This window comes from Streptococcus cristatus (assembly GCF_003943465.1).
GTDB lineage: Bacteria > Bacillota > Bacilli > Lactobacillales > Streptococcaceae > Streptococcus > Streptococcus cristatus_C.
This window is the reverse complement of sequence record NZ_RJPR01000013.1, coordinates 1-52,295: the sequence shown is the minus strand read 5'-3', so window position 1 is coordinate 52,295 and position 52,295 is coordinate 1. Positions and strand designations below refer to the sequence as shown.

General features: G+C 43.9%; 54 protein-coding genes and 1 pseudogene. 11 read left to right on the top strand and 44 right to left on the bottom strand.

What is annotated here, in order from left to right; genetic code table 11:
* A pseudogene (locus tag D8793_RS12360) lies at positions 1-132 on the top strand (IS110 family RNA-guided transposase); the annotation flags it as partial.
* 243 nt (positions 133-375) lie between these two features.
* On the opposite strand, the gene tkt reads toward D8793_RS12360, so the two are convergent.
* From tkt to tmk, 10 genes are all read right to left on the bottom strand, one after another.
* Positions 376-2,352, bottom strand: a complete 1,977-nt coding sequence (gene tkt / locus D8793_RS10750) for a transketolase (protein ID WP_125372101.1) — start codon at positions 2,350-2,352, stop codon at positions 376-378.
* Between the two features lie 198 nt (positions 2,353-2,550).
* Positions 2,551-2,793 carry a hypothetical protein gene (locus tag D8793_RS10745; RefSeq protein WP_005592291.1) on the bottom strand — a complete coding sequence of 81 codons (243 nt, stop codon included), beginning with the start codon at positions 2,791-2,793 and terminating at the stop codon, positions 2,551-2,553.
* Positions 2,794-2,957: 164 nt separating this feature from the next.
* Positions 2,958-3,893, bottom strand: coding sequence for a peptide-methionine (R)-S-oxide reductase MsrB (gene msrB / locus D8793_RS10740; protein WP_125372099.1), 936 nt, complete (start codon positions 3,891-3,893; stop codon positions 2,958-2,960).
* Between the two features lie 167 nt (positions 3,894-4,060).
* A complete protein-coding gene (locus D8793_RS10735) occupies positions 4,061-4,414 on the bottom strand; it encodes an arsenate reductase family protein (RefSeq protein WP_125372097.1) in 354 nt (117 codons plus the stop codon).
* A gap of 136 nt (positions 4,415-4,550) precedes the next feature.
* Positions 4,551-5,726, bottom strand: a complete 1,176-nt coding sequence (locus D8793_RS10730) for a 3-phosphoglycerate dehydrogenase family protein (RefSeq protein ID WP_125372095.1) — start codon at positions 5,724-5,726, stop codon at positions 4,551-4,553.
* 12 nt (positions 5,727-5,738) lie between these two features.
* Positions 5,739-6,830, bottom strand: a complete 1,092-nt coding sequence (gene serC, locus D8793_RS10725; RefSeq protein ID WP_125372093.1) for a 3-phosphoserine/phosphohydroxythreonine transaminase — start codon at positions 6,828-6,830, stop codon at positions 5,739-5,741.
* Between the two features lie 139 nt (positions 6,831-6,969).
* Positions 6,970-7,836, bottom strand: a complete 867-nt coding sequence (rsmI, locus tag D8793_RS10720) for a 16S rRNA (cytidine(1402)-2'-O)-methyltransferase (RefSeq protein WP_125372091.1) — start codon at positions 7,834-7,836, stop codon at positions 6,970-6,972.
* Between the two features lie 2 nt (positions 7,837-7,838).
* Positions 7,839-8,156 (bottom strand): DNA replication initiation control protein YabA, encoded by a 318-nt coding sequence (yabA, locus tag D8793_RS10715; protein ID WP_125372089.1) that lies wholly within the window; start codon positions 8,154-8,156, stop codon positions 7,839-7,841.
* A 9-nt stretch (positions 8,157-8,165) separates the two neighbouring features.
* Positions 8,166-9,068 (bottom strand): DNA polymerase III subunit delta', encoded by a 903-nt coding sequence (locus D8793_RS10710; protein WP_125372087.1) that lies wholly within the window; start codon positions 9,066-9,068, stop codon positions 8,166-8,168.
* A complete protein-coding gene (gene tmk, locus D8793_RS10705) occupies positions 9,065-9,703 on the bottom strand; it encodes a dTMP kinase (protein ID WP_125372085.1) in 639 nt (212 codons plus the stop codon). Before tmk ends, D8793_RS10710 begins: the two co-directional genes overlap by 4 nt.
* Before the next feature lie 180 nt (positions 9,704-9,883).
* Between tmk and D8793_RS10700 the strand changes: the two genes are divergently transcribed.
* Positions 9,884-10,771 (top strand): YitT family protein, encoded by an 888-nt coding sequence (locus D8793_RS10700; RefSeq protein WP_125372082.1) that lies wholly within the window; start codon positions 9,884-9,886, stop codon positions 10,769-10,771.
* A gap of 52 nt (positions 10,772-10,823) precedes the next feature.
* Here D8793_RS10700 and D8793_RS10695 read toward each other — a convergent pair whose 3' ends face one another.
* The 4 genes from D8793_RS10695 to glmU form a co-directional block, all read right to left on the bottom strand.
* Positions 10,824-11,516, bottom strand: a complete 693-nt coding sequence (locus D8793_RS10695) for a 5'-methylthioadenosine/adenosylhomocysteine nucleosidase (protein WP_125372080.1) — start codon at positions 11,514-11,516, stop codon at positions 10,824-10,826.
* 83 nt (positions 11,517-11,599) lie between these two features.
* Positions 11,600-11,911, bottom strand: a complete 312-nt coding sequence (gene macP / locus D8793_RS10690) for a cell wall synthase accessory phosphoprotein MacP (protein WP_125372077.1) — start codon at positions 11,909-11,911, stop codon at positions 11,600-11,602.
* Positions 11,912-11,923: 12 nt separating this feature from the next.
* Positions 11,924-12,475 (bottom strand): NUDIX hydrolase, encoded by a 552-nt coding sequence (locus tag D8793_RS10685; protein ID WP_125372075.1) that lies wholly within the window; start codon positions 12,473-12,475, stop codon positions 11,924-11,926.
* Positions 12,476-12,483: 8 nt separating this feature from the next.
* Positions 12,484-13,863: a bifunctional UDP-N-acetylglucosamine diphosphorylase/glucosamine-1-phosphate N-acetyltransferase GlmU gene (gene glmU / locus D8793_RS10680; RefSeq protein WP_125372073.1), complete on the bottom strand. Its 1,380-nt coding sequence runs from the start codon at positions 13,861-13,863 to the stop codon at positions 12,484-12,486.
* A gap of 524 nt (positions 13,864-14,387) precedes the next feature.
* On the opposite strand from glmU, the gene D8793_RS10675 reads away from it, so the two are divergent.
* Complete coding sequence (locus tag D8793_RS10675) at positions 14,388-14,672, top strand: bacteriocin immunity protein (protein WP_125372071.1); 285 nt, start codon at positions 14,388-14,390, stop codon at positions 14,670-14,672.
* Between the two features lie 283 nt (positions 14,673-14,955).
* Here D8793_RS10675 and D8793_RS10670 read toward each other — a convergent pair whose 3' ends face one another.
* From D8793_RS10670 to rsmH, 10 genes are all read right to left on the bottom strand, one after another.
* On the bottom strand, positions 14,956-18,408 hold the full coding sequence (locus tag D8793_RS10670) for a GBS Bsp-like repeat-containing protein (protein WP_125372069.1): 3,453 nt from the start codon (positions 18,406-18,408) through the stop codon (positions 14,956-14,958).
* Between the two features lie 209 nt (positions 18,409-18,617).
* Complete coding sequence (trxB, locus tag D8793_RS10665; protein WP_125372108.1) at positions 18,618-19,529, bottom strand: thioredoxin-disulfide reductase; 912 nt, start codon at positions 19,527-19,529, stop codon at positions 18,618-18,620.
* A gap of 68 nt (positions 19,530-19,597) precedes the next feature.
* Positions 19,598-19,822 carry a DUF4059 family protein gene (locus D8793_RS10660; RefSeq protein WP_061423483.1) on the bottom strand — a complete coding sequence of 75 codons (225 nt, stop codon included), beginning with the start codon at positions 19,820-19,822 and terminating at the stop codon, positions 19,598-19,600.
* A 94-nt stretch (positions 19,823-19,916) separates the two neighbouring features.
* Complete coding sequence (locus D8793_RS10655; protein WP_015605309.1) at positions 19,917-20,660, bottom strand: amino acid ABC transporter ATP-binding protein; 744 nt, start codon at positions 20,658-20,660, stop codon at positions 19,917-19,919.
* Positions 20,660-21,466, bottom strand: a complete 807-nt coding sequence (locus D8793_RS10650; RefSeq protein ID WP_125372067.1) for an amino acid ABC transporter permease — start codon at positions 21,464-21,466, stop codon at positions 20,660-20,662. The genes D8793_RS10655 and D8793_RS10650 overlap by 1 nt, the downstream gene beginning before the upstream one ends.
* Before the next feature lie 208 nt (positions 21,467-21,674).
* Positions 21,675-23,018 (bottom strand): DEAD/DEAH box helicase, encoded by a 1,344-nt coding sequence (locus D8793_RS10645; protein ID WP_125372065.1) that lies wholly within the window; start codon positions 23,016-23,018, stop codon positions 21,675-21,677.
* Positions 23,019-23,117: 99 nt separating this feature from the next.
* Positions 23,118-24,101, bottom strand: coding sequence for a phospho-N-acetylmuramoyl-pentapeptide-transferase (gene mraY / locus D8793_RS10640; protein ID WP_125372064.1), 984 nt, complete (start codon positions 24,099-24,101; stop codon positions 23,118-23,120).
* A 1-nt stretch (position 24,102) separates the two neighbouring features.
* Complete coding sequence (pbp2x, locus tag D8793_RS10635; RefSeq protein ID WP_125372062.1) at positions 24,103-26,388, bottom strand: penicillin-binding protein PBP2X; 2,286 nt, start codon at positions 26,386-26,388, stop codon at positions 24,103-24,105.
* Positions 26,381-26,701, bottom strand: coding sequence for a cell division protein FtsL (ftsL, locus tag D8793_RS10630; RefSeq protein ID WP_005591835.1), 321 nt, complete (start codon positions 26,699-26,701; stop codon positions 26,381-26,383). Before ftsL ends, pbp2x begins: the two co-directional genes overlap by 8 nt.
* A 5-nt stretch (positions 26,702-26,706) precedes the next feature.
* Positions 26,707-27,657: a 16S rRNA (cytosine(1402)-N(4))-methyltransferase RsmH gene (gene rsmH, locus D8793_RS10625; protein WP_125372060.1), complete on the bottom strand. Its 951-nt coding sequence runs from the start codon at positions 27,655-27,657 to the stop codon at positions 26,707-26,709.
* 247 nt (positions 27,658-27,904) lie between these two features.
* Here rsmH and D8793_RS10620 point away from each other — a divergent pair, with 247 nt between their 5' ends.
* Positions 27,905-29,128 carry an MFS transporter gene (locus D8793_RS10620; RefSeq protein WP_125372058.1) on the top strand — a complete coding sequence of 408 codons (1,224 nt, stop codon included), beginning with the start codon at positions 27,905-27,907 and terminating at the stop codon, positions 29,126-29,128.
* A gap of 53 nt (positions 29,129-29,181) precedes the next feature.
* Here the strand turns inward: D8793_RS10620 and htpX are convergent, their stop codons facing one another.
* Both htpX and D8793_RS10610 read right to left on the bottom strand, forming a co-directional pair.
* A complete protein-coding gene (htpX, locus tag D8793_RS10615; protein WP_125372056.1) occupies positions 29,182-30,078 on the bottom strand; it encodes a zinc metalloprotease HtpX in 897 nt (298 codons plus the stop codon).
* A 9-nt stretch (positions 30,079-30,087) separates the two neighbouring features.
* Positions 30,088-30,645 carry a LemA family protein gene (locus D8793_RS10610; protein ID WP_125372106.1) on the bottom strand — a complete coding sequence of 186 codons (558 nt, stop codon included), beginning with the start codon at positions 30,643-30,645 and terminating at the stop codon, positions 30,088-30,090.
* A 277-nt stretch (positions 30,646-30,922) separates the two neighbouring features.
* Between D8793_RS10610 and rsmG the strand changes: the two genes are divergently transcribed.
* The 3 genes from rsmG to D8793_RS10595 all read left to right on the top strand — a co-directional run bounded on the left by rsmG (position 30,923) and on the right by D8793_RS10595 (position 33,072).
* Positions 30,923-31,636 (top strand): 16S rRNA (guanine(527)-N(7))-methyltransferase RsmG, encoded by a 714-nt coding sequence (gene rsmG, locus D8793_RS10605; RefSeq protein ID WP_125372054.1) that lies wholly within the window; start codon positions 30,923-30,925, stop codon positions 31,634-31,636.
* A 210-nt stretch (positions 31,637-31,846) separates the two neighbouring features.
* Positions 31,847-32,674, top strand: a complete 828-nt coding sequence (locus D8793_RS10600; RefSeq protein ID WP_125372052.1) for an exodeoxyribonuclease III — start codon at positions 31,847-31,849, stop codon at positions 32,672-32,674.
* A gap of 11 nt (positions 32,675-32,685) precedes the next feature.
* Positions 32,686-33,072, top strand: coding sequence for a bleomycin resistance protein (locus tag D8793_RS10595; RefSeq protein WP_125372050.1), 387 nt, complete (start codon positions 32,686-32,688; stop codon positions 33,070-33,072).
* Positions 33,073-33,421: 349 nt separating this feature from the next.
* Here the strand turns inward: D8793_RS10595 and D8793_RS10585 are convergent, their stop codons facing one another.
* The 9 genes from D8793_RS10585 to D8793_RS12270 form a co-directional block, all read right to left on the bottom strand.
* Positions 33,422-34,516 carry a nucleotidyltransferase gene (locus D8793_RS10585; RefSeq protein ID WP_125372048.1) on the bottom strand — a complete coding sequence of 365 codons (1,095 nt, stop codon included), beginning with the start codon at positions 34,514-34,516 and terminating at the stop codon, positions 33,422-33,424.
* A gap of 1 nt (position 34,517) precedes the next feature.
* Positions 34,518-35,252 (bottom strand): class I SAM-dependent DNA methyltransferase, encoded by a 735-nt coding sequence (locus tag D8793_RS10580; RefSeq protein WP_125372046.1) that lies wholly within the window; start codon positions 35,250-35,252, stop codon positions 34,518-34,520.
* 75 nt (positions 35,253-35,327) lie between these two features.
* Complete coding sequence (rsfS, locus tag D8793_RS10575) at positions 35,328-35,693, bottom strand: ribosome silencing factor (protein ID WP_002915774.1); 366 nt, start codon at positions 35,691-35,693, stop codon at positions 35,328-35,330.
* Positions 35,690-36,304, bottom strand: coding sequence for a bis(5'-nucleosyl)-tetraphosphatase (symmetrical) YqeK (yqeK, locus tag D8793_RS10570; protein WP_125372043.1), 615 nt, complete (start codon positions 36,302-36,304; stop codon positions 35,690-35,692). The genes rsfS and yqeK overlap by 4 nt, the downstream gene beginning before the upstream one ends.
* Positions 36,301-36,933, bottom strand: coding sequence for a nicotinate-nucleotide adenylyltransferase (locus D8793_RS10565; protein WP_125372041.1), 633 nt, complete (start codon positions 36,931-36,933; stop codon positions 36,301-36,303). Before D8793_RS10565 ends, yqeK begins: the two co-directional genes overlap by 4 nt.
* Positions 36,934-36,961: 28 nt before the next feature.
* A complete protein-coding gene (gene yhbY / locus D8793_RS10560; RefSeq protein WP_002896287.1) occupies positions 36,962-37,273 on the bottom strand; it encodes a ribosome assembly RNA-binding protein YhbY in 312 nt (103 codons plus the stop codon).
* A 107-nt stretch (positions 37,274-37,380) separates the two neighbouring features.
* Positions 37,381-38,487: a ribosome biogenesis GTPase YqeH gene (yqeH, locus tag D8793_RS10555; protein WP_125372039.1), complete on the bottom strand. Its 1,107-nt coding sequence runs from the start codon at positions 38,485-38,487 to the stop codon at positions 37,381-37,383.
* A gap of 6 nt (positions 38,488-38,493) precedes the next feature.
* Positions 38,494-39,021: a YqeG family HAD IIIA-type phosphatase gene (locus tag D8793_RS10550; RefSeq protein WP_172858948.1), complete on the bottom strand. Its 528-nt coding sequence runs from the start codon at positions 39,019-39,021 to the stop codon at positions 38,494-38,496.
* 183 nt (positions 39,022-39,204) lie between these two features.
* Positions 39,205-39,864: a hypothetical protein gene (locus D8793_RS12270; RefSeq protein ID WP_260471132.1), complete on the bottom strand. Its 660-nt coding sequence runs from the start codon at positions 39,862-39,864 to the stop codon at positions 39,205-39,207.
* A 196-nt stretch (positions 39,865-40,060) separates the two neighbouring features.
* Here D8793_RS12270 and D8793_RS10540 point away from each other — a divergent pair, with 196 nt between their 5' ends.
* Complete coding sequence (locus D8793_RS10540) at positions 40,061-40,687, top strand: TVP38/TMEM64 family protein (RefSeq protein ID WP_005592323.1); 627 nt, start codon at positions 40,061-40,063, stop codon at positions 40,685-40,687.
* Between the two features lie 203 nt (positions 40,688-40,890).
* Here D8793_RS10540 and lytR read toward each other — a convergent pair whose 3' ends face one another.
* From lytR to D8793_RS10505, 5 genes are all read right to left on the bottom strand, one after another.
* Positions 40,891-42,144, bottom strand: a complete 1,254-nt coding sequence (lytR, locus tag D8793_RS10530) for a glycopolymer--peptidoglycan transferase LytR (RefSeq protein WP_125372037.1) — start codon at positions 42,142-42,144, stop codon at positions 40,891-40,893.
* Between the two features lie 6 nt (positions 42,145-42,150).
* Positions 42,151-42,672, bottom strand: coding sequence for a GNAT family N-acetyltransferase (locus D8793_RS10525; RefSeq protein ID WP_125372035.1), 522 nt, complete (start codon positions 42,670-42,672; stop codon positions 42,151-42,153).
* Positions 42,665-43,105: a tRNA (adenosine(37)-N6)-threonylcarbamoyltransferase complex ATPase subunit type 1 TsaE gene (gene tsaE, locus D8793_RS10520; RefSeq protein ID WP_125372032.1), complete on the bottom strand. Its 441-nt coding sequence runs from the start codon at positions 43,103-43,105 to the stop codon at positions 42,665-42,667. Before tsaE ends, D8793_RS10525 begins: the two co-directional genes overlap by 8 nt.
* A 204-nt stretch (positions 43,106-43,309) precedes the next feature.
* Entirely contained in the window at positions 43,310-44,731 is a 1,422-nt protein-coding gene (locus tag D8793_RS10510; RefSeq protein WP_125372029.1) for an NCS2 family permease, read from the bottom strand.
* A 164-nt stretch (positions 44,732-44,895) separates the two neighbouring features.
* The gene (locus D8793_RS10505; RefSeq protein WP_125372027.1) at positions 44,896-45,498 is read right to left on the bottom strand and encodes a DUF1361 domain-containing protein; all 603 of its coding nucleotides are present in this window, start codon (positions 45,496-45,498) and stop codon (positions 44,896-44,898) included.
* 162 nt (positions 45,499-45,660) lie between these two features.
* On the opposite strand from D8793_RS10505, the gene D8793_RS10500 reads away from it, so the two are divergent.
* Positions 45,661-46,473: a Cof-type HAD-IIB family hydrolase gene (locus D8793_RS10500; protein ID WP_125372025.1), complete on the top strand. Its 813-nt coding sequence runs from the start codon at positions 45,661-45,663 to the stop codon at positions 46,471-46,473.
* A gap of 119 nt (positions 46,474-46,592) precedes the next feature.
* On the opposite strand, the gene D8793_RS10495 is transcribed toward D8793_RS10500, so the two are convergent.
* The 4 genes from D8793_RS10495 to D8793_RS10480 are packed head-to-tail and all read right to left on the bottom strand — an operon-like array spanning position 46,593 to position 49,547.
* Positions 46,593-47,459 carry a cysteine ABC transporter substrate-binding protein gene (locus D8793_RS10495; protein ID WP_125372023.1) on the bottom strand — a complete coding sequence of 289 codons (867 nt, stop codon included), beginning with the start codon at positions 47,457-47,459 and terminating at the stop codon, positions 46,593-46,595.
* Between the two features lie 11 nt (positions 47,460-47,470).
* Positions 47,471-48,229 carry an amino acid ABC transporter ATP-binding protein gene (locus D8793_RS10490; RefSeq protein ID WP_125372022.1) on the bottom strand — a complete coding sequence of 253 codons (759 nt, stop codon included), beginning with the start codon at positions 48,227-48,229 and terminating at the stop codon, positions 47,471-47,473.
* Positions 48,230-48,907, bottom strand: coding sequence for an amino acid ABC transporter permease (locus D8793_RS10485; protein WP_125372020.1), 678 nt, complete (start codon positions 48,905-48,907; stop codon positions 48,230-48,232).
* Positions 48,867-49,547, bottom strand: a complete 681-nt coding sequence (locus D8793_RS10480) for an amino acid ABC transporter permease (protein WP_125372018.1) — start codon at positions 49,545-49,547, stop codon at positions 48,867-48,869. The genes D8793_RS10485 and D8793_RS10480 overlap by 41 nt, the downstream gene beginning before the upstream one ends.
* Positions 49,548-49,762: 215 nt before the next feature.
* Between D8793_RS10480 and lctO the strand changes: the two genes are divergently transcribed.
* Positions 49,763-50,899, top strand: a complete 1,137-nt coding sequence (lctO, locus tag D8793_RS10475) for an L-lactate oxidase (protein WP_061911041.1) — start codon at positions 49,763-49,765, stop codon at positions 50,897-50,899.
* 308 nt (positions 50,900-51,207) lie between these two features.
* A partial coding sequence (locus D8793_RS10470; protein WP_142999382.1) for a hypothetical protein occupies positions 51,208-52,295 on the top strand: 1,088 nt, incomplete at its 3' end.

The following is a 52,295-nucleotide window of genomic DNA, read 5'->3' as shown; positions in this document are numbered from 1 at the left end:
AGGAGAGGACCGCAAAAAGCAACTATTGCACTCGCACATCAACTTCTTAAAATAGCTTATATCCTTTTGAAAGAAAATCTCACTTATCAGGAGTTTGTGCTACAAAAAAGGCTACTAGAGACGAGCCAGTAGCCTAATACAATTTTTTCACTTTCATTATATCACAAGGGGAGTCTTTTTGCGCTCTTTTGAGTTTTCGTATAAGAAATCGGTAATTCGTTAGAATTCGATTTCGTCGTCCCACCTCCGTACAGTTGAGTAGGGGTGTAAAAGCTGATGAAATCAGCGTAGTAGAGCCCACTCAACCACTGCGTCTTGCTCGACAATCCAAAGACAATTGAGAGGCTAGGACTTTTGTCCCAGCCTCTATGTCATTTATTTAAGATTTTTAACAACTTCTGCTACGTGCTCAACTGTAAAGCCGTATTCTTCCAGAACTTTGCCTGCTGGGGCAGATGCACCAAACTGGTCGATTCCGATAACTGCGCCGTCCAGACCAACATACTTGTACCAAGGCTGGCTAGCTGCCATCTCGATCGCTACGCGGCGACGAACTGCATTTGGCAGAATTTCTTCTTTGTAGGCTGCATCTTGAGCATCAAAAAGCTCTGTTGATGGCACGCTGACCACGCGGATTTTAGCGCCATCTGCTGCAAGTGCTTTAGCAGCTGCAACAGCCAAATTAACCTCAGAACCAGAAGCCAACAAGATAGTATCGAAATCTGCTCCTGTTTCGTAAACCACATAAGCTCCTTTAGCTACCTTGTCAAAGTCTGTGCCTTCTTCAACTGTCAGATTTTGACGGGTCAAGACCAGAGCAGTCGGAGTAGATCGGCTCTTAAGGGCCAAGTACCAAGCTGCCTGAGTTTCACGCGCATCTGCTGGGCGAAGAACAGTCAGGTTTGGAATGGCACGCAGACCAGCCAAATGCTCAATCGGCTCATGAGTCGGTCCATCTTCACCAACTGCAATTGAGTCGTGAGTGAAGACATAAGTCACTGGCAAACCTTGCAGGGCAGACAAACGAACAGCTGCCTTGACATAGTCTGAAAAGACAAAGAAGGTACCACCGTAAACGCGAAGACCACCATGAAGCGCCATACCGTTGAGAATTGTTCCCATAGCAAACTCGCGCACACCAAATTGGATATTGCGGTTAAGACGGTGAGCATCATCCTGTAGACCGTCTTCCTTGATGTAGGTCATATTAGAGTGAGCCAAGTCAGCAGAACCGCCAAGGAAAGTTGGAAGCACCTTAGCTGCTGCATTGAGGGCATCCTGACTGGAATTACGGGTCGCTTGAGAGAAGCCATTTTCAAGCACTGGGAAATCTTCTGGTTTGATTTCTACTGGATCCTGACCAGCGATGATGGCTGTTACTTCTGCTGCTAATTCTGGATGGGCTTGCTTGTAGTCCTCTACTAGCTGTTTCCATGCATCGTAAGCTGCTGCACCACGCTCTGCTACATTTGTACGGTAGTCAGCATAGACTTCCTCAGGAATCTCAAATGGTGCATAGTCCCAGCCCAAGGCTTTACGAGTAGCTTCTGCTTCTTCTGCTCCTAGAGGCGCACCGTGCACTGCATTCGTTCCTTGCTTGTTTGGAGAACCGTAACCGATAACAGTCTTAACTTCAATCAAAGATGGTTTGCCGGAAGCTTTCGCTTCATTGATAGCTGCATCAATCGCTGCTAGGTCTGTTCCGTCTTCTACCAAGGCAGTGTGCCATCCGTAAGCTTCATAGCGGGCACGAACATCTTCTGTAAAGGAATCCTTAGTTTCCCCATCCAAGTTGATATCATTTGAATCGTAGAGAACAACCAACTTGTCCAGCTTTTGCAGACCAGCGTAAGAAGCTGCCTCAGCTGAAACTCCCTCCATCAAATCGCCATCACCACAGATGACATAAGTGTAATGGTCGAAAATCGGATAGCCTTCACGGTTGTACTTGGCAGCCAAGAAACGCTCTGCCTGAGCAAAACCAGTCGCTGTAGAAATCCCTTGTCCCAATGGTCCAGTCGTCGCATCAACTCCAGCTGTATGACCAAACTCTGGGTGACCTGGTGTCTTAGAACCCCATTGGCGGAAGTTTTTGATTTCCTCCATGCTGACATCTTTAAAGCCAGACAGATGGAGCAAGGCATAAAGCAACATAGAGCCGTGTCCTGCAGACAGAACGAAGCGATCGCGGTTAATCCAATTTGGCTCTTCTGGATTGATACGCAGTTGTTTGGTAAATAGGTCGTAAGCCATCGGCGCAGCGCCCATCACGACACCAGGGTGGCCTGACTTAGACTTTTCAATCGCGTCAATTCCTAAAAAGCGAATGGCATTAACAGATAATTGTGACATTGAATTCTCCTTATAAAAAATTTAGCGGGCTGCTACAACCAGCAGACATTCCTACGCTCATTTTTCTTATTTCCATTATATGAAATTTTTGCCTTTCCTGCAATAATGGAAAGGTCATTCTTTCCTTCAGTAAAAGAATCCCACAAGCAAGCACTCATAGAATTCTAGTTATATATATTTCCCTGTAAAATCGGCTACTTATTGAATAGTAATACCGTATTTTTCATGATTTTCTTCATACCAATTAATCAGAGCAATAGCCGTTTGATAAGTAATATTCTTAATCTTGCTGCTACCTTTGACCAGTGTCAAGATGCTCATTTTGCTGATATTGGCATCCGTCGCCACACGATAGCTGGTCAAAACTCCATCGATTAGTAATTGAATAACAGCTTCTACCTTTTTATAATCAGACATTGTAGTAATATCCAATTTCTCCATTTTGCATTCCTTCCATAACATTTATCTTTTCCTAACCATTATACACTTTTCTATGGTATTTACATATATAAATGCTTGGAGCATTAAAAAAGAGGAAATTGGTTGATTTTTGCTATCTAGTTTAGCTAGATTTTGAAACGGTTGACAAGCGACAAAAGTGAGCATTAGTCAATATAGGATAGCAGGTAGCCGTAGCCTTCCTCTTCCATTTGCTCTCTGGGAATAAATCGCAGAGCTGCTGAATTGATGCAATAGCGCAGGCCACCTAACTCCTGCGGACCGTCGGTAAAGACGTGGCCCAGATGGGCATTTCCCGAGCGACTCCGTACTTCAATTCGCTCCATGCCATGACTCAAATCTTGATAATATTTGATAACTTCGCGAGCGATAGGACGAGCAAAACTAGGCCAGCCACAACCAGATTCAAACTTGTCAGCCGCAAAAAAGAGTGGTTCGCCAGTTGTCACATCAACATAAATCCCTGCCTCAAAAGTCTCGTTGTAAGCATTATGGAAAGGGCGCTCCGTTGCGCTCTGCTGGGTCACCTGATACTGCTCCTCACTTAGTACTGCTTTGAGTTGCTGCTGGCTAGGCTTAGGATAATGGCCCGCATCGACCAAAGGCTGCTCAGCATCCTTGACATTTATATGGCAATAACCCGTCGGATTTTTCTTGAGATAATCCTGATGATAATCCTCGGCCAAGATATAATGGCGCAAGGGCTCTAGCTCTACAGCCAACTTTTGTCCTAATTGCTCCTCCTGTTCAGCAAAAACCTGCTCGATAGTGGCGCGATCTTCCTCACGGACATAGTAAACACCTGTCCGATACTGACGTCCAATATCATTACCCTGTTTGTTGATAGATAGGGGGTCAATGACTCGGAAATAGTAGAGCAAAATTTCCCGCAGGCTGATTTTTTCTTCGTCATAAATCAAGTGCACCGTCTCCGCATGGTCGGTCTGGTGAATGAGCTGGTAGTTGGTGGACTCTACTTGTCCATTGGCATAGCCTACTGTCGTATTCTCAACCCCTTCAATCCGAGAAAAATATTCCTCCAAGCCCCAGAAACAACCGCCTGCTAGATAAATTTCTGCCATAAACATCCCTCCAATCTTTTCCTCTATTTTCTCATAAAAAGAGAAACTTTTATAGGATTTTGATTGGGACTTTCTTAGAAATCATATCAAATACTGCGCCCCTATGGATTAGCCAAATTCAATTGTTTCAGCAAAATATAAAAAGACAGGAAATTTCCCGTCTTTAATTAAAGGTTTAATTCCTTGTATTCGGTCCGATAGCCAACTTGCACAATCCGATCATCTTGGACTAGCAGTGGTCGCTTAATCAGCATGCCGTCAGTCACCAAAAGTGCGGCTGCCTCCTCAGCAGAAAACTGAGGTACCTTATCCTTGAGCCCCAATTCTCGGTACTTGATACCACTGGTATTAAAGAAAGACTTGATTTCCAAATCAGAATTGGCCATCCATTGCAAAAGTTGCTCTTGGCTAGGCGTTTCCTTGACAATATCCACCGCTTCAAAGTCCACTCCTAATTGATTGAGCTCAGCCTTGGCCTTGCGGCAGGTAGAGCATTTTGGGTATTCGATAAATTGTAACATTGTTTTTCCTCCGTCCTTATGATAGCCCAGCTAACTCCTACTTGTCAAGCTGAGACTCATTTGAAAAAAGCCGACAAGCTGAACACTCATCGGCAAGCATAGACGCATTCCATAAAGAAACATCTCTATTTTTCGATTATTTTTTAATTAAACGCACGCGCACAATATTGTCGCTGTTCTCAAATTTATCAACCAGCTCCTGAATCTTGCTTTCGTCCGACTCATCCAGATCCAGCAGAGTATAGGCGTAATCACCTTTAGAACGGTTGATGATATTGTCAATATTGATATTCAAATCACTGACCGCTGTTGAAATCCGAGCTACAATATTTGGTACATTTTTGTTAATCAGGGTAATCCGATAAGGCGCTGAGAGTTCCTGACGGACATTAGGAAAATTCACTGAGTTGATAATCTCTCCTGTTTCCATGAAACGACGGATAGTTTTCCCAGCCATAATAGCACAGTTGAGCTCAGCTTCTTCGGTTGATCCGCCCAGATGCGGAAAGACTGTAATCTGCGGATGACGGAGCAGTTCTTCTACACCAAAGTCTGTAATATAGCGTTTGACTACACCAGCTTCTAAGGCCTCAAAGAGGGCTGCATTGTCCACCAGCTCACCCCGAGCGAAGTTGATAATTGTGGTGCCTTTTTGCATGACTTCAAAAGCCGCTTGATTAAAGGTCGCACGAGTATCCTCAGTCAGGGGTACATGGATAGTGATGTAGTCGCTCTTCTCAAAAATTTCCTTGATGTCCGCTACCCGTTTGACATGACTAGAGATATTCCAGGCCGTTTCAATGGATACATAAGGATCATAGCCAAGGACATTCATCCCCAGACGATAGGCATCATTGGCAATGCGCCCACCAATAGCTCCCAGACCAATGACACCAAGAGTTTTATTAGCAATTTCGGTACCCGCAAACTGCTTTTTGCCAGCCTCCACTTGCTTGGGAACATCGTCGCCAGAGAGGCCGTTAGCCCAGCTGTTAGCTGCGATATAGTCACGCGCAGACAGAAGAATGGAAGCCAAGACTGCTTCTTTCACTGCATTGGCATTAGCTCCTGGCGTGTTGAAGACCACAATTCCCTGAGCCGTTGCCTGGTCGACAGGGATATTATTGGTTCCTGCACCTGCTCGCGCAATGGCTTTGAGATTACTTGGAAAGTCCTGGCCATGCAGGTTTTGACTACGCAGGATATAAGCATCTGGATTGTCAGACTTGTCTCCGTCAATCTGAAAGGCATTACCCAGCTCCTTGAGCCCGATTTGATTGATGTTGTTAAAGGTTTTGACACTAAAGACCATAGTTTCCCCCTCTTAAGAATTTTCTTCTTCAAATTTCTGCATAAAGGCAATCAAGTCCTTGACACCTTGAAGCGGAAAGGCATTGTAAAGACTGGCTCTCATGCCGCCTACGCTGCGGTGTCCCTTGATATTCTTGAAGCCTGCTGCTGCAGCCTCTTTGTTAAACTTGGCATCCAGCTCTGGACTTGGAGACACAAAGGGAATATTGGCTACTGAGCGTTGCTCCTTGTAACGGACTGGACTGCTGTAAAAGTCTGACTGCTCAATGAAGTCGTACAAAAGGCCTGATTTTTCACGATTGCGCTGTTCCATTTCTGTTACGCCACCCAGCTCCTTGACCCACTCAAAGACCAGCTTGGCCATATAGATGGCGAAAGTCGGTGGTGTATTGTAGAGAGAGTCATTGTCCGCCTGAATGCGGTAATCCAACATGCTAGACAGAACGGACTCATCATTGAGCAGATCTTCACGAATGATGACTACCGTTACACCAGCAGGTCCGATATTCTTCTGAGCCCCAGCATAAATCAAACCAAAATCCTCTACTCGGTACTGAGCAGCAAGGATATTAGAAGACATGTCCGCCACAATCGGCACGCCATTCGTTGCAGGCAGATCATAAATAGCCGTTCCTTCGATGGTATTATTGGTGGTCAGATGCACATAAGCCGCCTGCGGATCAATCTCCTTTTCATCAAAAGAAGGAATTTCTGTGTAATTTAAATCCTCTGATGAAGCCAAGAGAATAGGCTCAAAAGGAATGAACTTAGACAGTTTGACTGCTTCAGTGTAGGCCTTCTTGCCCCAAGATCCAGCCACTAGGTAATAGGCCTTGCCGCCTTGTGCTAGATTAAGCGGAAGCATAGAAAACTGGGTAGATGCCCCTCCCTGCAGGAAGAGTACGCGGTAATTGTCCGGAATAGCCATGAGCTCACGCAGCAAGCTCTCCGCTTCTTTGATAATGTCGTCAAATTCCTTGGATCGGTGGGACAGCTCCATCACACTCATGCCACTTTGGGCATAGTCTAAAAACTCAGCCTGAGCTTTTTTCAAGACTTCCTTGGGCAATACTGCCGGTCCAGCAGAAAAATTGTAAATGGTCATATCCTACCTCCAAAAATGTATTTTGTCTATCATATCACAATGTTCAGAAAATTTCTATAATTCTTTCAAAGATATTTTTCTTTTGGGGGAATTCCCGAACAAAAGGAGGATTTTGCACAAAAAAACTAGCCGAATAGGACTAGTTTCTGTCTTCTTCATGATAAAGGGCATAGAGCTGACTCTTATTGCGCCCATATTTTTTGGCCACTTCTTTAATAGCCTGATTTTTCTTGCTACCGGATTGGACCAAGCTGTCAATTTCAGCCAAGAGATCCGCATCTGCTTTGTCTTCCTTCTCTAGACTTGCACCAGCCACAATCAGGAGGCACTCGCCCTTGAGAGAATTTTCCGCCAGATAGTCTATCAACTCAGAAATACTTCCTCTTTGGTATTCTTCATATATCTTGGTGAGCTCGCGAACCAAGACCACCGAGCGGTCGCCATAAATTTCCAGCATATTTTCCAGCGTAGCCTTGACCCTGTGAGGAGATTCGTAAAAGATCTGTGTCTCTGGATAAGATTTTTTACTCTCGAAAAATTCCTTCTGCTGTCCAGACTTGCGAGGCAAGAAACCATAAAAAATATGAGGCTGAGGTGCTAAACCACTAGCAATCAGAGCGGAAATCCCAGCACTGGGACCCGGAACCGTCACTACAGCAATGTCCTCAGCAATAGCTGCCTTGACCAAATCATGTCCCGGATCCGAAATGCTTGGCAAGCCTGCATCGGATACCTGAGCCAGATTTTGTCCTGACTTGAGCAAGTCCAGCAAGACCGGTATTTTTTCCTGAGCATTGTGCTCATGAAAGCTGATTTGCCGAGTCTCAATCCCAAAGTGTTTGAGCAAAAGTCCTGTATTTCTGGTATCTTCGGCCGCAATGACATCCACTTCCTTGAGGGTATTGACCATGCGAATGCTCATGTCATCCATATTTCCAATGGGAGTCGCCACCAAATACAGCTTGCCGTAGGGCGACTGTCCCTTAAAACTCTTTTGAATCTGCATCTCTACTCCCTGAATAACAACTCGTCGCAGAACATGCACTCCGCATCGTTTTCTCGGCGTTGACCATAAAAATCCGTACACACATGAAAACCATCGTAGTACAATTTGCGGAGGTTGTCCCGATTTTTATTGATTTTAACCGGTGCTGCTTGCTCTACCTCACCTAGTCGCTCTCTCAGCTTGTCATTTTCTAGCTGGAGGACGATATTTTCCTCCACGACACTCTTAAGATGTTTCTTGATGGCCTCTACCTCGGCAAGGGTCACTAAAAGCGTCTGAGAAAAATCATCCAAGGCATCAAATAGTTCTTTTTTATTCATTGTCTGCTCCTATCTTTCTTGGGCACTGGCTTTTAAAATCATGTATTCCAGAGCATTTTGAAAAGACACATTGGCTCGCCACATCTTCTTTGCTTCTAAGAGATCTTCCAATTTCTTGCGACCTGCCTCGCTTCCAAGTTCCTTGGCCAGCAAGACCTCCAAGATTTTAAAGACTTGCTCCTGTTTATCCTTGTCCTCAGCTAGTTTAGCCAGCTTAGCCACTTGGAGATAAGCCTGATTCTCATTGGTCAGGGCAGCCTTAACAAAACGCTGACTCTCACTGACCAACTCAAAGAAAGACTTGTTGGAAACCAACTGATCGGCCTCTTCCTGGGTCTGGCTATATGCAGCCAGCAACTCAGCCTGACTTTTGATTAAGCCAGCCTCTTCCAGCTGGTGCTGGAGAACAGCCTGATTCTTCCGAAAGTGAAAAATCTGCGTCCGGCTCTTGATAGTGGGCAGGATCAGATGCTCATCGGCCGTCAAAAGAAAGATATAAATCTCACTCTGGGGCTCTTCGATGACTTTGAGAAGGGAATTAGCGGCATTGACGTGCATCTTACCTGCATCACAGATGATAAAGACCTGTCTGCTGCCTTCCATACCGCTCTGGGAAAAACTTCTCACCAGCTCACGAATGCGCTCCGTTTTAATAATGCCATTCACCGGCTGCACAATCGTCACATCTGAGAAATCCTCACTCTCAATCAAGCGACAAGCCCGGCAAGTACCACAAGGCCAAACTCCCTGACGATTCTCACAAAAGAGACTCTGGGACAAGGTCAAAGCCATGGTAAAACTAGAAAAATTCCCCGAAAATAAATAAGCATGATTGAGCCGCCCTGCTTCCAATATTTGCTGAAAAGTTTCTGTAAGCTGAGGCTGGGCCTGACGTAATTCTTCTACTGTCATTTTTCTTTGATAAAACGCTCTTTGATAACTGCCAAACTGTCGGCCACTACTTGCTCTAGCGGCTGACTAGCATCTATCTTAACGACACGTTCTGGTTCCTTTTCTAAAATAGTCAGATAGCCTTGACGCACGCGCTCATGCAGGTCGAGACCTTCCAAATCCAAACGATTGACTTCACGCTCCTTATTTCGAGCAATGCGAGCCAGCCCTTCCTTGACATCAATATCGAAATAAAGAGTCAAATCCGGCTTGAGACCATCTGTCGCAAACTGATTGAGCCATTCCACATCGTCAACCGCCAAGCCCCGACCGTAGCCTTGGTAGGCTACCGAGCTATCAATAAAACGATCTTGTAAGACCCATATCCCTTGCTCCAAGGCGGGCAGAACCTTCTCCGCCAAATGTTGACGTCGGCTGGCAATATAAAGCAGCAGCTCGGTCTTAGCATCCATGGCTGTGTGCCCCTTATCCAAAATCACCTCGCGGATTTTTTCAGAAATAGCAACACCGCCAGGCTCTCTAGTCTTCAGCAACTCATAGCCCATCTCTTTCAGCTGAGGAAGCAAAGCCTCTAAAACACTGGTTTTCCCAGCACCTTCTGGGCCTTCTAGCGATATAAAAACACCTTTTTTCATTGTTTTCCTTTTACATTCATTCTGCCAATGGCTGCAGAAATTCCTATTTTGGTCTATGCTTTATTGTACCAAAAATTATCCCAAAAGCCCATAGAAGAATTTCTCGAAAAATATTTCATATTATTTTCAAAAATGAAAACTTTTGATAAAATAGAGTCAGAAAATTCTTAGGAGAGTCTGATGTTTAAATTTAAAAATGTACTGGCCATCATTCTGGGGGCTGGAATTTTTTCTTTTGGGATTCATTATTTGGTGATTCCTTTTCACTTGTATGAAGGCGGAGCAACGGGGATCACCTTGATTGTCTACTACCTGTTCAAGATTCCTGTATCAACCACCAACTTGGTCATCAATATTCCACTCTTTATTCTCGCTTGGAAATTACTGGGAAATCGCACCCTTTACCTCAGCATTTTAGGAACTTTCTCTGTATCAGCTTGGCTCAAAGTATTCGAGTTGCTACCTGCCTCCAAACATTTACAAGACTATTTCTTTTCTTCCTTAGATGGCGACGTCTTACTAGCCTGCCTTGGAACGGGGATTATTCTGGGAGTCGGATTAGGCATTATTTTCAACGCTGGAGGAACGACTGGTGGTACCGATATTGTAGCTCGTATTTTCAATAAATATACCAGCATCTCCATGGGCCGCCTCATGCTGACAGTGGACTTTATCGTGATCTCTCTGGTTCTTTTAGTCTTCAAAGATCTGCGCATGGTTTCTTATACGCTCATGTTTGTCTTTATCACTTCCCGTGTTATTGACTTGATTGCTGAAGGTGGCTTCGCGGGCAAAGGCTTCCTGATTGTCACCAGCAAACCAATAGAACTAGCTGAAGCTATCAACGAAAAACTTGGAAGAGGGGTCACCTATCTGCAAGGACAGGGCTTCTATAGCAAGCAAGATTTGCAAATCGTTTATTGCGTCGTTTCTCGTAACGAAATGCAGCAAATGAAGAAACTCATCAATGATATCGATCCATTTGCCTTTACAACCATTACAGAGGCCCATGAAATCTTAGGAGAAGGCTTTACCTTAGACTCTAACAAACAGCCTATCGTCAAATAGAGTTATCCTACACAAAAAGACTTCAGAATGATTGGTCATTCTAAAGTCTTTTTTAGTCTAAGTTATTCAATAATTGAATGAGGGTTTCAGCTGAGCGCTTACCTGCTTCTAGGATAAATTCATCAAAAGTGATATTGGCATCATGGCTGGCTGTATCGCTCATTGCGCGAATGACCATAAAAGGCAATCCAAGAGAATGCGCGGCTTGAGCAATGGCTGCTCCCTCCATCTCTACTGCCAAAACATCAGGAAAATGTTGTTTAATTTGGTCAATCTTGTCCTGTCCAGCGATAAAGCTATCTCCCGTCGCAATCAAGCCAACTCGGCTCGTCTGCTGGGTCTTTTCCAGCACTGCTTTCATCTCCTCAACCAAGTAGCGACTGGCTTCATAGTAGAGGGGTTGCCGTGCCATTTGACCGTAGTCATAGCCAAAAGCTGTCACATCCACATCATGGTAGACCAAACGATCTGCCACCACTACATCTCCAATTTCTAGACCTGGAGCCACTGCTCCGGCGGAACCCGTATTGATGACCGCCGTCACCTCAAAGTCATTGACTAAGACAGCTACACTCATGGCCGACATGACTTTGCCGATTCCACTTTCCACCAAGACAACCTCATGATGGCCAATCCGACCAGTATAATAAACATGCCCTAGGCGCTGGTGTTTCTCAGCCATCTCCAGATACTCTACCAGCAGCTTCAACTCCTCAGGCATAGCCGCGATAATTCCGATTTTCATGATTTATTCTTTCCTTTTTTACATTAAAAAGAGGGAGAGGAAGTAGAGTTTCATTTTCTCGTTTCCGTCACTCCCCTTCTTTATCATAGCCAAATAATGGCCGCAATTAATCCAATCAAAAGAAGCACAATCCAGAACAGGATTTTGTTTAACTTAGCCTGAAAAATACTTCGTTTTTGATTTTCGATTCGACGACTTTTGATAACTGTCGGTTCAACTTCAATCTGCAGAGTATCCTGATTGACAGCTTGCCGTGGAGCAGCATAACCGAAAGCTCCTTTTCTAGCAATAGAAATGACCTTAGTTTCTTCATCGTCCATCAGCAAGGGACCATCAATATGTTCTCCACGATTGGCCCGCTCAATGATTTCATCTGTTAATAAAGCTTTTCCCATTGATCTACGTTCCTATTTATTCAGATTTTTTTGTTGCCAGTACTGAAGGGCCACGATGGTCTTGGCATCGCAGATGTCACCGTTTTGCAGCAACTGATGTGCCTCCTCTAGACTGACTTCAAAAAGTTCTAATGTTTCATCCTCGTCTTGAGGACGAGGGTTTTCGACCTTTGTTAAATGGCTGGCGCTGTAGAGCTTGATTTTTTCATTGCAAAAACCGATGGCAGAGTAGAAATCATAGACCAACTCCAGCTGACCAGTGTAGCCGGTCTCTTCTTCTAATTCTCGGAGGGCAGCCGCTTGGGGATCTGCATTCTCTCCTAGCTCCAACTTCCCAGCTGGAATCTCATATGAAGTCGCTTCGATCGCCTTGCGGTACTGCTTGACCAAAATCATCTTATTTTCCGGAGTGATGGCAATCACAGCCACCGCTCCGTTATGAAAAATCAAATCCCGTTGGGCTTCACCCTTACCCTCTGGCAGTTCCACCTGATCCTGAACCACTTTAAAAATCGGTCCCTGATAAATTTCCGTCCGTTTGACGGTTTTTTCTTCAAATTCCATGGCTACACCTACTTATTTTGAGGGTGATGAGGAAGACGCTTAGCATAATCTTCCTTGTTAATCTGACGGCCACGTCCCAGAGCAATAGCATCTGCTGGCACGTCCTTGGTAATGGTAGAACCCGCACCGACCAGTGAGTTGTCACCCAGCTCAACTGGAGCAATAATAGTCGAGTTTGAACCAACAAAGACATTGTCGCCAATGATAGTCTTGTACTTCTTCTGACCATCATAATTGACCGTAATCGTTCCCGCACCAAAGTTGACATTAGTGCCAACCTCAGCATTCCCAATGTAGGTCAAATGACCAGCCTTGGTATTTTCGCCGATAGAAGAACCCTTAACTTCAACAAAGTTGCCGACATGGACGTCCTTAGCCAGACTAGAACCTGGACGAATGTGAGCGTAAGGCCCGACCGTCACTCCATCTGCAACGATAGATTCTTCAATCATAGAGCTGGTGATAACAGCTCGCTGACCAATTTCTGAATCTACAATATAAGTCCCATTGGTCAGGATCGTCTCTGCCCCAATCTTGGTCTGACCTTTCAGGGTAACATTTGCTTCAACTTGAACCTCAGGCGCAATTTCCACATCCACATCGATATAGGTCGCATCTGGATTGACAAAGCTGACACCGTTAATCATGTGCTGCTGGTTAATCCGGCGGCGCATAATGCTTTCAGCTGTCGCCAAAGCCACGCGGTCGTTGACACCGAGACTTTCGTCAAAGTCTTTCAGCGTATAAGCACCGACTTTTTCGCCATTCTCGCGGAAAATACCAATCACATCTGTGATATAGTATTCGCCTTGCGCATTGTTGGTATTGATATTTTTGAGGGCCTCAAAGAGACGGGCATTGTCAAAGACATAAGTCCCTGTATTGATTTCCTTGATTTGCTGCTCAAAGTCAGAAGCATCCTTCTGCTCGACAATTTTCAAAACTTCTCCGTGTTGGTTGCGCACGATCCGGCCATAGCCAAAAGGATTGTCTGCTTCTGCCGTCAAAATCGTCGCTACATTCTTGTGGTTGATATGAAAATCGATCAGGTTTTTCAGGCTTTCTCCCGTAATCAGGGGAGTATCGCCAGCAATGACCAAGGTTTGACCAGTCAGATTTTCCAAAACAGGCTCAGCCATCATAACCGCGTGACCCGTTCCCAGCTGCTCGGTCTGACGAACAAACTCTGTCTGACCTGCCAAGACTTGCTCGACCAGCTCCGCCTTATGCCCGATAACAGTGACAGTCTTCTCAGGCTCAATCGCACTAACACTACGGAAAACGTGCTCCAACATGGAAATCCCTGCCACCTTGTGCAATACTTTTGGTAAATCTGATTTCATGCGAGTACCCTTACCCGCAGCCAAAATAACGGCATAATTTGTCATAAATGAACTCTTTTCTCTAAGATATTACCCTTATTATACCACTAAAAGAGAATTTTTTAAAATGCTAATTGCAGAAGCAGGGAATCGCACTTAAAGAAAAAGGTTTATGGACCAAATCACTGTCCTCAATCTACAACCCGCTCCATCCAGACCAATTCTTTAAAGCTCTTTTAGCGGGGCTAAAAACATTTTTCCTTCGTTTATACTAGCTTTTGATAGTAGCGAATGGCTGGCAGCTTGTTTTCCTTAAACACTATAGTTCTATTCCTCCTATTGTCAAAATTTTGACAGCGATTATACATTTAAAATTGATATGCAAAGAGATATTTGCTATAATGACATAAAATCAAATGTTCACCCCCTGCCTTATAAAGTTCAGGAAAGTCTCAAATCTGCTAGGACAATGCTATTATTATGTGATCCACTGTGGAATGATACGATCCAAGGATTGTAAGCTCCACTTTCTAGTTTTCTTGTTTTTACCCGACCAATTATATATTTAGAGTTGTGAGGAGATGTTAGTTATGATGTTTACTAAAAATCGCAAGAAGAGAGATGAATACTACCAACAGATTGATAGGATCTATAATAACGATAGTATCATCATTAGCTCAAAGTTACGGGAAGAGCTCTTAAGTAGTGCCAAAGGGCTACAGAAAGGGGACCAAATTAGTTATTTAGCATTTAAGTTGTATCCTTTTGTATGTGATGAGGTGCTGAAGAATAAGTCCGATGAATTGATCGCATTCAAAAAATACCTTGAAAAAACAAGATGGAAATATTATTGGGGAAGTGTGGTTAGGGCATAAGTTGCAACTGGCACTTTTGAAAGTATCAAGATGAGGACGCAAATCATCTTCCAATGTGATAAGACGATAAAAACTCATAGAATCTCCTAGTGGAGCTGGTGGTCTAGCGACTTACAGTTCACACTAGTTGAGGCTCTATGAGTTTTTTTCTTGTACGATATTTACAATATAGCCATAAACAAGAGGCTGGGACTCTTTTGTCCCAACCTCCTGAATGTAGGTACTGTTAGTTCACTAAAGTGGGCTAGAGCCCCATATAAAGTATTTTGTGATCAGCTACAATCTAAGCTCTCACAGAGATAAATGGTGAACCTTCTGTATTATCTTCAGGCGCTCCGCTCTTTGAACCAAAGATATAATCCACTGAATACCAACCGTTATTATTAGCATTATAAGGATCATAGACCTGGGTTTGGCCATTTTGATAACCTCTCAAGACTATCTCATGGGTAACAGGATAGCTAGCAAAGACGCTATTACCAACAGCCGCCATGACATGATGGCCTGCTGCCAAAGCTTCTTTAAGGGCTGCTGATGAATGCAAGACATCTGTGGTCAGTCCCCAGTTCTGTGCCCCTTGGACAATCCCCTTGCTTGACGTTCCAAATAGACCATTTTTATTAAAGGAGTCTGTATGATTATAAAGGAAGTCCGCTACGGTTGTTGGTAAAACAGTTTGGCCTGTAATACCAGAAATAGTCATTGCTAATGTGGTAGGAACACAGCCAGTAGCTGCTAAATTATATTTTCCATAATATAGTCCAGCCCATCTAGGATCACGTTGTGAATAATATGGCGTATCATAAACTCTTCTGCTGACTGTTGTAGTCGTTCCACCAACGCCTACCAAACTACCATCATTCTGAACATAATAGAGGTGAATATTGTATTCTCCCGTAGAATACTTATGGCTAGAGGTGCGTACTAGGGCCTTATAACTACCATCCGCTTGCCTTTGAGCCCGATACCAAACAATGTCATCCTGACCATTGACACTTGACCAAGTTGGCAATTTGACTTCCTTGACTCCTTTTGGACTATAAACATTGGTCACTACAACTTCGAACGTGCCTAATCGAGGATTATTATTTTTAATGGTGATTTGACCCGTTGGCTTAATGTGCTCTGAAGCTACATTCGCTGTTGTCTTCGTGCCTCCAACGCCGACCATACGGCCATCATTCTGAACATAATAGAGGTGGATATTGTATTCGCCTGTAGAATACTTGTGGTCACGTAGATTGACCTGTGCCTTGTAAGTACCATCGGCTTGCTTGACTGCTGTGTACCAAATAATGTCGTCCTGACCATTAGCACTTGACCAAGTTGGCAATTTGACTTCCTTGACACCATAAGCATTCTCAACTTCAGAAACCACCACTTCAAAGGTACCTGTCTGTTGATTATTATTCTGGATAGTCAGCTTACCTTTGGGAGTTCCTAGAGATACGGTCGTCTTGGTTCCTCCAACTCCGACCAACTGGCCATTATTCCCTACATAATAGAGATGGACATTATACTCACCTGTAGAATATTTATGGTCGCTCGCCTTAATATTCATCTTGTAGGTACCATCAGACTGCTTGACAGCTCGATACCAGATAATATCATCTCCACCATTGACGCTAGACCAAGTTGGCAGAAGCACTTCACGAACTCCCTCTGGACTGCTCACTCCGCTCACGACAACATCAAAACTACCTGTTGTTGGATTATTATTGGCAATCGTGAGGGTTCCCTTTGGTTTAGCGACAGAAACAGTGGTTGTTGTGCCACTAACCCCAATCATCTGGCCATTATCTTGAAGGTAGTAAAGGTGGATATGATACTCACCAGTGGACATCTTATGGTTGCTGGCTTGAATGCTAGCCCTGTAGGTACCATCGGACTGCTTGGTCGCTGTGTACCAAATAAGGTCATCTCCACCCTTATCACTAGACCAAATCGGCAGATGCACGCTCTTGACGCCAAAAGGACTGACAACACCAGACACAACAACATCGAAGCTGCCCGTATCCGGGTTATTGTTCTCGATTTTCAAGATTCCTTTAGGCTTAGCTGCTAAACTGAACTGGGTGCCTGCTACACCAACTAATTGACCGTCATCTTGAATATAATAAAGGTGAACAGTGTAGTCTCCCAAAGAATATTTGTGATCGCGAGCCTGGATGCGAGCCCGATAGGTGCCATCGGACTGCTTGATTGCTGTGTGCCAGACTAGATCATCTTGACCTTTATCGTTAGACCAAGTCGGCAGTTTGACTTCCTTAACACCAAAAGGATTGGAAACGTTAGAGACAACGACATCAAAGCTACCAGTAGCTAGATCGTTGTTCTCAATTTTCAAGGTTCCTTTAGGTTGAGATAGGCTAACTGTTGTTCGAGTGCCACCTACACCAACCAGCTGACCGTCATCTTGAATATAGTAGAGATGGACATTGTATTCGCCTGTTGATTTCTTATGATTCACTGCTTTGACGGTTGCCCGATAAGTACCATCCGCCTGTTTGACTGCTGTGTACCATATCAGGTCATCACCACCTTTGTCGCTGGACCAGGTCGGTAACTTGACTTCCTTGACGCCATAAGGACTAGAAACACCAGAAACAACAACATCGAAACTACCTGTATCTGGATTATTGTTTTCAATTTTCAGCGTTCCTTTAGGTTGAGCCTTAGAAACTGTAGTCCTTGTACCACCTACACCGACCAACTGGCCATTATCCTGAACATAATAGAGATGGATATTGTACTCACCTAGAGAGTTCTTGTGGTGGGAAGCTTTGACTGTGACAGTGTAGTTGCCATTGGTCTGGCGCTGCGCCTCATACCAGACTAGATCATCTTGACCATTGACACTAGACCAAACAGGAACAACAACCTTTTTCACACCATAAGGATTAGAAACTCCTGAGACAACAACATCGAAACTGCCTGTGTCTGGATTATTATTGACAATATCAATTTTTCCTTGTGGTTTGCCAATGGTAACAGTTGTTTTTGTGCCGCCTACACCGACCAACTGATTATCTTCCAAGAGATAATAGAGATGAACATTGTACTCACCTGTAGAATACTTGTGGTCACGAGCTGTAACGCTAATTTTATAGGTGCCATCCACTTGTCGTTTAGCATCGTACCAGATAATATCATCCTGACCATTCACGCTGGACCAAGTTGGTAGGGCGACTTTTTTAATAGGCTTAGGGGATGAGATATTGGTTACATGCACATCGAAAGTACCAGCATTTGGATCCACATTTGTAATATTGATAGTGCCTTGAGGCTTGTCATCAACTGCACGAGAAACTCTCGCTTTTGGCTCAGATTCTGCCCTTGTTTCTGCTTCTTGTGGCTTATCAGAAGAAGCTGTCACAGATCTAAATGAAGCTCTCCCTGAAGAAATGTTTTCAGAAGGGACTGTTGCCAAATCGTTCTTAGGCTGTTCAATCGACGAGTTTCCGTCTTTTTCAGAGGTAGTTGAAGCAACTTTTTCGTCTTTGCCTAAAGAAGTTTCCTGTGTACTACTATCTTTCTTTGTCTCAGAATCTACTTCTAAAGGCTTGCTAGCTAGATCCGCCTGTTTGCCAGCATCTCGATTAGTCACAGCAACCGAAGGCTCCGTCTGCTGTCTATCATTTGCTGCTTGATTTGTTTCGTCAGCAAAAACGCTATTAGCACTGGCTGCTAATAAAATAGCTGTACTAGCTAAATAAACTAATCCTTTTGTTTTCATACGCTTTCTCCATCCTTTTTAGAGTTGCACACCTTTATTGTAGCATAATAGGATAATTATTACAAATTGGTAACAAATTTGTTTCGCTTAATCCAAAACTGAATCGAAACCTATTCTTTCTATTATGTAATTCGGAAACAAAAATAAAAAAGAGCTGGGAAAGACCAAAAAATAATTCATTTTTTGATCTTATTCCCATCTCTTCCTCTTTAATGCTCTGTGATGTATTTATAAACTTCTTGGCCTGCTACTGCTCCGTCTCCAACGGCTGTGGTGATTTGGCGTAGGTCTTTCTGACGGACATCACCAATAGCATAAATGCCGTCAATAGCTGTTTTCATATGTTGATCCGTCACAATCCAACCAGCTTCATCGCAAATACCCAGATCTTTGACAAAGTCGCTAACAGGATCTAGGCCGACATAAACAAAGACGCCGCCAAAGTCTGACTCGCTGATTTGTCCCGTTTTTACATTTTCAAAAACCACACTGGTTACCCTACGGTCGTCCCCTTTGATCTCTTTTACGACGGAATCCCAGATAAAGCTGATTTTTTCATTGGCAAAGGCCCGCTCCTGCAAGAGCTGCTGCGCCCGCAGTTGGTCACGACGGTGAACAATAGTCACAGACTTTGCAAAGCGCGTGAGGAAAATCGCTTCTTCAACGGCAGAATCGCCACCTCCGACCACTAAGAGATCCTCATCACGGAAAAAAGCACCATCGCAGACCGCACAGTAGGAAACGCCGCGGCTATTGTATTCTTCCTCGCCAGGAACTCCTAGATGACGATGGTTGGCGCCAGAAGCCAAAATCACTGTCTTGGTCTCAAAGGCTTCATCCTCAGTAATGATTTTCTTATAGTCGCCATGGTCTTCAATCTTTTCAACCTGACCAAATAGATGCTCTACACCCAGATTTTCTAAGGGCTCAAACATTTTCTCAGCCAGCTCTGGTCCACTGATACGAGCATAACCGGGATAGTTCTCAATCTCCGCTGTATTATTCATCTGGCCGCCGTAAATACCGCGTTCAAGCAGGGCCACTTTTAAGTTGCTTCTAGCTGCATAGAGGGCTGCTGTCATTCCCGCAGGACCAGCTCCAATAATCATTGTATCGTACATCATCTTTTCCCTTTCTTTTTGTTGTAACTACTGTTATTCTAACAAACTAGCGCATCTTTTACAAGTATTTAAGCTTTAAGAACAACCAGTAAACCAAAAATCGCAAAAGACAAGATTGGAATCGTCATAATTGTAATCAAAAGAAGATCGTAAATTTGGCTTTGGCCTACCGCAAGAGTTCGATCCTTGCGACCAAGTCTCTGCAATAGAAGCCAGAAGCCATCGGCAAGTCCTACCAGAATCGTCGTATAGATGAGACTTTGGATATAGAGAGAAAAAATCTTAATTAACATGTCAGCTCCTCAATAATCAGTTGCCTTAAAAAGGTTTTAGTCGAAAACAAACCCAGCTGGTCTAGCCAACTGAGCTTTCACTTTCTCTATTATATCAAATATAAGTCCGTTTGTAACTAGCAAAGAATTCTTTGGTTCTCGCTTCCTTGGGATGATTGATAATCTCCTCTGGACTGCCTGACTCGATAATATGGCCCTTATCCAAGAAAAGCACCCGATCTGCTACCTGAGAAACAAAAGATATATCGTGGCTGACTAGAATCATGGTTTGGCCTGCTTTAGCAGCGTCGGCAATGGATTTCTCTACCTCACCGACTAGCTCTGGGTCAAGGGCTGAGGTCGGCTCATCTAGCAAGAGAACATCTGGCTTCATGGCCAAGGCTCGCGCTAAAGCCACCCGCTGTTTTTGACCGCCTGATAAATGCTTGGGATAATGATTCTCACGATCAGACAGACCCACCTTTGCCAACTCTTCCTTGGCGATTTTAGTCGCTTCTTGGTCAGACAAGTTTTTAACTACCAGCAGACCTTCCTTGACATTTTCCAGAGCCGTCCGACGGGAAAATAAATTGAACTGTTGGAAAACCATGGCCAATTTTCGACGTAGCGTCAAAATCTCATCTGGTGAAATAGTTGAAAAATCCACCTTGAAGTTATCAATTTCAATCCTTCCGCTGTCTGGCTGTTCCAGATAATTAAGACTGCGCAGGAAGGTTGATTTACCAGCACCTGAGGAGCCTATTAGAGCAATGACTTCTCCTTTTTGAATTTCCAAACTCAGATTATCCAAGACCTTTTGTCCAGAAAATTCCTTACTTAACTGGGAAATTTTAATCATCAAATCCTACCTCCTTGCGCTTGCTCCATTTTTTCCAGCTTGGCTGGCGCCTTGATATCCATAGCTTTTTCAATCGCACGACCGATTTGCTCAATCACGATATTGACAATCCAGTAAATAATCGAAACGGAAATGAAGCGCTCAAAATAACGATAATCCGACCCACCGATAGCCTGAGCCTTGGCAAAGACTTCTACGACGCCCGCACTAAAGGCCAGAGATGTTCCCTTGGTTAAACCGATGAGGGAGTTGATCAAAGTCGGTGTTGCCACAACTGCTGCATTTGGAATGATGACCCGCAGATAAACTTGGCGATTGGTCATTCCCAGACTGCGAGCTGCTTCAATCTCACCCGGATCCACCGAAAGAATGGCTGCCCGAATCGTCTCGCTGGCATAAGCCGCTTCATTAAAAGCAAAGGCAATAATGGCAAAGACTGAGGCAGGAATGGCATTGATATTAAAAGCCGTCCCATACTTTTGATTGATGGCTTTCAACAGGAGCGGAATCCCAAAATAAGTCAGCATGAGCTGAACTAAAAGGGGCGTCCCTCGGAGGAAGCTCACAAAGAGAGACTGAATAGGATATAGAATTCTCGTGCGGTTAATCTTGACCACTGCGAAAATCATGGCCAAGATGATGCCGAAAAATGCCCCACCCAGCGTCAACAAAAGTGTGACAGGCAAGGTTTTCAGGATCGCTGGAATGGCATCAAAAACAGCACGTAAACTAAATAATTTGCCGTCTGGGAGGAGCTTCAAAAGCTCTTCATACCAGTTTGCAGCTAGGATATAAGTTGTAAACATTTTAATTACTTCTCTTTCTCGATAATGCATTATTCTATCATAATTTGCCCCAGATGCAAACTATTTGGCATCAAGAATAGATAATCTTTAAACCTTTAATAGCTAAGTGGGAAATGACAATAAAATAGACCAGTAATCCTAGTCTATCATAGTTTCACTGGTCTTTAAAATATAATTTTTCTATATCGTCCATAGAAAGAATTTATGGCTAAAAAGTCTGGCGCTTAGCCTTGCGTTCTGCCCGACCACGTGCGCGGTTCTCGGCCCGCTTGGTCTTGCGGCGTTTTTCATTAACTGCCCACTGAATTTTCTTCTTATAGCCTGGTTTGATTTTTTTCTTTTTCTTCTTGACCAGACCAATCATTTCTGTGTCCAGCTTTTCCTTGGTCTTCTCCCGATTGGCACGGCGATCTCGGTCGTAGGTATCTTGAAATTCGCCGTTTTTGATCATCTTAGGAGTAAATTTGATGCCCAATTTTTCCAACTCACGAATATCGGAGTCGTCACTTGGTTGATAGAGAGTAATGGCTGTGCCGGGAAGACCATTTCGTCCAGTCCGACCAACGCGATGGACAAAGAAAGACAAATCCTGCGGAATAGCATCATTGATGACATGGCTGATGCCCTCGATGTCAATCCCCCGAGCCGCCAAGTCCGTCGCTACGATGTATTCAAAGTCTAGATTCTTAACCTGATTCATGATACGTTTGCGCTCCCGCGGCGGGATGTCACCGTGAATCTTAGCTACTTTTAGCCCTTGCGCAGTCAGATAGTCCTGCAATTCATCCGCCCGAGTCTTGGTATTGACGAAAATCATAGCCAGATAAGGCTGGAGGATCTGACTAATCTCATAAATCTGGGCATTCTTATCCCGCCCCTTGGTTGACAGGAGCCAATTATCAATAGTATCCGCAATCACTGTCTTGGTCTTAATCTGCTCCATGACTGGATTGGACAGGTATTTTTTCAAGAAAGGTTGGAGCTTTTGCGGAATGGTAGCCGAGAAGACTAAAAACTGCAGGTCTTTAGGCAAGCGAGCCGCAATCCGGTCGACCGTCTCCAAAAAGCCCATGTCAAGCGTCATATCAGCCTCGTCCACAACAAAGGTGTGGGCCTTGTGGATAGCCAAATCGCCTGACTCAACCAAGTCATAAATCCGCCCCGGCGTTCCAATAACGATATGGGGCTGGCTGGACTCTAGCTTGCCAATCTGACGGGCCTTGTCAGTTCCGCCGACATAGTTGGCCACTCGAATTTCTTGCTCTGAAAAGCTAGCCAGCTGACGGGCAGCCTGATAGATCTGGGTTGCTAATTCTCGGCTGGGTGCTGTAATCACCGCTTGGACACTGTCCGCCTCTTCATCTAATTGCTGGAAAATAGGCAGCAAGAAGGTATGGGTTTTACCTGATCCTGTTTTGGACTCTCCAACCAAGTCTCGGCCAGATAATACCACCGGAATCAGCTTTTCTTGAACCTCTGTTGCTTCCACAAAATTCAGGTCCTTGAGAGCTTCCTGAATATAATCTTTAAAGTTAAATTCTGTAAATTTCATTTTTTCCTCTGTTTACTCTTAATCTTATCCATTATACCAAAAAAATATCTTTTCTGCTCGGCTCAGGACAAGAAAAGGCGGGCTTACACCCACCTCATATCACAAATATAGAATGGCCAAAGTCAGCAAGCTAGCTAAGAGGCCTACACCCCAGAAGAAGAAGTCTACCTTCCATTCGCTCCAAGGCTGGCCATGACCAGAAAAGCCACCAAGCTCAAAGTGGTGATGGACTGGCGTCATACGGAAAATCCGCTTGCCCCCCGTCAGCTTGAAGTAAGTTACTTGCATCATAACAGAAGTCGTTTCAAAGACATAGACGATTCCGATGAGAAGCAAGGTCCACTCTTGGTGCAAGGCAATGGAGAGGGCTGCGAGCATACCACCCAAGGCAAGACTTCCCACGTCCCCCATAAAGATTTTAGCTGGCTTATGGTTAAAGACAAAGAAGCCTAGCAAACCACCAATCATGCTGATAATGACAATCAGAAGGTCAAAGCGCTTCTGCTCCAGAGCAATGACTCCGTAAGCCACCAAGCTGATTGCAACGGAGATACTAGCCAAGCCATCAATTCCATCGGTCAGATTGACAGCGTTGGAGAAACCAACCAGCCAAAAGAGGACGAAGAAGATATAGAGGAAGCCCAGCTGCACTGGAATCGTAAAGACATTGAGAGAGTCACCTGCCCCGTGCTGATTGTAGAAGAAGTAAAAGATAACTCCCCCTACCAGCTGCAGAGCTAGTTTCTGTTTAGGATTCAGGCCTTCATTGATCTTACGGAAAACCTTGAGGAAATCATCCAAAAAGCCAACAATTCCGTAGAGAACCAAGATAAAGAGAATCATAATCAAACCGTTGGATAGTTGTTGGGAAAGCAAAGCTGTCACAAAACTAGCCAAAACAGAAGCAACCAGAAAGACGGTTCCCCCCATCGTCGGCGTTCCAGCCTTAGCCTTATGCTGCTTGACATCCTCGTGCATTTGCTGGCCTGAAATATGAGCCTTGTGATAAAAACGGATAAAGGCAGGAATCCCAACAAGCGTTAGGATAAAGGTTAGAATTCCTGCAATAATTGCTGTTAACATGCTAGTCTCCCAATGTAACGGTTATTTTTTTCAGTTTTTTCAGGTCTGTATTGACCTTTTCCTTCTGTTTGACAACTTTTGAGCCTTTGCCTTTAAAATTGACTTCCAGCCCTTGCCATTCAGCAAATTGCTCCACATTTTCCTTGGTCCAGCCATACATATCTGGCAAATCTTCAAAGTTATCACTTAAAATCAAAATCTGTTGATTGGCTTTCAGTTCTTGTCCTTCTTTTACAGAAACCTTCTTGATTTCACTGCCTGTTCCTAGGATGACTGGCTGTACCAGATTGCGGCGAAGTTCATCAGCCAAGCCTCCTGGGCTGATTTGATTTTTCAGCTTCAGTTGCTTGGTCAAACCATCGATAGATGGCATTTTGTAGGTTGTTTCTTTTTCAACTAGTTCCAAAGCAGGACTATCACCAGTCAGATTCAAACTGTCTTTAAGCGCCACAGCTTCTTCCAAGACTGGATTGACAACTTCCTGCCAGAAAAGAGGGGAGAATTTCTCTTCGGGTTGCTGAACAGTGACATACATGATGAAATCTGGACTTTCTGCCGGCGTCATGGCTACCACGGAGTAAATGTTATTATTCTCCCCTTCCAAATAGCCCTTATCTGTCGCAATTTGGGCTGTTCCGGATTTCACGGCCACATCTTGCCCAGCAACTTGGATAACCGGCTCACCACCGATATTCAGGGTTCCATAGTAAGGAACGGTTCCGACCTGAATCATATAATTTCGAGTCGTTCGAGCTGCTTTTTCTGAAACTGGATGACCGACAATTTCTGGCTGAGATTTACGAGCGCTACCCGTTTTTGAGTCATAGATGGCAGAGATAAATTTCGGCTCTAACATGACACCATCATTTGACACAGCTGAAAAGGCACGTAGCATCTGTACTTGGGTTACCCCAATCCCTTGTCCGAAGGAACTCATGGCAATGGTTACAGCATTATCTGCCGGCAGGGCACCATATTCTTCATAGCCCATCCCAAAACGAGTCGGTAAGCCAAATTTGAACTTCGATAGATAATCGATCCACTTGGCATTGCCCATATCCTGCTCAATGCGTGTCATACCAACGTTACTTGAGAAAATAAAGCCTTGAGCATAGGTCAGGACTTGTCCTGTTGCTAACCCCATGTTCACATCCCAGTCGCGGATGGTAGCATCTGCAATCTTATATTCTGAGCTATCGAATGTTCCGGTTGGATTAAAGGACCCATTATCAATCGCTGAGGCTAGAGTCATAACTTTCATCGTTGATCCAGGCTCATACTGCGTCTGGTAAAGGAAGCTATTCCAAGTTTTCAAATGATCTACATTCAGGCCCTCTTTGGTATCCGCATTATAAGTCGGACGCTGAGTTGTTGCTAGAATCTCGCCTGTCTTGGCACTAACCAAAGTCGCACTGACAAATTTTCCTTTAGCTGTTTCTTGGAAGGCATCCATCCGCGTTTCCAAGTATGTCTGTAGCTGGGCAGAGAGGGTTGTATACACATCTTTTCCGTCTTCTGTCTTAACAGAAATTTCCTCTGAACCTGGGATGATGTTCCCTTTGCTGTCTTTTTCATAGGTAACCAGACCATTCTGACCACCCAAGATACGGTCTAGCGACTGCTCCATCCCTGAGGTTCCCACAAGAGTTTTATTACCTTCTTTATCCTCTTGCATCTGAGCCTGACCGATAAATTGCGAAGCAAAGATACCGTTACTATAGCTACGGTTAGGGCTGGTTGTGAAATCAATCCCCTCTATCTTTTCCTTCTCCATCGCTTGTCGGATAGAGCTCATAGTACCATAGGTGATCCCATTTCCTTGAGAACCAAAAGAAACCTGCTTTAAATCCTTTTGCGCAAGTTGCTGCTTAACATAGTCCTTATCTATTCCTAGATGTTGATTAAGAATCTCAGCAACCTTTTCATACTGGGATTCCTCTACATAGAGGACCTTGCCAGCGGCAGATTTGTAATTTTTATCAATAACAGCATAAATGTTATAGGTCGTTGCATCTTCAGCGATCGGGACACCGTTGCGGTCATAGATCGTTCCTCGCTTGGCAGCGACCACGACTGTCTTTTGGTGCACTTGCTTGGCACCTTTTGACAAATTAACACCGAATTTCTGATCTGTTCCGATAATGGTCGCAAAATTAATCAAGAAAATGAAAAAAAGAAAGACGGCTAAGGCACTCATGCTTTTTCCCACTCTTCTTCGATTGTATTCGGGTGTCTGTCTGTTTTTTAAAGCATATCGCTGAATGTTTTTTAAAAATCTATTACTCATTGGTTGTACTCACTGTCTTACGATTTCCCTTTTGGAGTTTCATATCCTGAGAGCTGGCCAACTGGGACAGCCTTTCATAACGTGTCAATTCATTCACTTCTTGCTTAATATTATCCAATTCAGCCTGCTCTGACTCAATCTGAGCATTTACTTCAGTCAAATCATGATTGACCTGCAGCAGCTTGGTCTGCATAAACACAATACTAACTGCAAGGATAATCGCTGTTAAAATAATGGAGCCATAGAAGGCTTTTTCGACTCGAGAAAATTTCCGAATCCGTTTTTGAATAGGGTGTTGCTTTCTTTCTGCCATGAAACTTACTCATGCACCTTCCTAGCCACGCGCAACTTCGCAGAATGGGCGCGATTATTGGCTTCTAATTCTTCTTTGCTTGGTAAAATGGGTTTGCGTGAAACTAACTCCAGCTTGGGCTGCAAATCATCTGGAATGAAAGGCAGTCCCTTGGGAACATCTACGGTTGAGGCCTCTTTAAACAGTTGCTTGGTCAGACGATCCTCCAGCGAATGAAAAGTAATCACTGAAATACGACCACCTACAGCCAGCAAGTCAATGGCCTGTTGAATGGATTCATCAGCCGCTCCCAACTCGTCATTGACTTCAATCCGAATAGCCTGAAAAATCTGCTTAGCTGGATGACCTTTTTTCTTCAGTTCCTTAGCAGGTTTGGCCGATTTGATAATCTCCGCCAGCTCTGTCGTCGTTTCGATGGGCTTGATTTCTCTCGCCTGCTCGATCTTACGGGCAATCTGCTTGGAAAACTTATCTTCACCATATTTGAAAAAAATACGGACTAGGTCGTTATAAGGATATTGATTCACAACTTGGTAAGCTGTCAAGCTAGCTTCTTGATTCATCCGCATATCCAACGGAGCGTCCTGTTTATAAGAAAAACCACGCTCCCGCTCATCCAGCTGCGGACTAGATACCCCCAAGTCGTAACAAATTCCATCAATCTTCTCGACCCCTACTTCATTCAAACGAGTCTTGAGATTGCGGAAATTATCCTTGATAAAGGTCACCATGCCCCGCTCAATATAGGGAGCCAGACGTTTTTTGGCATTATCAATCGCAGTTTGATCCTGATCAAAGGCATACAAATGTCCCTTGTCTCCCAGCTTACTCAAAAGATACTCGCTATGCCCAGCTCCGCCCAAGGTCGCATCAACATAGATACCATCTGGCTGAACATCAAGCTGGTCAATCGTTTCGTGAAGAAGTACAGTAATGTGATGAAATTCTTTTGTCATATCCTATCTATTATATCACATTCATGTATAAAAAAAAATCTAAAAGAATATATCACCTTTTGATAGGCTACCTTATAGCTTTTGCAAGTCACTTTCAGATATTTACCACTTGGCCTACGAGCTTCTACCAGTCAGCGAAAAGGCCTTGCGGGCATGCCACATTTTGCTATAATCATAACTACCAATGCATTGCGAGTTGGAATTCTTTCACATTCCGAAATTGATTCGTCCCAAAAGGAGATTTATTATGAAACTTGCTTTAAAAAATAGACTATTTGCCTTTATCAGCCTGTCACGGATCTTTAATATCCTAGGCTCTTCTATCTATAATATCGTTTTTATCGTATTTGCTTCTAGCATGCCCCAACCTAAGTTTGCGGTCGGTATTGCCAATTTTATCATTCTTGTTCCTACCTTTTTCACAGTCTTTGTCGGGATGAAAGCTGACAAAACCCTTCAAAAGGCTCGTTGGCTTATTCATCTAGGTTACCTGCAGGCCTTCCTCTTCACCCTAGTCGCCCTCCTGACTAAGTCTGCCTCCTACCTAGCCTTTGCTACCGTCTGCTTTCTCAATATCTTTTCTGACATTATCAGCGACTATCGCAGTGGCTTACAGATGCCCATCTTACAGAAAAATATAGAAGAGAAAGATTTGATGGAAGCTTACTCTTTCACTCAACTTCTCACTTTTTTGGGAAATTTTGCTGGGCAAGCCTTGGGTGTCTGGTTACTTAGTATCAGCCAGCAGAATTTCGCTATGGTCGCCCTCATCAACGCCCTCTGCTTCCTACTCTCCTCAAGCACTCTCTATCTGATTCGCCAAAAACTCACCCATGATGTTCCTGCTGTTGCAGAGCAAAAACTTCCTTTCAAGACTCAAATGAAAGACCTTTACCAGAATGTCCAAATGATTTTTGAACAAGAAAAAATCGGAAACTTCCTGCTAGTGCTGCTTCAAGTCCTCCTCTTAAACGCACTGGCTGGCTCTATCATGGGACTCTACAATCTCTATTTATTGGATCACCCATTTTGGGGACTAAACCTGAGCCAGTCTCTGCTCATTATCGAGTCCTGCACAGTGGTTGGGATTATCTCTGCCAGTGCCTTCTCAAATGATTATTTTTCTAAGCTCTCCCTGATGCAACTCGTCGTTTGGTGCTCGCTAGCTCTCCTCCTCTTAGGCATCAGCAATTTACTCCAAGCTCCTGCTCTCTTAGGAATTTTCTTTCTTACATTTCTCATGTACATTTCTGGAAAAATCAATCCTAAAATCAACAGCATGCTGCTGAGTAAACTTCCTCCAGAAGTATTAGCCCAAACCTCCAACTTTCTTACCATGCTCTTTACCTTTTCCATTCCGCTAGGAAGCATGCTTTTCACTAGTCTCGGCCTTTGGAATATGGGAAGCGCTTGGTTGGTCTTCTCTCTACTTAGCGGTGTCTGCTTTCTGCTCAGCCTCAAAAACAACTAGAGTAAAAATCGTCGAAATTTCATACAAAAAATAAGGAAGCCTAGGCTTCCTTATTACATATTTTTCAATCTTTCTATCCGATCAGAAATTGGTGGGTGAGTGTAAAAGAGCTTTTGCAAGCCACCCTTCTTCTTAGGATCATTGATATAGAGGGCTGCACTAGCGTCATCTACATGGTGCTCCATGGGCTGGCTATTGTCTAACTTCAGCAGGGCATTGATCATGCCCTTAGGATTGCGGGTCAGCTCAACACTTGAAGCGTCTGCCAGATACTCACGTTGACGAGAGATGGCCAACTGTACCAATGTTGCAGCAAGCGGCGCCAAAAGAAGAGCTAGCAGAGAGACAATCATCAAAACAATTCCTAAGCCATTGTCATTGTCCCGATCGTTTCTTCGACGGCCACCACCGCCAAACCACATCATGCGCCCAGCCATGCTAGACAGCATCGTGACAGCACTTGTAAGCGCCACTGCAATCGTCGAAATGCGAATATCATAATTGCGAATGTGACTGACTTCATGCCCCATTACACCTTCAAGCTCTTCACGATTCATGAGGGCAAGCAATCCAGTTGTAGCAGCCACAGCCGCATTCTCAGGCTTTGAGCCAGTCGCAAAGGCATTGGGCGAGGCATCTTCTACGATGAAGACCCGAGGCATAGGAATCTGAGCCACCATGGCCATATCCTGCACAACGTGATAAAGTTCAGGCGCTTCCTGCTCAGAAACTTCCCTCGCACCGTTCATCGACATGACAATCTCGGTGGACTGAAAAATCATACTGACAGCATAAATACCACCGATGATAAAGGCGATGGCCATCCCGCCAAAGGGAGAATCGAGCCAAAGATAGCCGACAGCCGCCCCAATCAAAGCTAAAAGAGCAAAGAAGGCGACGAGGAGAACCCAAGTACGCCTTTTATTGCTGGCAATTTGGTCAAACAACATAGTGGCCACCTACCCCAAATCGCTAAAATCCACTTTAGGAACAGCCTTTTCTTCCTCTGGTGTCTCCAAGAAGTCTGCTGCTTTAAAGCCAAACATACCTGCAATCACATTGCTTGGGAAAGTTTCCATTTTGACATTGTAGTTGCTGGTTACTGAATTGTAAAGCTGACGAGAATAAGCAATCTTATTTTCTGTATTTGTCAACTCTTCCTGAAGTTTCAAGTAGTTTGTATTTGCCTTAAGGTCTGGGTAATTTTCAGCAACCGCAAAGATACCAGAAATTGAACGAGTCAGGGCATCACTAGCCTCCATAGCTTGGGCAGGTGATGAGGCAGCAGCTACTTGGTTACGCAATCGAGTAACATTTTCCAAGGTTGATTTCTCATATTTTCCATAACCTTTAACCGTCTCTAACAGGTTAGGAATCAGGTCATTTCGGCGCTTGAGCTGGACATCAATCTGACTCCAAGCTTCTTGAGTTTGCATACGGCTCTTAACAAGACCATTGTAAACAGAAATCACGAAAATAGCTACAACTGCCACAACGGCAATAATAATTAAAAACATGGACATAATAAAGATACTCCTTATGATTTGATTGCACCTATTATAACAAAAAAAGCTCAACCTGTCTTTCTTGACATGTCATCTAGTAAAATAGGTTTATCTTAAATAATATCCAAACGCTAAAATAGTCAGAAATCTAGAAAAAGCTTCTTCACTTTTCTAGAAATCAGGGCAAGTCAGTATCTAATCCTTGGGTACCCAAGAAGCCAATCGTCAGAAGCACCTTGCCCCGTTTTATGATATAATAGAGTGAATACTGACAAACAAGGATGAAACTATGACACCGCAAGAATTTTACCAGCTATTGAGCCAGCAGGGAATTGAGCTGACTGATCGCCAGAAAGACCAGTTTGAGCGTTATTTTGAACTCTTGGTCGACTGGAACGAAAAAATCAATCTGACAGCTATCACTGAGAAAAATGAGGTCTATCTCAAGCATTTCTATGATTCAATTGCCCCCGTTTTGCAAGGCCTGATTGACAATCAAGAGCTTAAGCTTCTGGACATCGGAGCAGGTGCAGGCTTTCCCAGCCTCCCTATGAAAATCATCTGTCCCCAGCTGGATGTGACTATCATTGACTCCCTTAACAAACGCATTAATTTCCTCAAACTACTGGCTGAAGAGCTCGGGCTGGACAAGGTGCACTTCTACCACGGCCGCGCAGAAGACTTTGCTCAGGACAAGGCCTTTCGGGCACAATTTGACCTCGTCACTGCCCGTGCAGTCGCTCGGATGCAAGTCCTATCTGAACTGACTATCCCTTACCTAAAAGTGGGGGGCAAGCTGCTGGCACTCAAGGCTTCTAATGCTCCTGAAGAACTGGAAGAATCAAAAAATGCCTTGAACCTGCTCTTTAGCAAGGTCCAAGACAACCTCAGTTATGCCCTACCAAACGGCGATCCCCGCTTTATCACAGTGGTTGAAAAGAAGAAAGAAACTCCCAACAAATACCCCCGCAAGGCCGGTATGCCAAACAAAAGACCACTATAATAAGAAAACATTCGTCAGTCTTGTCAATAACTTCCAAGACATCAATTTGGGCAACACCATCTGTGATAATCGAGTATTTAAAATTTTATACACCAACTATTGTCGAAAAGCTTTCATGCTTTTCAAGCCTCTCACAATCACTTTGCTATAAATCAACTCTATCTTTTGGTATAATAAACTCAGGAAATTTCTACTAGAAAAGGACATTTTATGAAACTCATCTCTTGGAACATTGACTCTCTCAACGCTGCCCTGACCAGTGATTCTGCCCGTGCTCAGCTCTCTCAGGCTGTCCTTCGGACCTTGCAAGCAGAAAATGCGGATATCATCGCTATTCAGGAAACAAAGCTATCTGCTAAAGGCCCGACTAAAAAACACCTTGAGATTTTAGAAGAGCTCTTCCCAGGCTATGAAAACACTTGGCGCTCCTCCCAAGAGCCTGCCCGCAAAGGCTATGCAGGGACCATGTTCCTTTACAAAAAAGAGCTGACACCCATCGTGACCTTCCCAGAAATCGGCGCTCCTTCAACCATGGATGTAGAAGGTCGCATCATTACACTGGAGTTTGATGACTTCTTCGTCACTCAGGTCTACACGCCCAATGCTGGCGATGGTCTTAAACGCTTGGAAGAGCGTCAGGCCTGGGATGTCAAATACGCCGAATACTTGGCATCACTGGATGAACAAAAACCGGTCCTCGCAGCTGGCGACTACAATGTAGCCCACAAGGAAATCGACCTTGCAAATCCTGCCAGCAACCGCCGTTCACCAGGCTTTACTGATGAAGAGCGTGCCGGCTTCACCAACCTGCTGGATAAAGGCTTTACCGATACCTTCCGCCACTTGCACGGCGATATCCCTAACCAATACACATGGTGGGCGCAACGCAGCAAGACTTCTAAAATCAACAACACAGGCTGGAGAATCGACTACTGGCTGACCAGCAATCGCGTGGCTGACAAGGTAACCAAGTCTGCTATGATTGACTCCGGTGCGCGCCAAGACCACACACCCATTGTCATGGAGATTGAACTCTAAGGAGAAAACGAATGGACTATCAGGCTGTCATTCCCGAATTTGTGGTATCCAACATCGAAAAGTCGCGCCACTTCTACTGCGACTTGCTGGGATTCTCTGTCGAATACGAGCGTCCCGAGGAGAAATTTCTCTTCCTCTCGCTTGAAGACTGCCAGCTTATGCTAGAAGAAGGCAGCGCAGAAGAATTAGCCCAACTGACCTATCCTTTCGGGCGCGGTGTCAATATTTCCTTTGGCATCGAGAATGTCCCCCAGCTCTACCAAAAACTGCTGGAGGCTGACTATCCCATCCATCGTCCCCTAACGAAAAGAGAATTTCGCGTGGGAGATAGCTTTATTTATCCTCATGAATTTGCGATTTTGGATCCAGATGGTTATTTTCTACGATTTAGTGAATAAGAAGAGGCTGGGACAAAAGTCCGACCTCAAATATAGAAAGCGAACAAAACTAGTTTTCTGGTAATCAGAATTCTGCTTTGTTCGCTTTTCGCATTTTATTATAGATTTGAAGGGCTTAATAATTAAGATTTTTAAAAATTGAAATCTTTTTGTCCCAAACTCTCTCAATTGTCTTTGGATTGTCGAGCAAGACGCAGGGGTTGAGTGGGCTCTACTAGGCTGATTTCATCAGCCTTTACAGCCCTACTCAACTGTGCGGAGGTGGGACGACGAAATCGAATTCTAACGAATTACCGATTTCTGTCCCACTCTCTATTTACAAGTAAATTTCTCAAATCTATCTATACTATCAGAGGGTATTTTGTAGTGGAAAGCGTCCAAAATTCTGCTCCGTCAGTGCAGGATTGCCCAGCTGATAAACCTTGTCAGCTTGCTGGGTCATACTATCCCATGGCTCTTTTCCAATTCGGCTGACCAATTCAACTTTTCCCTTTAGCTTGGACAAATGCTGACGTCCCTGCTCAGAAAATCCTAAGATATGGATTCCTGATGGAAGCTCTTCTTGTCTAGCTCCGACTAGGATATAGGTCAGCAGACGCCGGACCCGAGCCTTGGTGTAGCGCTTGGTCGCCACTTGCACAACTAGCTCCTCTATGCTTTCACTGCTTTTCAAGGCCACTCTAATCCGAACAGCCAACTCCTGATTGACCTGATAAAAGTCCGTCAAATCCGGACAGGTCACTATCTGGTAACGGAGATAGGGAAAGAGGTCCGACCAGGTCACCTTGGGCGCCGTTTCAAGCAAGTGATGGGCTGGAGTGAATTTTTTGAGAAAGTCTGGCTGATCCAGATTCTGACGAAGGGCTGTGGCTGAGGCAAATTCCTCATTAGCTGATAAGGAATGATAACCGGCACCCTGACGTTGAATCGGACGCAGCTTTATAGTTTTTCCCGCCACGGCCCTGGCATAAGCCAAGCCCAAAATATGGTTGGGCGTAGAGCCTGAGAAATTGAGCCCTGCAAACTCCTGCCACATGGCCTGAGTCTTCTGAGGATAAGATAGGGAATCAGGCAAGCCAGCCAGATAAGCCTCCATCTGCTCTGCCTTTTGACCATAGACCTTAGAAATACTCTCGTAGTCCAGCACTTCCTCAGTCCCAAAAGTCAGCTGTTCGACTCCTAGCCTCTCTAAGATGTCCACTGCCCCCTTAGCGAAAAAGTCTGCCGCCTGAACGCTAACCAAGAAAGGCAGCTCAAGGACCAAATCCGCCCCAGCTTCCAAAGCCATCTGTGCCCGAGTCCACTTGTCCACGATAGCTGGCTCCCCCCGCTGAACAAAATTGCCACTCATAGCGATAATTTTTAGACCAGAAGCCTGCTCCAGCAGATATTTGTGCCCATTATGAAAAGGATTGAACTCTGCGATAATACCGGTGACTGTCATCTCATTTCTCCGCCACAAAGAACCAGCGAGCGCTCCTATCGGTAGGTTCCTTGTCCTCAAAGTCCGCGTACACCTTGACATTCTTAAAGCCAGCCTGCTCCAGCAAGATATCATAGGTCAGAATCTCATAAGTCCGCTCCTCATGCACCTCGTCATGGCGCGTGAAGCGACCATCCTCGTCTTGAACAAAGAAGGTCAACTCATGCACGATGGAATGAGGCGGTTCGTCCGCATAAGAATCCCAGACCATGGCAAAGGTTTCAGCATTTTCATGATAAGAATAGCCCGGAAAAACCTCGTCAATCTGGTAAATCGAGTGCACGTCAAAGATAAAGCGGCCGCCCTCATTTAGATGCTGGTAAACTTCTGCGAAGACCTGGCCAACATCGACTTCGTCCTCCATATAGCAAATCGAGTCCGAATAGCAAGTCACCAAATCAAATTGACCGATGCCACTCAAATCCAGCATATTGCCCTGGATAAAGGGAATGTCCAAACCTGCCTCTCTGCTACGCTTCTCTGCCAAATCCAGCATTTCCTGACTCAGGTCCAACCCCGTCACATCAAAACCGGCCTGCTTAAAATAAATGGACTGGATGCCCGTACCACAGGCCAGCTCCAGCAGCTTTTTCTTATCCTTGGGAAAATGCCGCAGGCTGAAATCCGTCCATTTCTCATACAAAGAATCATCCATAATCGCATCGTAAACCGACGCGAAGGTTTCATAAGTTGCCATACTTTTCCTTTCAAAAATAGCCCAGCCAGCAGGCTGACTGAGCCGAATTCTGCTTTCTTGCCTAAGGGCAAAAAATCACTTGTTTTTTTCTTCCAATAAGGCCGCAACATCTACACCAGTTGCTTCGTGCCAGAGTTTTTCCAGATTGTAATGCGCCCGCATTTCCTCAGAAAAGACATGGACAACGATGCCACCCAAGTCTAAAAGCACCCAGCCGCCAGCTGCGTCACCCTCAACATGGCCAGCAGAAACACCAGCCGCAGCAGCTTTCTCACGGATATTTTCAGCGACTGCATCCAGCTGACGACTATTCATCGAGCTGACGATAACAAAGTAATCTGTCACAGTAGTCAGACCTTGCAAGTCCAAAGCCACAATATCTTCTGCACGTTTTTCATCGGCCGCCTTCACGACCAGTTCCAATAATTCTTGTTCTTTCATAGTTCCTCTTTAATTTCTTCTATTTCCTTCAGATATTCTACAAAGGCATTGTAGGTCTCCAAGGTCTGCGGATAGATGGGCATCCCCTTATGGGCTAGATGCTCCACCGTCCTTGCTGTTTCATAGGCCACAGCTTGATTGAGTGATCGCTGAGCCAGCTCTCTGGCCTTTTCCACTCCCGGAAAGTCTCGGTTGTGCTCAATGTAGTCGGCGACATAGACGACCTTGTCCAGCTCAGACATGGTGCTACTCCCCACTGTATGGATTTCAATGGCCCGCAGTATCTCAGCATCTTCGATGCCTAAATCTTCCTGAATCTTGTAAATACCCACCATGCCATGCCAGACATTATTGCCCCAGTTTTTCAAGTCCGGATCCAGCCGGTATTTGTCAATCAAAGATAGAAAATCCTCGTCCGAGACCTTCTTAGCATAGTCGTGTAGGAGACCTGCCAGACCTGCTTTTTCGACGTCAAGACCGAAGCGCTCCGCCAATTCACGGGAAGCCTTTTCCACACCTAGACAATGCCGCAGGCGTTTCTCAGGCATGACTGTTTCCATCTTAGCCAGCAAGGCCTCACGGCTTATACTGATATAGCTTTCATAGGTCATAGATAAAGCCCTTCTTTCTCAATATAGTCTAAGACTGGCTGAGGCAGCAGGAAATTAGGAGTCCGTCCCTGAGCCAGAAAATCCCGCACCATGCTGGAGGAAATATCCATAAGGGGTACATCTACCCAGATGACAGGGTAAGAAGTCCCCGCCTTGTAGCGCGGCCGCTGAACACCGACAAACTGAACTAGCTCAACCAGCTCATCAATCCGGTACCACTTGGGAAGATAGTCCACCATATCTGCACCGATGATAAAGTAATAGTCCGTATCTGGATGCTGCTCCGTCAGCAGCTTCATGGTGTTGTAGGTATAAGAAATTCCCTTGCGCTCCAGCTCAATGGTTTCAATTCCTAGGCCTTCAATACCCTCAATAGCTAGCTCCAACATTTTCAGCCGATGCTGCTCATCAATAGTTTCTTTCTTGTCCACATGGGGCGGCTCGTACTCTGGCATAAGCAGAACCTGATCCAAGCCTAACTGTTGCCGGACCTGATCCGCCACGATCAAATGAGCATGGTGGACAGGATTGAAATTCCCGCCTAATATGCCAATCTGCTTGCGTTTTTTATCTTTAACTTCTGGTTCTAATTCCACCTTGGTAAAGGGGGTCAGTAATTCAATAGCCATAGGCTGACATCTCCACAGAAATTTGTTCTTAAATTTGCTTGACTTTGACAGAGAGTTTGCGATTTTCCTTTTTGCTGGACTGCTTGTAGAGAATCAAGATTCGGCCAATCTTCTGCACCGTATCCACTCCTATTTCCTCTTCCAAAATCTCAGCAACCTCGTGGATATTTTCATCCGTATTTTGCAAGAGCGTAACCTTAATCAACTCTCGCGCATCCAGTGCCTGACGGACGCTGGTTTTGATTTGGTCATTGAGTCCATTTTTCCCAATCTGAATGATTGGTTTGAGACTATGTGCCTGACTGTTGAGAAAGGCCCGTTGTTTTGATGTTAGTGTCATGTTCTTCTATAAGGCTTGATACAGCTAGGATTCGCTTTACTCCCTACTATTCATAGCCTTTTCCTTCCTTATTTTAAGGGAATTTATTCCCCTTGGTTTTTTGAGTATTATATAATAGCTTTCCGAGTGACAACCGCCACACCCTCTGGCGCCCAGCCAGCTACGCGAGCAGGACCACTGACACGAATCCAACCCAGACCAGAGAAGACGATATCCGTCTTGTCCTTGATGCTAAATTCATGCTTGACCAAGGTTGGAAATTCTTCCTTTTCCTTGCCAACTGGCGGCACTAAGAGACCGCCGACATGCTTGTCATAAAAATCGCTAGCACCTTCCAACTTGGTCCGGTGGAGCTTAAGCTCATTGTCAAAATAAGCCGTGAATCCCTGCTTGTCACCTGCCACAAAGTCAAAGCGACCTAAACCACCCAAGAAGAGGGTTTGCTCAGGATTGAGCTGATAGGTTTTTGGCTTGATTTCCTTTTTAGGACTGACGTATTTGAGATTCTTAGCAGAAAGATAGTGAGCCATCTGGTGACGATGGATGATACCCGGTGTATCATAGATATGACTGCCATCTGCCAAAGGAATCTCGATTTTGTCCAGAGTTGTACCCGGGAAGCGCGAAGTCGTGATAATATCCTTATCGCCCGTGATTTCCTGAATAATGGCGTTAATCAAAGTAGACTTTCCGACATTGGTCACACCAACCACATACACATCACGTCCCTTGCGGCAATGCTCAATTTTGTCAATCAAGTCCTTAATGGCCTGCTTGTTTTGAGCAGAGGTCAGAATGACATCAACTGGACGCAGGCCTTCTTCGTGAGCCCGCTCCGTCAGCCATTGAGTCACCTTACCATCCTTGACCGACTTAGGCAGAACGTCCTTTTTATTCCCGACCAAGAGAACATCATTTCCTGCTACAAAGCGAGGCAGGCCAGGGATGACCGAGCCATTAAAGTCAAAAATATCGACAACATTGACGACCAAAGCGTCGCTATCTCCAACCTCATGCAGAAGCCGCAGAAAGTCATCATCCGTCAGCTGGACGTCGCTGATTTCATTATAATGGCGCAGGCGGAAACAGCGCTGGCAATAGAGTTCGCCTGTCTCCAAGCCTTTTTCTAGAGCTGACTGGGGCGTGTAGCCTAACTGGCTCTTATCTTCTGTCTGAATAGTGGCTCCGCAGCCGATACAGAGAAGTTCTTCCATTCTTTCTTAAATTCCTTTTTTATATTGAATTGGGCCGTATTTTTCAGTGATTTTCTTGAGCACACGGCGTTCACGCGCTCGATTGATCTGGGTCTTGATAGAGTCGTGCTCGACCAGCGGTTTGACCAAAATCGAACGAATCCCAGCCCGATGCGCTGCCCGAATATCCGTCATGAGCTGGTCGCCCACCATGACCACTTCCTTTTTTTCAAAATGAAAAAGCTTAAGCGCTCGGTCAATTCCCCAAGTGAAGGGTTTCATGGCCCAGTAGACATAGTCAATGTCAAACTTTTCAACAGCTCGCTTGACCCGTTTTTGGTTATTATTGGACACCACGATAATCCGAATACCCGCGTCCCGCAAATCATGGAGCCACTTCTTCATCTCTGGGGTCCCGTCAGGATTATTCCAAGCGATCAAGGTGTTATCCAAATCCACCAAAACCGCCTTGATGCCCTGTCTTTTCAAACTCTCTACTGTCAAATCGTAAACCGCCTCAACCGCAAAGTCCGGCATGTAATCTTCAATCGCCACATCTCTCTCCAAAAATCGTATTCGCACTATTATAGCATAAAATAGGCTTTTTGGCACCTATAACCCCATTTCTTCCAAGAGCCATTGGGAGATTCCCACTTCCTATTTCCCAAACAAATGAAAACAGCTCCCCAAGCGGGAAGCTTCATTTTAAAATGGGCAAAATTCATGCTCATAAGACCACTATCTATTTTTTTCACTCTCTAACTTTTTTTCATAAAGTTTTTGAAGTTTAGAAATAATACCGGTAGCACCCTCTGCTTCATCTTTTTTTATGTGAAGAACCTTAGAAAATTTCTGAAAATCCTTCTCCTTAATACCTGGTGCAATGCGAATGTCAACAGATTCCCATTCACTATCTTTCTCTTCGTAACCTACTAAAGCAACTAAAAATGATTTCCCCTCTATATGACCACCTGAAAAAAAATACGCTGTAGCACTAAAAAGACCATCGTGATATTGAGGATTAGCTTCTGCAAACAGTATAACATCTTCTTTCTTAAGTTCTCCATCAACACTAGATAAGGGTTGCTCATCTTCAATCTGTAAGCTCATTTCTACTGGAAATAACCAAAAGGATTGGTTATAACTTGAATCTGGACTCATAATTTTGCCATAGCTATTCACAAACTCTGCGACTCCTCCCAAAAGGAACAAGGAGAAATAACTAACTATAAATAGTAAAGTACATTTTTTTTCGAAATATACGTTACAAATTAAGGAAGAAATAATTAAAAATAATACAAAGAAAATAATTGTATGAGGGTGAAAAAATGTTCTTATGAGATTCTCATATGCAATCTCCCACAGTTTTTGATGATATAAGTTTAGAAATTCTTCCACTATAACTCTCCTAACTCTTAGAATTTTTAGTGCAAGCACAATCGCTCTCCCTGATTTTTGAATGCTCATAGATTATTGCTAACCAGTCATACCATTATATCATCTTTTATACTTTTTAGCACCTACAGCTTCAAAGCTTACAAAAATGGCAAAAGATGCTATAGTAGATATAAGAATAATTCTCTTGGAGGTGCCTATGGCAAGCAAGGATCGAGAAATGAAAGCTGTTTCTCCCTTTTTGCAAAAGATCATCAACTGGTCGTCCATCATCGGGGCTGTGGGGACAGTGGCCTTTTGTATCTGGGCCTACTATGCAGGAATCCTCCAGTCCAAGGAAACCTTGTCTGCCTTTATCAAACAAGCAGGCGTCTGGGGACCACCTCTGTTTATCTTCCTACAAATCTTGCAGACTGTCGTACCCATTATCCCTGGTGCCTTGACCTCTGTAGCAGGCATCTTTATCTACGGGCATATCGTTGGCACCATCTACAACTATGTCGGCATCGTCATCGGCTGTGCCATCATCTTCTATCTAGCTCGCACCTACGGACCAGCCTTTGTCCAGTCCGTCGTCAGCAAGCGGACCTATGACAAGTATGTGGGCTGGCTGGATGAGGGCAATCGCTTTGAGCGTTTCTTTATCTTTATGATGATTTGGCCTATCAGCCCCGCTGATTTCCTCTGTATGCTGGCCGCCCTGACCAAGATGACCTTCAAAAAGTACATGCTGATTATCGTGCTCTGCAAACCCATCACCCTCATCATCTACACTTACGGACTGACCTATATTATTGATTTCTTCTGGAAATTACTAACAAAATAAAATTCAAAAACATTAAAAAACGAGAGTGGGACAGAAACCGGTAATTCGTTAGAATTCGATTTCGTCGTCCCACCTCCGCACAGTTGAGTAGGGCTGTAAAAACTGATGAAATCAGCCTAGTAGAGCCCACTCAACCACTGCGTCTTGCTCGAAAATCCAAAAACAATTAAGAGGCTAGGACTTTTGTCCCAGCCTCGATTTATTTATTCTGAAGATGCTGATGTTGTGGGGTGATCGGCAGATGATGCTGACGGTGTCGGAGCTGGAGTAGATGCAGGCGCAGAACTTGCTGGCGGTTCACTGCTAGCGCTCGGCTCAGGAGTATAGGAACTATAGTTGCTATAACTACTATAACTACTATAACTGCTATAGCTACTACCATAAGTGCTCTCACTAGGTTGGCTATAAATAGTTCGATCATTCTGGACTGAACTTGAACTCTCTGAACTAGAAGCACGCAAGCTCCTGCCTCCCATCAAATCTTCATACAGTACGGCATTGGTTTTCAGAGTCTTAACTGAAGACAAGCCCAACGTTTTCCGAATCAAATTTTGCATTTCTAGCAAATGATCAGACGTAACCAGCTGATAGCTACCGCCATCAGCCAAGGTAGCATCTTCCCCGCGCAACTGTTCAGACTGAATGCTTCTAAAGGCGTCTTTGTAGCCCAATAACTGAGGGATACTTCCCGCATCCAGTGCTACATTGGTCTGCATATTCTTGCTGACTGCTCGCAAAATAGCTTGATAATGACTGATACTATTAAGACTGAGCACCTTCTCAACGACCTTTCGGATCACCTCACGCTGACGTTTCTGACGACCGTAATCCCCCTCTGGATCCTGGTAACGCATGCGAGCATAAACCAGAGCCTGGTCTCCGTTGATCAAATGCTTGCCTGGCTCGACAGTTGCAGTATATTCCGGTTCATTTTCTTCAATGGAAATTGGGAAATCAAAAGTATTGTTGACTTCAATACCGCCAACTGCATCGACTAGCTGAACCAGTCCTTGCATATTGATCATCACATAGCGGTCAATATGGATATTCATCAATTTCTCAATGGTAGCAATAGCCAATTCTGCGCCGCCATAAGCATAGGCAGCATTGAGTTTGGCTTCTGTCGTTTCGCCATTTTCATCGATTTGAGTCAGAATATCCCGCTCCAAACTCATCATGACCGTCTTTTTAGTCTGAGGATTGACAGATAGGAGGAGCATGGAGTCGCTATTTCCCTTCCAGGTATCAGACCGCGAGCCGCTTCCTGTATCTACCCCCATCAGTAAAACCGTCAAGGGTTTGGTTTCCGCAATAACGTTCGTCTCATTCCCAAAACCCTTGTAAGTATGGGACAAAGCGTCCGTTGACTGATTGTAAATAGTCCAAGCATAGCCTCCTACTCCAATAGCTGTGACAAGCAAAAGGCTCAAAAACATTCGTACAATTTTTTTAAACATATTTCATCAATCTATCAGTTTTCCCATCAGGTAAACATCTAGAAATATCCCTTCTCTTAAATAGGCCCCTCTTTTTTGCAGGCCTTCGATTTCAAATCCTAATTCTTTATAGAGATGAACAGCTCGCTCATTTCGAACCTGAACAGTTAGTTCCAAACGGCGAAGACTACTTCCATTTTCTGCCCAGTCCACAGCTTCTTCTAACAAGATACGACCGAGACCTTGATTCCAAAAAGCTTTTTTGACAACGATAAAGACTTGCCCAATGTGGCGAATCCGCTCATGAAAATCCGCTGTGATACTGACAATCCCAGCGATTTCATTATCAAGCAAGGCCAAGAGATAAAGCTGATTATCCGACTCAGCTTGACGCTGAATGAACTGAGCCATCTGCTCTTCATCCATCAAAATCCCAGCCTCATCCAAGGTCATGTAGTCTGACTCGGCTCCGACTTGATTTAAGAAGCGAATCAAGTCAGTAGCATCTGTCTTTTCCGCCTCCCGCAAGGCCAATTCAAACTCAGCCATGCAGCAATTCCTCCAGTAGTTCCTGAGAACGGCGTCCCTGACTTTCAAAGACTAGCTCGCGACCGTCGTCTTTCTTTAAAAGAGTCAGCTTCAGATAATCATCTGGTAAACTCTCACCTAGCAATTCTCCCCACTCGATGACCGTAACTCCCTCACCAAAGAGAAAATCATCCAAGTCAATCGAGTCCGGATCCTCACCAATCCGATAGACATCTAAGTGGTACAGTGGCAAACGTCCTTCATACTCGCGAACAATGGTATAGGTCGGACTTTTGATCATCTGCTTGATGCCCAGACCTTGGGCCAAGCCCTTGGTAAAAGTCGTCTTACCCGCACCCAAGTCTCCTGTCAAAACTAAAACATCTTGCTCCTGAAGCAAGCTCCCGAGACGCTGACCCCATTTGATTAATTCTTCTTCATTATGACTAAACATTCTTTTATTATACCAGAAGATTTGCGTTTGCGCTCAATTTTCTAATAGAGGAAGCAAAATGTTTGAAAAAAATTAGATAGACCTCCAAATCTTTTATTGAGAACAAGCCACTCACTTCTATCAAAAAGAAACTAAGATCATCCACAAATATTTTTCTCGCATAAAAAAGAAGCTGGAAGATTTCCAACTTCTTAATACTGATTCTTAAGAAAGAGCTAGGCTGATAAAGTTAAGGATGAAGAGCAAGTTTAAAATCCAAATCATTGGATGCACATCCTTAGCTTGACCTTTGATGACTTTCACAAGAGCATACATGATAAATCCTGCTGCAATCCCGTTCGTGATACTGTAAGTGAAGCCCATGAAGATAGAGGTAAAGAAAGCTGGAACAGCTTCTGCCATATCATCCCACTGGATATTTTTCAAACTGCCAAGCATCATGATCCCAACGACAATCAAGATTGGTGCAGTTGCTGCTGTTGGAACGATTGCCAACAACGGGCTAAAGAAGCTAGATACTGCAAAGCAGACCGCTACAACCAAGGCTGTCAAACCAGTCCGTCCGCCAGCTCCGATACCAGCTGCTGACTCCACATAAGTAGTAACGTTAGACGTTCCGGCGATTGCACCGATAGTCGTTCCGATCAAGTCTGAGTACAAAGCCTTGTCCAAACCTTCTGACTCATGGTTTTCACCAGAGCTTGCGACGATACCAACTTTTTCACCAGTTCCGATCAGGGTACCAATGGTATCAAAGATATCCGTCAGAGAGAAGGCTAGGATGGCCATAAATGTCTGAGGCAGGCGTGCCGTATCAGCAAAGAGAGCTCCCAAGCCTTCTGGACCAACCGCAACTCCGAACACTTGTCCAAGTTCTTTTAGAGCTGTTGACAGATTGTGCTGACCGAAGTCAATCGCAGACAGGTTTACCAAGCCAACAGCAATCGCTACAACTGTCGTTGTAAAGATAGACAAGATAATGCCACCTTTGATGCCCTTGATAACAAAGAAAACTGTAATCGCTAGACCAAGTAAAGCGAGCAAAACTGCTGGATTATTAAAATCAACTAATCCTGGAGTCGCAGCTGAGTTTGCTGTAAGAGCAGCCTTCGCTTGATCAGCTCCTTTACCAGCTACTACATAGTTGCCTGGATCGATCGAAAACTTCAACAGTCCGGCATTTTTAATCCCTACATAAGCTAGGAAGACACCAATACCAGCTGAAATAGCTGAACGCAAAGCTGATGGAATAGACTCGATAATAGCCTTCCGAATCTTAGTCAGGGTAATAAAGAGCGAGATCAGACCACAGATGAAGACCATGCCCAGAGCTTCTTGCCAAGTATAGCCCAGACTAAAGACAACCGTGAAGGTAAAGAAAGCATTGAGACCCATACCCGGCGCCTGTGCGTAAGGGAGGTTGGCATAAAAGGCCATCATGAGCGTTCCAGCAACAGAACCGATGATCGTAGCCAGAAAGACACCTTGAGCTGGCATACCCGTTTGTGACAGCATGGCTGGATTGACAAAGAGGATGTAGCTCATAGCAAAGAAAGTTGTTAACCCAGCGAGAACTTCCGTACGAACATCCGTACCGTGCTCTTTGAGTTTAAATAATTTATCCATTATAGATAATCTCCTAAATTGTTTTATGGCAACTGATTAAAAGAGAACTCCTGATTTCTTTTAAAATAGTGCTGCTTATTCGTTATTTACGAACAATACTATGATTATACTCAAAAACATTCACTTTTTCAAGTCCATTGCTCCAAAAAATACTTTAAAGTGTCTTATTTTTTATTTTCTCTGCTTAAAAAGAGTAAAGTCATGATTTGGATAAAGGTAAATCCAAGGATAAATACCAGACGATCCTTCTGAAAGGTCTCCAGTAGCTTTTGGACAACTAGCTGGGGCCGCGTCACCAGATCCCAGGAGTTGAGGCGATCATAACGACCGATATAAATGGCTAGACTCGACAGATAAGACAGAGCCGCAACCACAAGCATATCCAACCACCAAGTCCACTTCCAGCGCTCGCGCAAAATATTCCAGCTCTCAATCCCACAGTAAACGCCAAATAAAATGCTCGGCACAAAAGCCATGAATAAGCGCATGCTGACAGGGTTCCACAGGGTATCTCCCACCCAAGTCATGTGCACCAAGTCCGTCAACATATAAAAAGTATTAGGATAAAAGGCCAGCCAAACCACTAACAAAAGTGGATAAAGCCATTTCTGCTTCTTAGATATCGTCGTTAAGACCGCAGCGTCATAGGCAATTAAGGCCAGAATCATATTCCAGATCAGGTCTGGCCCCTGAACCGTAATCCCCTGAATATACACGACAAATGCAATCAGTAGGAAAAAAATGTGAATCAAAATTGGTTTACGCATACAAGATCCTCCCCTTACTTTAACTCTCTTCGCTCATAGACTATCAACAGACATCTTTCGTCTTAGCTATTGAGGAAACATTATACCACAACTTGTGTCATTTATTCTTAATTCTGTTATAATAGATTTACTATACTGATTGATACTGTACGAGGAAAAAGAATGACGAATAAAGTAATTGCTGTAGATTTGGACGGAACCTTGCTCAACTCTGAGAGTAAACTGTCTGATTTTACCAAAGAAACTATCAAAAAAATATCGGCTAAAGGACACAAGGTCATCATCACAACTGGCCGTCCTTACCGCATGGCTCTAGATTTCTATAAAGAGTTAGAGCTGAATACTCCCATGATAAATTTCAACGGCTCTTTGACCCATATTCCTGAGAAAAAGTGGGAATTTGAGCAATCCTTGACCGTAGACAAAGCCTTTTTGCTAGACATGGTCCAACGAAAAGAGGAGATCGAAGCCGACTTCATCGCTGGTGAATACCGTAAGAAATTCTACATCACCAATACAAACGAAGAAATCGCAGATCCCAAGCTCTTTGGAATTGATAATTTCAAGCCAGAAAATCAATTTCAGGCCCAGCTAGTGACCAAAAATCCAAATGCTATTTTGCTACAAACCCATGCCACAGATAAATACGCTCTAGCTGAAGAGATGAATGCCTTTTACCAGCATGAACTCTCCATCAATACCTGGGGCGGTCCGCTTAATATCCTTGAGTGCGGTCCTAAAGGTGTTAACAAGGCCTTCGCCCTCCAATACCTGCTCAATATCCTCAATGTCGATCGCAAGGACCTGATTGCTTTTGGTGACGAGCACAATGATACCGAAATGCTGGAATTTGCAGGAACAGGCTATGCCATGAAAAATGCCAGCGAAACCCTGCTGCCTTACGCTGACCAACAGCTTGAACTCACCAACGACCAAGACGGTGTAGCTCACAAGCTAACTGAGCTCTACTTGTAGAAATAAAATAAATCAAATGAACATAATTTGAACCGCACCTCAACTGCTAGACTCTTTCTGTCTAACTGTTGAAATGCGGTTCATTTTTTAAGGCTGATTTTTCTACTTGACCAACGCTTCTATTCTACTTTTCCACCTTCAACAACGAGGTCATCTGCTTTTGCAGCATCACCGTAGGTTGGATGAAGAGTCTTTTCATAAGCTTTGTGGAAGAAGTTTTCCTTGCCCAATTTTTCAATGTCTTTATTGATGAAATCAAGCAACTCTTTGTTTCCTTTTTGGACTGCTGGTGCGATGGTATCTGGGTCACCAAGTGAAGTAATTCCTACTTCATATCCTTTATTTTCAAGAGCCCAAGCTAGAACTTCAGTATTGTCAGTCGAGAAGGCATCTCCACGTCCATCCAAAAGAGCTTGGTAGGCATCACTGTATTGGTCGTATTTTTGAAGCTTAACTTCTGGATGATTTTTCTCAAAGTATGTTTCAGCGGTGGTTCCTTTGGTTACAATCAAGGTCTTGCCTTCAAGCTGTTTAACATCTGTGATGACACCTTTCTTAGGAGACACAACACCCAGTGAAACCTTCATGTATGGAAGGGCAAAGTCAACTTGTTTCTTACGTTCGTCTGTGACGGTAAAGTTAGCAAGGGTGATGTCCACCTTGTTAGAAATCAAGTATTCCGCACGGTTGGCAGCATCAACAGAGACGTATTTTACTTTGACGCCGAGGTCTTTAGCCAGCTGATTTCCCAGTTCGATGTCATAACCTTGGTAAGAACCGTCGTTGTCTACATAACCAAAAGGTTTCTTATCTCCAAATACAGCAATTCGAAGTTCACCACTTTTTTTGATTTCCTCAATAGTGCGAGCTTTGGCAGTAGTTTTGCCAGATGAGGAAGTAGCATTTCCGCCTGAGCCACAAGCTGTGACAAAGATAAGGGCAAAGGCAAGTGCAAAAAGAGTTAAGAGGGGTTTGAGTAGTTTCATAAGAATCTCCTTTATAAATATGAGCCAAATTGGCTGAAGTCAAAAACGTTTAAAAATTCTTGTGCTCGTTTGGTTTGTGGATTGGTAAAGAAAGAATGAGCCGTTCCTTCTTCAGCAATCTTCCCTTGGTCGAGGAAGATGATCCGGTCTGCAATGGCTTGGGCAAACTGCATTTCGTGGGTCACCAAGATCATGGTGCGACCTTCTTGAGCTAGATCATTGATGAGTTCGAGGACCTCACGCACCATTTCAGGATCCAGTGAGGCCGTCACCTCGTCAAAAAGGATAATTTCTGGATGCATGAGCAGGGCACGAACAATGGCAACCCGTTGCTTTTGTCCACCAGACAATTGGCGAGCGAAACTGTGTTTTTTATCGAGCAGTCCGACGCGTTCCAATAACTGCAGGGCTTCTTCCGTCACCTCTTTCTTATCTCGCCCTTGTGCTTTGATAGGACCTAAAATAAGGTTCTGCAAAACGTCCAGATGGGGAAAGAGTTCATAACTTTGAAAGACCATGCCAATCTTTTGACGAACCAAGTGAAAGTCTTTCTGGTTTCCAATAATGGACTGGCCATCCAGAAGAATATCTCCACCCTGAATGGTTTCCAAGCCATTAAGGCAGCGAAGCAGGGTACTTTTCCCACAACCAGATGGCCCTAGAATGACGACAACTTCCCCTTTTTTGATTTCTAGGGAAAGACCTTGGAGGATGGGATTGTCTCCGAAGGATTTTTTCAGATCCTTGATTTCTAATATGGTATCAGACATTTAGTTCCTCCAGTGTTTTTCTAAGTGAGTGGATAGTTTAGAGATAGGGAAGCAAACTGCGAAGTACAAAACCAGTATGGTTCCATAAATCCAAAAGGATGCGGTTGGAATGGTCAAGCGATTGCTATCGATGATTTGCTGTCCCACCTTGGTAACTTCAACGACCCCAATCAAAACAACCAAGGAAGTCGTTTTAATCATCCGAGTAACGAGATTGATGGCCTGCGGAAGCAGTCTTCTCAAGACCTGCGGGATGATGATGTGATAGTAAAGTTGGAAGGTCGTTAAGCCCAGCGCCTGTCCGCTTTCAAACTGATGTTTAGGAAGGGAAGTGATAGCTCCACGCACCAAATCTCCCATCTCAGCCGTTCCCCAGAGGGTAAAAACGATAACAGCAGAAGTCTCTCCAGAAATGTTGATATTAAAATTTCGAGCCAAACCAAAGTAAACAATGAAGAGCAGAACCAGCTGGGGCATGATGCGGATAAATTCTAGATAAAAACGTGTCAAGAAACGAACGACTCTAGAATGAGAGGTCATGATGATTCCCATGATCGTACCGAAAATCATAGACAAGAGGACAGAGAGAATGGAAATGCCAATCGTGACTCCCAATCCCTGTAAAATCCGCAGGAGATTATTTCCCTGAAAGAGTACTTGTAGTCCCGAATCCTGCATGGCGGAGCCTCCTTTCTATCCAACTAAAGAGCAATGATATAGGCAGAAGCATAATAAGATAGGCCACTACCAACATAGCCAGTGCAATATCTGTCTCATAGTAAAGCCCAATCAAGTCCTTGGCAACGTACATGAGGTCGGCTAGAGCAACCGCAGAGAAGACAGAGGTTTCCTTTATCAAGAAAATTACGTTGGCACTGAAGGACGGCAGAGCCACTGCTGTGGCTTGCGGCAAGACTACGTAGCGAAAAACTTGAACGGGTGTCAGACCGATTGCTAAGCCAATCTCATGCTGGGTTTGACTAACTGCTTCTAGCCCGCTTCGGAAGGATTCTGCCATATAAGAGCCTCCCAAAAAGATGAGGCCTAGAGTTGCGCAGACTTCTGAGGAAAGGACAATCCCAATCCGAGGCAGCCCGAAGTAGAGAAAGAAGAGTTGAATCAAAAGGGGCGTATTTCGCGACAATTCAATATAAGCTGTGGCTAGCTGTGTCAAAGCAGGGATACGATAATGCCGGATGATACTAACAAGTAAACCAACTAGAAAAGCTCCCAAAATGCCCCAAACTGCGATATGCAGGGTTAGAAAAAATGCCTTTTGATATAATGGTAGATATTGTTCAACAATGGACCAATCCAAAAGAGAACCTCCCATCTAGGAATAATACAGCTATTGTAGCACTAAAAGACATGTTTGGATAATATGTATTTTCTATTACAATGATAAAAAATATTTATCGTCTCTATTGCAATCTGAAACTTCCAGACAAAATTTTTGAAAATGACATGAAAAAGAGTTAAGATGTTCCTGTAAATCAAAAAGTAAACGTTTACTTTTATCAAGGAGGACATTTTATGTCATACAAAACAAGCAATGCCGAAGGCCCTGTAGATTTTATCAACACCTATGATCTGGAGCCCATGGCGCAGCAAGTCATTCCTAAAGCTGCTTTTGGCTACATCGCGAGTGGAGCTGAGGACACGTTCACTTTACGCGAGAACATTCGAGCTTTTAATCATAAACTCATTGTTCCTCATACACTCTGTGATGTGGAAAATCCAAGCACTGAGATTGAATTTGCTGGAGAAAAACTGTCTTCACCAATCATCATGGCGCCTGTTGCAGCCCATAAATTAGCAAATGAACAGGGGGAAGTTGCTACTGCGCGTGGTGTACATGAGTTTGGCTCTCTTTATACAACCAGCTCCTACTCCACTGTTGACCTTCCAGAAATTTCCCAAGCCCTCCAAGGGACACCTCATTGGTTCCAATTTTACTTCAGTAAAGATGATGGCATTAACCGCCATATCATGGATCGTGTCAAGGCAGAAGGCTACACAGCCATTGTCTTAACTGCGGATGCGACTGTAGGAGGCAATCGTGAGGTCGATAAGCGCAATGGTTTTGTTTTCCCAGTTGGCATGCCTATCGTTGAAGAATATTTACCAGAAGGTGCTGGTAAGTCCATGGACTTTGTTTACAAATCAGCTAAACAACGCTTGTCCCCACGAGATGTAGAATTTATCGCTGAATACTCCGGACTTCCTGTCTATGTCAAAGGTCCTCAATGCCGTGAAGACGTTGAACGTTCACTTGCCGCAGGTGCTTCTGGAATCTGGGTAACCAACCACGGTGGCCGCCAAATCGACGGTGGACCAGCTGCCTTTGACTCGCTTCAAGAAGTCGCTGAAGCAGTTGATAAACGTGTTCCGATTGTTTTTGACTCTGGTATTCGCCGTGGCCAACACGTCTTTAAAGCCTTGGCTTCAGGAGCAGACTTGGTAGCCATTGGACGACCTGTCATTTATGGATTAGCCCTTGGTGGTAGCGTCGGTGTACGCCAAGTCTTTGAACACCTAAATGCCGAATTAAAAACCGTCATGCAACTATCTGGAACTCAGACCATCGAAGATGTCAAACACTTCAAACTACGCCACAATCCATACAACCCAACCTTCCCAGTTGACCCTCGTGATTTGAAATTGTATTGATAAATAAAACAGATTGCAATAAAAAAAGCACACCTCAAAAGTTAGACATTAAATCTAACGATTGGGGTGTGGTTATTCATCAAAGTATACTTTTAAGCTAAGCTCTTTTACTGTCAATCTTAATATCAGTACGATTGACAGTAACAATTATCTCTTCAAATCTAGCTAGATTTATATAAGTTATCCAATAGTCTACAACACTGATACAACATATTGTTTTATCTACTTGTATGTGATAGTATAAAATAAAATGGAACTAAATCATAAAGTTTCTAACTATATCAAGTATACATCTAGAAAGGATCATTATGCCACCTAAACTTGAACCTGAACTACAATTTCCTTCTAATGTAAAAATTATTAAAGCTAAAGATAAAATTACCCCAAAAGAATGGAATAATTTTTTTAATTGTGCTTGCCACAAAAGAATTGGAAAGTATAAATTAAGGGATCAAAAGATTGAATCCGACTATTCTTACTACTCAAGAATTTTCAAAATTCAAGCTGAACCTTCATTTATTACCAACTCTAGATTATTAGAAACTAAATATGGATACTGCACTGTTGTAAAATATAAAAATTATATCTTAATAAATTCTAAATTCTGTTCTCTTAATAAAGAGGTATTAAAAATAGTAGGTACTGAAATTTCTTTTGAAGAATTCACAAAATACTTCACTAAAGATACAGCAGAATTTGAAAAAATTACACTTTCAAACTCGTCTATAATGTCAGGTATCAGAAGCAGAATCATTGAGGGGCAAAAACTCCAAGAAAATTTTCGACCAATTTATTCGTCTAAACATGTACTTAAATCTTTTAGAGTTCTTCAGGATGGAGTTGTATTTTCCCAATCCCCATCAACATCCAAGTTAAACTATCGGAATGGTAAGCTAAAGATTGAAGAATATATAAACTGGTGTAAAACTATTATTGATAGTATTAATACTAATAACAGTTCCAAATATTTTGATAATTTTGCAAAACCTGTAGATATTTCAAAAATGGACGACTTAACTCCTAAAACAATTTTTATTGATTTAAATTTCTTAAAAGACTATGAGGAGGTGAAGTTTATAACTCGTCAAGAACAAGTTGAGATAAAAACTAATTATATCGTTAAATATTATAATGGTCTGTTTGAATTACAAAATTTAGGAAACGATAAATACATAATTGTATACAGCTATAATATACTAAACAATAGAATAGATAATAGTAAAATAAAACTCAATAAGCAAAATTCCAGCACTTTGTCAAAAATTTCATATAAAGCTGAAAATAGTATAGAGGATATAATTAAGAGTAGTAAAAATAAGCAATTAAAAATTAATAAGAACAAAAAAACAATTACATATCATATTGAAGATATTGATGTTTTTTATAAGTATGAGGA

Coding starts and splice junctions, on each gene's coding strand:
- tkt (WP_125372101.1), bottom strand. CDS start 2,352: ATGTCACAATTATCTGTTAATGCCATTCGCTTTTTAGGAATTGACGCG.
- D8793_RS10745 (WP_005592291.1), bottom strand. CDS start 2,793: ATGGAGAAATTGGATATTACTACAATGTCTGATTATAAAAAGGTAGAA.
- msrB (WP_125372099.1), bottom strand. CDS start 3,893: ATGGCAGAAATTTATCTAGCAGGCGGTTGTTTCTGGGGCTTGGAGGAA.
- D8793_RS10735 (WP_125372097.1), bottom strand. CDS start 4,414: ATGTTACAATTTATCGAATACCCAAAATGCTCTACCTGCCGCAAGGCC.
- D8793_RS10730 (WP_125372095.1), bottom strand. CDS start 5,726: ATGGTCTTTAGTGTCAAAACCTTTAACAACATCAATCAAATCGGGCTC.
- serC (WP_125372093.1), bottom strand. CDS start 6,830: ATGACCATTTACAATTTTTCTGCTGGACCGGCAGTATTGCCCAAGGAA.
- rsmI (WP_125372091.1), bottom strand. CDS start 7,836: ATGCAGATTCAAAAGAGTTTTAAGGGACAGTCGCCCTACGGCAAGCTG.
- yabA (WP_125372089.1), bottom strand. CDS start 8,156: ATGAATAAAAAAGAACTATTTGATGCCTTGGATGATTTTTCTCAGACG.
- D8793_RS10710 (WP_125372087.1), bottom strand. CDS start 9,068: ATGACAGTAGAAGAATTACGTCAGGCCCAGCCTCAGCTTACAGAAACT.
- tmk (WP_125372085.1), bottom strand. CDS start 9,703: ATGAAAAAAGGTGTTTTTATATCGCTAGAAGGCCCAGAAGGTGCTGGG.
- D8793_RS10700 (WP_125372082.1), top strand. CDS start 9,884: ATGTTTAAATTTAAAAATGTACTGGCCATCATTCTGGGGGCTGGAATT.
- D8793_RS10695 (WP_125372080.1), bottom strand. CDS start 11,516: ATGAAAATCGGAATTATCGCGGCTATGCCTGAGGAGTTGAAGCTGCTG.
- macP (WP_125372077.1), bottom strand. CDS start 11,911: ATGGGAAAAGCTTTATTAACAGATGAAATCATTGAGCGGGCCAATCGT.
- D8793_RS10685 (WP_125372075.1), bottom strand. CDS start 12,475: ATGGAATTTGAAGAAAAAACCGTCAAACGGACGGAAATTTATCAGGGA.
- glmU (WP_125372073.1), bottom strand. CDS start 13,863: ATGACAAATTATGCCGTTATTTTGGCTGCGGGTAAGGGTACTCGCATG.
- D8793_RS10675 (WP_125372071.1), top strand. CDS start 14,388: ATGATGTTTACTAAAAATCGCAAGAAGAGAGATGAATACTACCAACAG.
- D8793_RS10670 (WP_125372069.1), bottom strand. CDS start 18,408: ATGAAAACAAAAGGATTAGTTTATTTAGCTAGTACAGCTATTTTATTA.
- trxB (WP_125372108.1), bottom strand. CDS start 19,529: ATGTACGATACAATGATTATTGGAGCTGGTCCTGCGGGAATGACAGCA.
- D8793_RS10660 (WP_061423483.1), bottom strand. CDS start 19,822: ATGTTAATTAAGATTTTTTCTCTCTATATCCAAAGTCTCATCTATACG.
- D8793_RS10655 (WP_015605309.1), bottom strand. CDS start 20,660: ATGATTAAAATTTCCCAGTTAAGTAAGGAATTTTCTGGACAAAAGGTC.
- D8793_RS10650 (WP_125372067.1), bottom strand. CDS start 21,466: ATGTTTACAACTTATATCCTAGCTGCAAACTGGTATGAAGAGCTTTTG.
- D8793_RS10645 (WP_125372065.1), bottom strand. CDS start 23,018: ATGAAATTTACAGAATTTAACTTTAAAGATTATATTCAGGAAGCTCTC.
- mraY (WP_125372064.1), bottom strand. CDS start 24,101: ATGTTAACAGCAATTATTGCAGGAATTCTAACCTTTATCCTAACGCTT.
- pbp2x (WP_125372062.1), bottom strand. CDS start 26,388: ATGAGTAATAGATTTTTAAAAAACATTCAGCGATATGCTTTAAAAAAC.
- ftsL (WP_005591835.1), bottom strand. CDS start 26,701: ATGGCAGAAAGAAAGCAACACCCTATTCAAAAACGGATTCGGAAATTT.
- rsmH (WP_125372060.1), bottom strand. CDS start 27,657: ATGACAAAAGAATTTCATCACATTACTGTACTTCTTCACGAAACGATT.
- D8793_RS10620 (WP_125372058.1), top strand. CDS start 27,905: ATGAAACTTGCTTTAAAAAATAGACTATTTGCCTTTATCAGCCTGTCA.
- htpX (WP_125372056.1), bottom strand. CDS start 30,078: ATGTTGTTTGACCAAATTGCCAGCAATAAAAGGCGTACTTGGGTTCTC.
- D8793_RS10610 (WP_125372106.1), bottom strand. CDS start 30,645: ATGTTTTTAATTATTATTGCCGTTGTGGCAGTTGTAGCTATTTTCGTG.
- rsmG (WP_125372054.1), top strand. CDS start 30,923: ATGACACCGCAAGAATTTTACCAGCTATTGAGCCAGCAGGGAATTGAG.
- D8793_RS10600 (WP_125372052.1), top strand. CDS start 31,847: ATGAAACTCATCTCTTGGAACATTGACTCTCTCAACGCTGCCCTGACC.
- D8793_RS10595 (WP_125372050.1), top strand. CDS start 32,686: ATGGACTATCAGGCTGTCATTCCCGAATTTGTGGTATCCAACATCGAA.
- D8793_RS10585 (WP_125372048.1), bottom strand. CDS start 34,516: ATGACAGTCACCGGTATTATCGCAGAGTTCAATCCTTTTCATAATGGG.
- D8793_RS10580 (WP_125372046.1), bottom strand. CDS start 35,252: ATGGCAACTTATGAAACCTTCGCGTCGGTTTACGATGCGATTATGGAT.
- rsfS (WP_002915774.1), bottom strand. CDS start 35,693: ATGAAAGAACAAGAATTATTGGAACTGGTCGTGAAGGCGGCCGATGAA.
- yqeK (WP_125372043.1), bottom strand. CDS start 36,304: ATGACCTATGAAAGCTATATCAGTATAAGCCGTGAGGCCTTGCTGGCT.
- D8793_RS10565 (WP_125372041.1), bottom strand. CDS start 36,933: ATGGCTATTGAATTACTGACCCCCTTTACCAAGGTGGAATTAGAACCA.
- yhbY (WP_002896287.1), bottom strand. CDS start 37,273: ATGACACTAACATCAAAACAACGGGCCTTTCTCAACAGTCAGGCACAT.
- yqeH (WP_125372039.1), bottom strand. CDS start 38,487: ATGGAAGAACTTCTCTGTATCGGCTGCGGAGCCACTATTCAGACAGAA.
- D8793_RS10540 (WP_005592323.1), top strand. CDS start 40,061: ATGGCAAGCAAGGATCGAGAAATGAAAGCTGTTTCTCCCTTTTTGCAA.
- lytR (WP_125372037.1), bottom strand. CDS start 42,144: ATGTTTAAAAAAATTGTACGAATGTTTTTGAGCCTTTTGCTTGTCACA.
- D8793_RS10525 (WP_125372035.1), bottom strand. CDS start 42,672: ATGGCTGAGTTTGAATTGGCCTTGCGGGAGGCGGAAAAGACAGATGCT.
- tsaE (WP_125372032.1), bottom strand. CDS start 43,105: ATGTTTAGTCATAATGAAGAAGAATTAATCAAATGGGGTCAGCGTCTC.
- D8793_RS10510 (WP_125372029.1), bottom strand. CDS start 44,731: ATGGATAAATTATTTAAACTCAAAGAGCACGGTACGGATGTTCGTACG.
- D8793_RS10505 (WP_125372027.1), bottom strand. CDS start 45,498: ATGCGTAAACCAATTTTGATTCACATTTTTTTCCTACTGATTGCATTT.
- D8793_RS10500 (WP_125372025.1), top strand. CDS start 45,661: ATGACGAATAAAGTAATTGCTGTAGATTTGGACGGAACCTTGCTCAAC.
- D8793_RS10495 (WP_125372023.1), bottom strand. CDS start 47,459: ATGAAACTACTCAAACCCCTCTTAACTCTTTTTGCACTTGCCTTTGCC.
- D8793_RS10490 (WP_125372022.1), bottom strand. CDS start 48,229: ATGTCTGATACCATATTAGAAATCAAGGATCTGAAAAAATCCTTCGGA.
- D8793_RS10485 (WP_125372020.1), bottom strand. CDS start 48,907: ATGCAGGATTCGGGACTACAAGTACTCTTTCAGGGAAATAATCTCCTG.
- lctO (WP_061911041.1), top strand. CDS start 49,763: ATGTCATACAAAACAAGCAATGCCGAAGGCCCTGTAGATTTTATCAAC.